We start from the raw sequence: 56,186 nt of genomic DNA, 5'->3' as shown, positions 1-56,186 counted from the left end.
AAGATGTCTTTGTGCCGGCCTGCCGCCGAGGCCGGCCAAGCCGCCTGTGCTCGCGCCGTTGGCAAGGTCGCCCAACCGCTTTTTCACCCAATGGCGCCGTCAAAGTCGGACTGCGATCATGCTCTGGCGTCGCCGTGAGCACGCGGGACGGCGTCCATGGTCCGAGGGAGATGTCGAACCAGGGCGTCGATCGCCAGCCGGGTTCGGAAAGGAAGATGTGGCGTCTCCGGCCAGACCGCATGGACGTCGACGACAAGCGGCGGGACATCGGCGAGCACCTCGGCGATCTGGCCAGCATCCACCCGGTCGTTCACGAGCCAGCGCGGCAGCCAACCGATCCCATGTCCATCGGCAACGGCGTCCGAGATCGACTCGAGATCGTCAAAGCGCATCCGCCCTGCCGGCTGCATCTCGATCGGCGCCTGGCCGTGCCGCGGGAACAGCCAGGTCCTCAATTGACCTTTTGCCGCATAGGCAATCAGCGCGTGCCGCGCCAAGTCGCCGATCGATCGCGGCGTGCCGTTCTCAGCAAGGTACCGGGGCGCGGCGCAGAGAATCATCGTCTGCGAGGCCAGGCGGCGGGTCATCAGCCCTGCGCCATCCTGAGGGGTGCCGCTGCGGATCGCTAAGTCATACCCGTCCTCGACGAGATCGACGGTCCGATCGCTGAAATTCAGTTCCAGTTCCAGGAGCGGGTGTTTCTCCGCGAGGCGCGTGAGGATCGGCGCGACGCATCTGCGGCCGAACAGCACGGGCAGAGAAGCGCGCAACCTCCCCGTCGCGACGCTTTTTCCCGATGCGAGCGCCTCCCGTCCTGCCGTGAGTTCCGCCAGGGCCCGCAAGCAGTGCTCGTAAAAGAACTGCCCATCCTCCGAAAGGGACATGCTGCGGGTGGTGCGGTGAAATAGCCGAACCTCCAGCCGCTTTTCCAGGCGGCCGATCGACTTTCCGACCGCCGACCGCGACAAATGAAGGCGCTCGGCCGCCGCGGAAAAGCCGCCGGCCTCCACGGCTGTCACAAAAACGGAAATTCCCACCAGATCATCGGCCATCCCTGATTGTAGCGCATCCGTCGCCGCGATGGCGATTGATCGTCGCCACTGCCGATCTGCATTCTCCGTATGGTTCCCGCACAACGGAAAAGGGTTCTCAGTATGAAAGCATTTCAGATCGGATCGCGGAACGGCATCGAAGCCCTGACCGCGACGACGCGCGCGGAGCCGGTTGCCGGCCGCGGCGAAGTTGTCGTGGCGCCACGCCTTGTCGGCATGATCAGCCGGGACCTGCAATTGCTGCGCGGCACCTATGGCGGCGACCAGCCTGCCGAGCGAATTCCGATGTCGGAAGGTGTCGGGACGGTCGTGTCGGTCGGCGACGGTGTCACCGAGGTGAAGGCAGGCGACCGCGTCGTTTGCGGTCATTTCTCCAGCTGGCTCGACGGGGGGTTTCGTCAGGACGTCTTCGCCGAGGACATCGGCGTCACGCGGGATGGATGGCTGGCGGAAAAGGTCGTGCTGCCCGCGCCAGCGTTGATCCGAGTGCCGGATGGCATTGCCGACGAGAACGTCGCCGGCCTCGCCTCCGCGGCCCTCACCGCCTGGAACGCCTTGACCGAGATGTGCCACGTGAAGCCGGGGGATCTCGTCCTGTGCCTCGGGACCGGCAGCGTTTCACTGGCCGCGATGAAGATCGCCAAGGCGCATGGGGCTCGTGTCGCGATCACCTCCTCGCAGGACGAGAAGCTCGACCTCGTCCGCACGCTGGGGGCCGACATCACCATCAACTACCGCACCAGCGCCGACTGGGCAGCGGAACTGATGGCAGAGACAGGCGGTGCTGGCGCTGACATTATCATCGAGACCGGTGGGGTCGACACGCTCGGTCAATCGATCGCCGCCTGCGCCGTCAACGGCCAGATCGTCGTGGTCGGCGTCTCCCCGGGCACGGGCCCCGCCATTCCCGACTATCTCGCCTTCATCGCCAAGAACCTGACGATCCGCGGCATTGCCAATGGCAGCCGTGCCATGTTCGTCGACCTCCTTCGCTTCATCGAAACCAAGGGTCTGGATACCGTCCCCGGAAAGACGTTTGCCTTCGACGACGCGCCCGAGGCTTACCGCTATTTCGCGGCGGCCGAGCATCTGGGGAAGGTGATGATCAAGTTCTGATCGCCACGGGCGGACACTCCGCGCGTGCTGCAATCTGCGTGGCGAAGATCCTATCGCCGCGAAGGGTCTATCCGTCGCGGCTCGCCCGGTTCTGGTGGTCTACACCCCGTCATCGGCGTGGTCGAAGGCGGGGTGCAGACAAGTGCGTCCGCTGCAGGCCGGAACGCTGCCGGCGATGCAGTTCTGCACCACGGCCGCCCGGTTCAGCCAACGCCGCAATCGGCATGATGCTTAGTGAGCAACCATAACACGGACGGCGCATTGAGAGGCCGGCCAGTCTGTGCGATTCCGCACGGATGTCGGCTTGGAACCCCTCCAGGATGCGCATATGACCACGGTTGCAGAAGCACTCCCGTCCGGACAGCCGGTTGCTCGATCGAGATCCCTGAAGGCTCTCGGCGCGGTCAACTTCTTCCTCGCCGACGTCCGAGACGGTCTCGGGCCCTTTCTCGGCATCTTCCTGATCGGGCAAGGCTGGAGCACGGCCACCATCGGTTATGTCATGACAATCGGCGGCATCGCCGGCATGCTGGCGACGACCCCGCTCGGCGCGCTGGCCGACGCGTCGAAGGCCAAGCGCTTCATGGTCGCCTTCTGCGCGGCGCTGGTGATTATCGCTTCGGTCGCCATCCTGTTCGTCCCGACCTTCGCCTTCGTCACCGCCTCGCAGATCGCGACGGGCATTGCGGGCGCCGCCATCGGCCCGGCCATTGCCGGTCTGACGCTCGGTCTCGTCGGGCAGAAGGGCCTAGCCCCGCAGCTCGGCCGCAACGAAGCCTGGAACCATGGCGGCAACGTCTTTGCCGCGGCCGGTGCCGGCTTCTTCGGCTATGAGTTCGGCCTCACCGCCGTCTTCATCCTGATGACGGTCATGGCGGCCGGCTCCATTGCCGCGGTCCTGATGATCAAGGCGGACGACATCGACCACGACGCCGCACGTGGCCTCGAGAAGTCGACCGGAGACGAGAAGGAGGCGCCGTCGGGCTTCAGCGTGCTGTGGAAGTCGACGCCGTTGCTGGTTCTTGCCGCGACCTTGATGCTCTTCCACTTCGGCAATGGCGCGATGCTGCCGCTGCTCGGCCAGCAGGTCGCGACACAGGCCGAAAGCGGCGACACCGCATCGGCGGTTGCGACGACGGCGTCTCCGCAAGCCTCGACGCCAGGCGCAACGCCGTCCGACGCAGACGCAACGGCGCCGTCGGTGACGATCGCCCCGGGACAGGCGACCGCTGGCCGGCCGGCCGCGGAGGCCACCACCCAGCACTCGACGCTGCACACGCTCCTGTCCGACCCGGTGTCGTATACGGCGGCGACCGTCATCATCGCCCAGTTGACGATGATCCCGATCGCGCTGCTCGCCGCGGGCTTCGCAGGCCGCCGCGGCTACTTCCTGCTTCTCGTCGCGGCCCTGGTCGCCATGCCGCTCCGGGGATTGATCGCCGGCCTATGGCCGAGCCCCTATGCCCTGATCCCCGTGCAGATGCTCGACGGCGTCGGGGCCGGATTGCTCGGCGTCGCAGTTCCCGGCCTCGTCGCGCGGATGTTGAAGGGAACCGGCCACATCAATGCGGGCCTTGGCGCGGTGATGACGGTCCAGGGTGTCGGCGCCTCGCTCAGCCCGGCCATTGCCGGCGTGATCGTCGCGCGCTACGGGTTCTCGGTCGCCTACCTCGCGCTCGCGGGCTTCGCACTCTGCGGCCTGGTGCTCTGGCTCGTCTGTGCCTCGAAAGTCGCGGCCGCCTGCAAGGGTGACTGACAAGCCGATCGCCGATATCCGTACAGATCCGATACTCATGGCCGGCTCCGCCCGGCAAGCCCGGCGGTCCCATGCCCATCAGCGTCAACCTTGCCACCTGGGGCATCAGCGCCCTCTCGGTCTTCGGCGTCATCTTCAGGCCTCTGAACAAGCCGGAATGGGTCTACGCACTTGCCGGGGCGGTGCTTCTCGTCGTTCTCGGCCTCCTGCCCTGGACCGAGGCGCTACATGGCATCGCCTCGGGCACGGACGTCTATCTGTTCCTGGCGGGCATGATGCTCTTGGCCGAAACGGCCCGTCGCGAAGGGCTCTTCGACTTTCTGGCAGCCTATGCCGCCCGCTCGGCCAAGGGATCGCCGCAACGGCTCTTCGGCCTCGTCTACCTGATCGGCACGCTCGTCACGGTGTTCCTGTCGAACGATGCGACCGCGGTCGTGCTGACGCCCGCCGTCATCGCGGTGGCCAAGGCGGCCAAGGTCACGACGCCCATTCCCTACCTCCTCGTCTGCGCCTTCGTCGCCAATGCCGCCTCCTTCGTGCTGCCGATCTCCAACCCGGCCAACCTCGTCGTCTTCGGGGCGAACATGCCGGCACTCGGCGACTGGCTGGCCCGCTTCGCGCTTCCCTCGGTCGCCGCGATCGGCGCGACGTTCTTCCTGCTGCGGTTGACGCAGCGTGCCAACCTCACGGGAACGACGAACACCGACATCGCCATTCCCACTCTGTCGACCGGGGGACGCATTGCGGCGATCGGCCTTGCAGCGGCCGCCGCCGTGCTGCTGGGCTCTTCTGCCTTGGGGCTGGAGCTCGGACTTCCGACGCTGATCGCCGGCCTCCTAACCGCGCTCGCCGTCATGATCGGCGAACGCACGAGCCCGCTTCCCCTGTTGAAGGAGATTTCCTGGGATACGCTGGTCCTCGTCGGGGGCCTCTTCGTGATCGTCCGCGCCTTGGAAGTCAGCGGAGTGCAGGCGATGCTCGTCGACCACCTCCAGGGTCCGCTGAACGCCGCCCCGGAAACCGGTGCGTTCCTTGCCGGCACGGCGCTCGCCTTCGGCACCAACCTCACCAACAACCTGCCGCTCGGCCTTCTCGCCGGCGCCTTCACGACCGCCGCGGATTTGCCGCAGAAGGTGATCGACGCGATCCTCGTCGGCATCGACATCGGCCCCAATCTCTCGGTCACCGGGTCGCTCGCGACGATCCTCTGGCTGACCGCGCTTCGCCGGGAGGGCCTGTCCTTCGGCGCGTGGAGCTTCCTGAAGATCGGCATCGTCGTCATGCCGCCCGCACTCCTCCTGGCGCTCGGCGCGGTTCTGTTCCAGCCCTGGAACTGAGGGGGGCGAGCCGACTGTCAGCTCGCCCGAAGGCCGCGGATACCCGAACGACCCGAGCGCGATCACCAGCGGGTTGACCCAAGCGGGCGGAGCCGGCGCCGTTCAGCCTACCACTTGCGGCCGTTGGCGTTTGGCCCGAGGCGTCCACCGGGAATGCCGTGGCTCGGCCAGGAGCGGACGGAATGCATGGAGTGCCCCAGCGCCGTGGCCGGACCGCGCTTTGGCCGCTCTCGCGGATTGCGCACGAGCACCTCGACCACGTCGGTATCGCTGGCGCCGTCCTCCGACACGGCCGTCACGGCGAGGACCCGCAGTCCGTCCACGACGTCGTCGAAGCGACAGTACCAGGTGCCATTCCCGTCCGGCATCAGCGGCCGCTCTCGCCCGCCGTCGAGCGTCGCCGTCACCTGCGTGCCCGCCCCCGCGCCAAAGATCTCCGCCCGGACCTCGAAGGAGCGGTCGGGAACCTGCGTCCGCGATTGCGTCCTGGTGACCAGCCGGATGTCGGACGGCGAGGTGATGAGCACGAAGGGCCAGCCCGACCCCAGCGTGCGAAAGCGCCAGGAGACGACGTCGCCGTCCAGTGCCGACACGGTGAAACCGGGCGGGCCCTCCTCGATCTCCCCGGTCGAGCGGGTCGCGCCGTAGACGACATGCCCGTCGTTCAGCACGTCGTTATAGTGGGTGTGCCCGGTCCCGACATAGGAGACGCCGCCTTCTGCGAGGGCCGCTGCGACCGCCTCGCCGCCTTCGTGCAGGTCCTCGGGGAAGGCATGCATGAAGACGATGGTCGGGGCATCGGTTTCCTCCGCCAGCCGTCGCCGCAACCAGGCCGACTGGGCCTGTCCCAGCCGAAAGTCCGGGCCGCCCGACCCGGCGCTGACGATGTCGAGGAGCAGGATGCGCGCGCCGCCGACCGTCTCCATGCGCGGCAGGGGCTGAGGAGCGAGGTATTGGCGGAAGTCGCCGAGATGCCCTGCCTCGAAGTCGTGGTCACCCGGCAGGACGAATAGCGGCGTCGCAAGCCCGGCGGCGACGTCCGCCACGCGCCTGAACTGCTCCGGTGTCGCGTGGTTGGCGTTGTCACCCGGCAGGACCGCGAAACCGATGCGCCCCGAGCAGCCTTCGTTCGCCTCGGCGACGAGGCGCTGGAACGTCGACAGGCTGTCCCAGCCATCGCCCTCGCAGGCATGCAAGTCGCCAAACTGCAACCAAGTGACCATCGAATGCCATCCCCAGCCTAATCGCTCGCTGAGCCGAACGAATGGCCGCTGGGTAATGGGTCGCCGCAGGGGGCGGTTCCATCGGCTGCCCGTGGCGATGCCGCCCGGATCCGGCGGTTGTCACGCCACGTGACGAGCGTCGCGCCTGCGAATGCCCCCCGCGGCACCGATCGGCTGAGAAAACGCGGTTTGGAAGGAACTTGTCGGCTTCTGATTAAGTGGTCCTTAGCTGGGCAACCATAGGGTGCCGCTGACTTCGGAATGGCGGATAAGCGTAATGAAAACATTCATCTTTCTTCTCACGATCATCGGCGCGACTTTGTCCGGCAGCGTTGCGATGGCCAGGGAGTGGTTGGTCGATCGCATCTCAGGCACCGCCTATGCCATCTCGCAGTCGAAGGAGCGGTTCGAGATCAAGCGGGAGATGAAGATCGCCGAGGGTCTGACGATCGCGACGGGACCAACTGGCCGCGTGCGTCTCGTCAGCGAGAACAATGTGATGACCCTGATGCCGAACAGCGTGGCGGCGGTCGTCCCGAAATCCTTCTTCAGCGCGAAGACGGAGGTCAGGCAGAAGGCCGGCAGCATCGAATTCGACATCGAGAAGCGGAAGCAGCCGCACTTCACCGTGCAGACGCCGTACATGGCGGCCGTCGTGAAGGGCACGAAGTTCACGGTCAGCGTCGCCAAGGCGAACACGAATATCGGGGTCACCCGCGGTCTGGTTCAGGTCAGCGATCTGCGGACGGGTCAGACGGCCGCCGTCGGCGCCGGGCAGAATGCCAGCGTTGCCACCGCGAAGGGCGGCCTGAGGACCGGCGGCGTGAACGCGCCGGCAGTGGCGAAGGGCACGCCTTCCTCGCCGTCCGTGGCGCCGGCGGGACTGACCATGAAGGAATTCAGTGCCGAAGCGCGGGTCGGCGACGACACTGCTTCGACTGCCGGTCCCGGCACTGCCGCTGCGGGCTCCACGACGTCTTCCGCCGCGGCCGACAACCAGGGCTCGCAGACGTCGTCCACGCGTTCGGGCGACGACAGCAGAAACGGTGGCAGCAGCGACCGCGGGGGCAGCGACAACGGCGATCGAAGCGGCAATGGCAATTCCGCCGGCAAGGGGAACGCCGGCGGACCCGGCGCCGGCGTCGGTGTTGGCGGCGGTGATGATGGCAAGGGCGGCCCGGGAACCCCTGGCGGTGGCAAGGGCCCAGGCAGCGGCAACCCACCGGGCGTCGGTGACGATGGCAAGGGCGGCAAGGGCAAGCCTGGCGGCGGCAAGGGCAACGGGAACGGCAACGCACCGGGCGGCGGCGTCGGTGACGACGGCAAGGGCGGCAAGGGCGGCATGGGCAAGCCTGGCGCTGACAAGGGCAAGGAAAACGGCAACGGACCTGGCGGCGGCGCCGGTGACGACGGAAGGGGCGGCAAGGGCAACCCTGGCGGCGGCATGGGCCAAGAGAACGGCAGCGGACCGGGCGTCGGCGTCGGTGACGACGGAAAGGATGGCAAGGAGAACCCTGGCGGTGGCAAGGCCAAAGGGGACGGCAACGAACCCGGCAACAGCGACAAGGCTGACGGGAACGGTGGCAAAGGCAACGCCGGCGGCAATGGAAATGCTGGCGGCAACGGCAACGCTGGCGGCAACGGCAATGCCGGCGACAATGGAAACGCTGGCGGCAACGGCAACGCCGGCGGGAACGGCAACGCCGGCGGGAACGGAAACGCTGGCGGCAACGGCAATGCCGGCGGGAACGGCAATGCTGGCGGCAACGGCAACGCCGGCGGCAATGGAAACGCCAACGGTAACGGCAACGCCGGCGGCAACGGCAATGCCGGCGGGAACGGAAACGCCGGCGACAACGGAAACGCTGTTGGTAATGGCAACGCCGGCGGCAACGGAAACGCCGGCGGGAACGCCAACGGAAACGCCGGCGGCAAGGGCAACCCCGGCGGCAAGGGCAAGTCCTGACGGACAGGACCGCTCGAATGTCCAGCGATCAACTGACGTCTTCCAGCAGACCTCGGCCTGCGCTTTTTCGCGCGTTGCGGAAGATGGGGCTGTTCGGGCTGCTGGCGCTGGGCCTCGTCGCGGCACAGGCGGCCGGGCTCTTCGACGCCCTCGACAACCGCCTGTCGGAACTGCGCTTCGCGGCGCATAGCCGGTCGCCCAGCGGCAGCATCGTCCTCGTCGATATCGATGCGAGGAGCCTGTCCGACGTCGGGGTCTGGCCGTGGCCGAGACACCTCTACGGCGAGCTGCTCGCATCGGCCGCAACGGCGAAGGCTGCGCGCGTCGCCTTCGACATCGATTTTTCCTCGTCCTCGACGGCGACGGAAGATCAGGCTTTCGCTGACGCGCTCGCCACTGCCGGGATCGAAACCTACCTTGCCGCCTTCGCGCAGCCCGAGACGGCGGGCGCCGCGACGCTGCACGCAGCCATGCCGATCGAGCCGCTGCTCCAGGCGTCGTGGCCCGTCGGCGTCGACGTCGGCATCGACCCTGACGGACGTTTGCGCCGCGTGCCGTTTGCGACAGACATCGCGGGAGAAACCCTGTCCTCGCTGGCGTCGGTCCTCGCCGGTCGCGAGAACCAGACCGGCACTTTCGGCATCGACTACAGCATCGACGCCTCGCAGGTTCCACGCATTTCGTTTGTCGATCTTCTCCATCGCCGCGTGGCGCCGGAAGCCCTCGCCGGCAAGACGCTGATCGTCGGCGCCAGCGCCGCGGAGTTGCGCGACCTGTTCACCGTGCCCGTCTTCGGGACGGTTTCGGGATCGCTCGTTCACGCGCTGGCGGCCGAAACGCTGATCCAGAGGCGGGAGATCACCGAGAAGCCCCTGCCCATGGCGGCCCTCGCGATCATCGGGATCCTCGCCCTTGCCGGCCTCGCACGGGTTCCGGCAAGGCGCGCCGTCATCGTCCTGACCGCGGCGATGGTGTCGCTGGAATGCGGCGCCTTCATCCTCCAGCAATACGGGAGCGTGTCGCTGCAGACGGCGAGCCTTCACGGCCTCGGCCTTGGCCTGATGATCCTCACGCTCCTGCGTGAGTTCAACCTCGGACGGCTCCGGGTCTGGCTTGCCCGGCTGCACGCCTCGAATTCAGAGGGCATGCTCGAGCATGTCGTCGACGAAAGCTTCGACGGCATCGTCATCGTCGATGGCGATGGCCGGATCGCGCGGAGCAATGCCGAGGCGGCGACGCTCCTCTGCAGTCCGGTCCCGATCGCACTCTTCGAGCACCTGCCGCTTGCGCTGAGCGAGGCCCTTGGCGAAGCCGCCCGGATCGGATCGACGAGGGCGGCCCATGCCGACCGGACGTTGCGATATCTGACGCTCGATACCGGGGAGGACGAGCGCGTGATCGAATATTCGATCGCGCCCTTCTGGATGAGGGGGGTGATCGCGCACGAGGATGCCGCCGCGGAAGACGTCCTGCATCTTTGCCTGACGCTTCGCGACGTCACCGACCGCGAGCGCGCGCAGCAGCGGCTGCGGCACCAGGCGCTGCACGACATGCTGACGGGCCTCGCCAATCGCCGCGCCCTCGAAGGCGCGATCTCGGACCTCGGCAGCGTCGAACGACCCGACGGCGTCGCGCTGATGGCGTTCGATCTCGATCGGTTCAAGGCCGTCAACGATGCCCTCGGGCACGGGACCGGCGATGCGGTGCTGGTCGAGACGGCACGGCGTGCCCGCCGCGTGGCCGGGCCGGACGCCGTCGTCGCGCGGATCGGGGGAGACGAGTTCGCGATCCTGTTGCGGTGCGCCGACGTCGCGACAGCCGTCGAGGCCGCCCAGCGCCTGCTCGCCGCCATCCGCGAGCCCTACCACATCCGGGGCCACCGCATCTCCGTCGGCTCCAGCGTCGGCATCGGCTGGTGGCAGCATCATGCGGTGGATGGGACCGACATGATGCGCCAGGTCGACATCGCGCTCTGCCGTGCGAAGTCGCTGTTCGGCGAGCGGATCGCGGTCTTCGACCGCGGCATGGAGGTCGACCGCCTTGCCCGTCTCGCGCTTGAGCGCGATATCGAGAACGCCCTCGACAAGGGCGAGTTCGAGGTCGTCTATCAACCGCAAGTGCTGATCGAGAATGCCGAGATCATCGGCGCGGAAGCGCTCGTGCGCTGGCGCCATCCGGTGCGGGGTTACGTCTCGCCCGTCGCCTTCATCCCGGTCGCCGAGGAAATGGGCTACATCCACCGGCTCGGCGCCTTCGTCCTCGAAACGGCCTGCCTTGCTGCGACAAGCTGGCCGGACAGCGTGAAGGTGGCGGTCAACGTGTCGCCGCTTCAGTTCGAAGCGGGAGACCTCGTGGCGGCGGTGGAGCGTGCCTTGGCGCTGTCGGGCCTTCCGGCCAGACGCCTCGAACTGGAGATTACCGAGTCCGCCTTCGTCTCGGAGAGCACCGGCCTGCAGGAGGCCTTCGCTGCCCTGACGGCGCTCGGCATCAGCTTTGCGCTCGACGACTACGGCACCGGCTATTCGTCCCTCGGCTACCTCCGGCGCTTCCCGATCTCGAAGATCAAGATCGACCGGAGCTTCGTGACGGAAGCCCCGGAGAGCCCGCAATCGATCGCCGTCCTCAAATCCGTCATCACCCTCGGCGAAGGTCTGGATATCCGCGTCATCGCCGAGGGAATCGAGACGCTGGCGCAGGCCGAGGTGCTTCACGCCATCGGCTGCTGTGAAGCGCAAGGCTATCTGTACTCGAAGCCCGTCAGTCAGACGGCCTTCGAGGTTCTCGTCAACGGCCTGTCGAACCAGATGCCGATGCCAGCGGCAGCTCGACTGACAGGCTGAAGTCTTCAAATTTCAAACGCGCGACCGTTTCCAGATATTGCTCCCGTCTTCGGTTGGCGACGAAGGAAAAATCGCGGCGAATTCTTTCGAACGATTCATTTCGAATGAGTTCAGGCGTCCGGCGGCCATCGCCGGCAAGCCGGTCAACCCGCGGCGGCGAGACGGCGCGGCGCCTGTCGCGTCTTGAGGGCGCTCTCAATGGCTTCCGCCAGATGAGCCGCGTCCCGGCCGACGCTGGAGAACCGCCCCGACCCCCAGGTGTGGAGCCAGGGGAGGCCCAGGAAATAGAGGCCGTCGACGTCCGTCACGCCGCGTTTGTGCTTCGGGTGGCCATGATCGTCGAAGACCGGCGCCTGCAGCCAACCGAAGTCGGGACGGAAACCGATGCACCACACCACGGCGGCGATCCCTTCGGCCAGGAGATCCAGCGACGTCGTCTCCGTCTCGGGCTGCCAGAGCGGCGTGTAGACCGAGGCCGGGGGCGCTTCCAGGCCCTGTTCCAGAATGAAGCGGTCGATTGAGGCGTTGATGCGGTTGTAGGTGCGATCGGCCTCGTCGAGGCTTGCTCCAACGGTCGGCTGAAACTGCAGGCGGCCTTGCGCGAAGCCATCGAGATGGCCGTAGAGCCGCATGCCCTCCAGGGCGAAGCGCCGGAGGTCGATGTCGCGCCCCCCGTTGCGACCGGTGACATAATGGTTGGTGTTGTCACGCACGCCCTCGCGCAAGGGGTGCTCCTCGACGGGGATCTCGTAGTAGTTCATCAGGGCAAGCCAGGTGACGACGTCCCGGCCGCGGTAGAAGCGCGCGCAGCGGGGCGCATTGCCGACGGCAAGATGCACGCGCCGACCCTCCAGATGCAGGTCTTCGGCGATCTGGGCGCCGGATTGGCCGGATCCGACGACGAGCACCGGGCCGTCCGGCAGCTGCCGGGCATTGCGGTACTGTTCCGAGTGGATCTGGACGATCGGGGCCGGCAGTTCCTTGGCATAGCCCGGCATGATCGGAACCGTGTACCCCCCGGACGCCGCAACGACCTGATCGGCGTGGAGCGAGCCGACTGACGTTTCGACTAGAAACCCGCCCCCCGGCTGCGGCACGATCCGGGTGACGGCCGTCCCCTCGCGGAGCGGCGCGTCCACCTTCGCGCGGAAGGCCGCGAGGTAGTCGAGGATCTCGGGCTTGGTCATGAACCCGTCGGGGTCCGGGCCGTCATAGGCGTGGCCCGGCAAGTCGCACTGCCAGTTCGGCGTCACCAGGCAGAAATTGTCCCAGCGCCGGTCGGCCCAGACGTGCATCGCGGTCGACTTCTCGAAGACGAGATGCCCGATGCCGCGGGACGTCAGGTGGTGGCTGAGGGAGAGGCCCGCCTGGCCGCCTCCGACGATGGCGACGGGGATCGAGGGAGGTAGCGATCCGGCCATGAACTACTCCTGAAATGAGAGGACGCCGACTTCCGCGTCGACTGTGTCGCCAAAAGCCCGGCACCGAGCCTCGATGCGCTCGATCTGTCCGAGGGCCCGGGAGCACGGAAAGCCGTACTTCGCCCGGACGCGGTCGCTGGCGATCGACAGGGCGGTGCGCGACCGATCGCGGAACTCGGCGAGCGGATACGTGCGACCGGGCTGCAGGTGCTCCTTGATCACCGACGAGGGCGAATAGCAGTCCTCGGACGCGCCGTCGGGCCAGCGGATGGTGAAGCCGACCTCAGGCATGGATGCCTCGCGCCCTGTCCGCGTGAGCGCGTTCAGCGCTGACGCCGGGCCCAAGGTTGCGAGGAAGAGCCCGCCAGCCGGAATGCAAGGAAGACGCCGCGGTTCTCATGCCGCAACACCCAGCTCAGCCGGCAAGATCAAGGGTTCGACGCCGAGATCGCGGATGATCTCCACACGTTCCCCGTCGCGGATCGAGACGGCATGGCCTGCCGACACCACGCCGATCCCGCTGGCGGCGATCTGGCGCTCGGCGAACAGGTCGAGCACGGCTGCGACGTTGGGCGGGGATACGGAGAGCAGGTAGCCGTAGCTCGGGAAAGTCAGCAGCCACCGTTCCAGCGACACGCCGTCGGGCTTCGGGACAGCGCCGACGTCGATCGTCATCGCGACCCCCGAGCATTCGGCGAACATGGCGGCGGTCCCGACGATGCCGCCCTGGCTGATGTCCTTCGCCGCCCTCGCCAGCCCGCTCTCGGCGATGCGCGGCAGGAGTTCCAGGTCGCCGCGCAGCCGCTCGCCCGGCGCATCCGTTGCCGCCTCGAAGTTGGAGAAGGGCTCGCGGTAACGCCCGCGCAGGTCGATCGCCGCCACCAGAACGTCGCCCGGCCGCGCGTCGAAGCTGGTCAGCAGGCGCCTGGCCCGCCCGAGGATGGCGACGGAGAGCTGGGCGCGGTCGGTCTTGAGGTTGGTATGTCCGCCGACGATGGGCACGCCATAGCGCTCGGATGCCGCCCGCAGGCCTTCCATGACCGCGCGTGCCGAAGCATCGCCATTCGCCCAGAGAGCGTCGACCATGGCCACGGCCCGTCCGCCCATGGCCGCGACGTCGGAGAGGTTGACCATCACGCCGCACCATCCGGCGAACCAGGGATCGCGGGCGACGAACTCGTTCATGAAGCCCTCGATGGCGAGGAGTTGCCAGCCCTCGCCGTCGGGAATGGCGGCGCAGTCGTCGCCGACCGGCACAGCCCCCGCGGCGGACAGGCCGAGCCGGCTGGTCGCCTCGGCGATATCACCTTTCGCTGCGAGCCCCGCGCTGTCCCGCAGGATCTCGGCCAGCGCCGCAAGGTCGAGGGCGCCGGTCATGCCGCGGCCCTCAGCGCCATGAAACCGGTCTCGGGGGTGTGGAACGGCGGGTAGCGGGAAAGGTCGGCCTCCATCCGGTGATGCAGCCGACCGTGCAGTTCGACCTCCTCGACGGTGGTCCAGTGCAGGCGGCGGAAGAGGAGGACGTTCTGGCCTTGCACATGGGCGAGGAAGCGCGTGCAGCCGCGGGCATGGGCCGAGGACACCGCCAGCTTGATCAACGCCGTGCCGAGCGCGCCGACCTTGCGGTGGTGCTCGCAGACCGCCAGGCGCGATCCCCACCAGAGGCCGGGCGCTTCCTCGTGGATGCGCACCGTGCCGACCACGGCATCGGCATAGACGCCCCAAAGCGCCAAGGCGACGATCGGGATCGCCACATCGTCGATCGCGTCGCGGTCATCGTTTTCGAAGATCCCCTGCTCGCGGCAGAAGACGGCGCGGCGGAGCGCGGCCGCACCCTTCTTCTCCCAGGGATCGACGGCGTGCTTGATCTGGAAACCGGGGGCCACGAAGGAGCGGACGGGACCTGCCATCATGCCGCGCACCCCTTCACATCGGCTTCGCCCCGCTCGTAGGTCGAGAGCGCCGAACAGGCACCGCACTTCGCACAGCCGGCCTTCACGTCCACCGACTTCAGCCCGCCGTCGACCAGCATCCTCGCCAGCGGGCGCAGGATCGCATGCATGAAGGCGGGATCGGGCGTCGGGTGGCTCTCCATCGGCGTGCCGGAGATCGGCACGAAGGGCACCACGAAGGGGTAGACGCCGATCGCCACCAACCGTTCGCAGACCGACAGAATTTCCGCATGGCTGTCGCCGAGCCCGGCGAGGATATAGGTCGAGACCTGGCCGCGCCCGAACACCGGCACCGCGGCCTCGAAGGCCGAGAAGTAGCGCTCGACCGAGACCTGCGCCTTGCCGGGCATGATGCGGTGGCGCACCGGCTCGGTCACCGCCTCGAGATGCATGCCGAGCGCATCGGCGCCGCTCAGGCGCATCCGCTCGAACCAGGCGTCCTCGTCCGGAGGCTCGCACTGGACCTGGATGGGAAGGTTGACCGCCGCCTTCACGCCGGCCGCGCTCTCGCAGAGGATCGCCGCGCCCCGATCGCTGCCGGGCGGCGTGCCGGTGGTCATCACCATGTGCTTGACCCCGTCGAGGTCGACGGCGGCCCGAGCCACTTCGCCCAGCTGCGCCGGCGTCTTGCGCTCGATCGTGCGCCCCGCCGCCAGCGACTGGCCGATGGCGCAGAACTGGCAGGTCTTGGTGCGGCTCTGGTAGCGGATGCAGGTCTGGAGGACGGTCGTCGCCAAGACGTCCCGCCCGTGAAGCACCGCGATCTTGGAATAGGGAATGCCGTCCGCGGTCGAGAGATCGTAGAATTTCGGGCGGAGCGGGAAGGAGATGTCGCCGATCGGCAGCCCCTCGCGCAGCACCCGGCTGCGGCCGAAGGCGTCGGGCTTCTCGACGAGATAGGGGCTCTCGAAGGCCGGCGCTGTGTGGACGGGGACCATGACGGTCATCCCGTCGATCGTCATCGCCTTGTGGTCGGACGGCCCTGCCCCGCCGCGGCGGGAATCGGCGCCGGCCTTCGGATCAACGAGGCGGGCGCCGAAGGACTGCAACTCGTTGATCAGTTCCGCTGTGTCCATCGCGGTCGGCAGCATCGGCATCATCGCTTTCGTCTCCGAAGGAAAGAGCGGCGGGATCTGCGGCAGCGCGCATCGGCGCCTGGGGGCGGTTGTCGAGGACCAGCGACAGGAGTTCCGGCCGGGCGTAGTGGCCGACGGAGTCCATCATGCGCTTGCGCTTGGTGATGAGGCCCATGTCGAGGTCGGCGACGAGGATGCCCTCGCCCGTCGTCAGCGGCGGCACCAAATGGGCGCCCTCGGGCGAGATGATCGCCGTCATGCAGCCGCCGCGCAGGCCGCGCTGCAGCTTCTCGTCGGGCTGGATCTCGGCGATCTGCTCCTCGGTCAGCCAGCCGGTGGCGTTGACCACGAAGCAGCCGGACTCCAGCGCGTGATGGCGGATCGTCACCTCGATCTGGTCGGCGAAGATCGGCCCGACCAGCGAGCCCGGGAACTGCGCGACGTGGATCTCCTCGTGCTGCGCCATCAGGGCGTAGCGGGCGAGCGGGTTGTAGTGCTCCCAGCAGGCGAGCGCCCCGACGCGCCCGACGGCGGTGTCGACGACGGTGAGACCCGAGCCGTCGCCTTGCCCCCAGATCATTCGCTCGTGGAAGGTCGGCGTGATCTTGCGGCGCTTCAGGACGATGCTGCCGTCCGCGTCGAACACGATCTGCGTGTTGTAGAGCGTGCCATGGTCGCGCTCGTTGACCCCCAGCGCCACCACGACGCCGTGGCGACGGGCCGTCGCGGCGACCGCCGCCGTCGCCGGGCTCGGGATCGTCACCGCGTTCTCATAGAGGCGGAGATGCTCCGCCCCCGTCGCCATCGGCGGATGGCAGAAGGAGAAGTAGGGGTACCAGGGCACGAAGGTCTCGGGGAAGACGACGAGCTTCGCGCCCTTGCCCGCCGCCTCCGCGATGGCGTTGAGGACACGCTCGACAGTGCCCTCGCGCGAGGCAAGGTCCGGCGCGATCTGCACCGCGGCGACCCTGACCAGCTGCTTCTCCTTCATGGCCAGTCCCTTCCTTCCCGCCGCCTCAGACCGTCCAGGTGTGCATCATGAAGGCATCCTTGCGGTGCAGCAGGATGAGATCCAGCACGTCCTGCGGCGCGATCGGCCGGATGCCGGGAATGAGCGAGCCTTCGCCGTGCCCGTACAGCGCCTGCAGGGCGAAGCGGCAGGCATAGACCTTGCCGCCCTCCTCCATGAACTTGACGAGCTGGTTGTTCATGTTCTGGTGGCCGGGAAAGGCTTCGTCGCCGAGTTTCGGGAAACCGCGCAGAAGCCCGAGCGTGACGCCCGGCCCGTAGAGCAGCACGCTGGTCTCGAAACCCTTGCGCAGCAGGCGGGTGGCCTGGAGCAGGTTGACGAAGCCGATCGAGCCTTCGAACGCCACGGTGTGGAAGGTGACGAGCGCGCGCTCGCCCGGGTCGGCCTTCACGTCCTCGAAGACCTTCTCCTCGTAGTCGACGAGATAATCACCCTTTTGGTGCGGCTCTTTTTGAACGACGGGCATGACTGTCCTTCCTCGTGACGGATGCGGGTAGCAGGCGCTGCCGGCTGGCGGCGTGATGAGGATCGGCGCTGCTCCGCGATCCGGTCAACGCGGATCGATTGATGCAGTCAATTTTGCCATCAATAGAACAGTACCGGCACTACCGATCGACGCTTTGAAAGGCGGTTGTTATCAATATAGGCAGAGATCTGCATCATTTCGGGCAGATGCGACCGTTGTGGAGCAGGACGTCGCACTGCCTTGAAGTACTTCGCGATACAGTCAATGTATGGTCAATCCACTGGATCGATCTATCGTGGAAGTCGGGATCACCATGCAGGACTGGAAGCCCGATCTCTCGCGGAGCGACAAGCCGCGGTATATCGCCCTGGCCGACCTTATGGCGGCCGACATCATGGGGGGAATGCTGGCGGCGGGAGACCGCCTTCCGCCGCAGCGCCGTCTAGCCGAACGCCTCGGGATCGACTTCACGACGGTCGCCCGCGGCTATGTCGAGGCACAGAAGCGCGGGCTGCTGGTCAGCCGGGTCGGGCGCGGCAGCTTCATCGCCGCCGACGCGGCCGAGCGCCTGAAGCGGGACCGACCGGCCGCGACGTCCTTCGCCCGGCCGCCTTCCTCCTCCCGCACCGACTTCAACATGAACCTGCCGCCGGAGCCGGACAGCCCCGCTTTGCTGGCCAGGATGGAGGCCGGCTTCTCCGTGGTCGCCGGCAACATGAAGGCGCTGCTGCGCTACCAGGGCTTTGGCGGCGCACCGAGCGATCGGGACGCGGCATCGAACTGGCTGGGGCGGCGGGCCTTGGTCCCGACGCAGGAGCGCCTGTTCGTGACGCCCGGCGCGCATTCGGCGCTCCTCGGCATTCTCCGCCTCCTCTGCTCGGCGGGCGACATCGTCCTCTGCGAGGCCATCACCTATCCGGGCATCCGGGCCATCGCCGCGCAGAAGGACTTGCGTCTCGTCGGCATCGCCATGGACCGGGACGGCATTCTCCCGGCGGCCTTTCGCGCCGCCTGCCGGACGCTGGAGCCGAAGGCCCTCTATCTGAACCCAACCCTTCACAACCCGACGACGCTGACCATTCCCGCCGCCCGCCGGGCGGAGATCGCCAATGTCGCGCGCGAGTTCGGCGTGCCGATCATCGAGGATGACGCCTATGGCTTCATTCCCGATCACGGCGAGCCACCCTTCGCCGCGATCGCGCCCGACCTCACTTGGCACGTCGCGGGGCTCGCCAAGTGCATCGGCGCCGGGCTGCGCGTCGCCTATGTCGTTGCGCCCGACGCGCGGTCCGCCTGGCCGTTCATGGCGGCGATGGCCGCCGCCAACGTCATGGCATCGCCGATCACCGCGGCGATCGCCACGCGGTGGATCGAGGACGGGACGGCTGACGCGATCCTCTCCTTCGTCCGCGACGAGGCGCGCGCCCGCCAGCGCATGGCGCGGGAAATCCTCGACGAGGGCTCGTTCCGCGGCGATCCGCTCGCCTTCAACATCTGGATGCCCCTCCCCGCCGGGTGGACGCGGTCCGCCTTCATCGGGCAGATGCGCGGCACGGGCATCGGCGTCGTGGCAAGCGACGTCTTCGTCGCCGACAGCGCGGCGCCGCCGGAGACCGTGCGTCTCTGCCTCGGCGGACCGATCACCCGGGAGAACCTCCGCAAAGTCCTCACCTTCGTCGCCCACTCGCTGGAGGACACGCCGGAGCGCGCGCCGAGCTTCTGGTGAGATCCGGTCGTGACCCGGTAATGAGTGGAAGCCCCGAATGCCTGGACACCAAAGGGCGTTCTGGAGCAGCACGGACGACCGCGGTCGACATCGGATGCGCAGGTCCTCGCCAGAATGCGTCAGTTGCGCCAGTTGGCGGCACGGCGCAGCAAGGGCACGGCATGGTCGATGAAGACGCGGACGGCGCTGCCGATCTGCCGTTCGACCTAATAGGACAAGGCGTGCACGATGCCGATGCCATGCACGGCCGCCTCGATCGCCGCACCAACGCCGTTGATGGAAACGCGGCAGGCCACTTGAACGGAACGGGCATGGCGGGCTGCGTTCGGCTTGCGGCTGATGCGCCCGTTCCTTGACAAGGCGACGAAATCCATCGCCTGAGTCCTTCACGTCGGCTTCTCACAGAGGAGACAGGCATGGCTTACGGATTTCTCGACATAGCGGTGACACCCGCCGTCCGCGCCGCGCAGGAAGCGAATGGCGTCGCGGAGATGTGGCAGGGTTTCAAGGGGGATCGCGCGTTCGACCGGTTCGATGCGGCGACGCAGCAGTTCATTGCGGCGCGCGACAGCTTCTACCTCGCCTCGGTGTCCGAGACCGGCTGGCCCTATGTCCAGCACCGGGGCGGGGCGCGCGGGTTCCTGCGGGTGATCGACGACCGGACACTCGCCTTCGCCGACTATCGCGGCAACCGCCAGTACATCAGCCTGGGCAACCTTTCGGTCAATGACAGGGTCAGCCTGTTCCTGATGGACTATCCGAACCGGACGCGGCTGAAGATGTATGCGCGGGCAACGGTGCACACCCTCGACGAGAATATCGAATTGACGCGCAAAGTGATGGGCGAAGCTGCTCCCGGTCGCACGGAACGGATCATCACGCTGCAACTCGAAAACTACGACTGGAACTGCCCGCAATACATCGTGCCGCGGTTCACGTCGGAAGAGAACGAAGCCATCCTTGATCCCGTCCGGTCGCGCCTCGCCGAACTGGAGGCGGAGAATGAGACGCTGCGACAGCAGATCGGCGCAGCGGCAAGCTAGCGCGGGCCGGGATGTGCGGATCGCCGTGCTGCCGGAGGCATGCCGCTGCAGAAGTTGTAGAAACGCAGCGGAGGGGACGGCGGCTCCGCCGATGGATCAAGCTTCCGGCCTGACGGATGCCGTAATATGGCACTTGTTATGGCATACGGGGGAAGCATGTTTCGACCGACGCTTATCACCCTCCTCGCCTGCGTGACCCTTCTTACCGTCAACGGTGCATCGGCTGCCGAGGGGGACGTCAAACCTCTTCCTCAAACCGCCGCGACTTTCGGCCGGGAAACCTGTCGCTCGATCGAGGACGAGGCGGCGCGCAACGGCTTGCCCGCCTCCTTCTTCGCCCGCCTGATCTGGCGGGAGAGCCTGTTCAATCCGAAGGCCATCAGCCCGCGCGGCGCGCAGGGCATCGCGCAGTTCATGCCAGGGACGGCCTCGGAGCGCGGCCTGGATCCGTTCGACCCGGCGCGGGCCCTTGCCGAGTCCGCGAAATACCTGACCGAGTTGCGGACGCGCTTCGGAAGCCTAGGCCTCGCCGCGGCCGCCTACAACGCCGGCCCCGGTCGCGTCGCGGCCTGGCGCAAGGGCGGGACGGTGCTGCCCGGCGAGACGCAGGATTACGTCATCTGGATCACCGGACACTCGGCCGAGGACTGGTCGACGGCGAAGAAGCCGCTGGGCGTGCTGCCGATCGCCGACGACATGTCGTTTGCGACGGCTTGCCGGAAGCTGGCCGCCCGGGGCCTCACCGCCAAACTGCCGCCTCCCTCGCTGCGGCGGTCGGGCTGGCAGGCGCTGTTCGCCGCGGGGCTCGGCATCACGCAGATCAAGGCGTCGAAGCCCGGGCGAACGCGCGTCGTGATCGATCTCAACCACGCGCAGAACGCCAAGGCGTCCCTGACGAACCCGAAATAGGCTGCATCCGCCGATCATTGGTCCGGCAGTCATTGGTTTGGGCAGGCATTGGTCCGGGCGTGGGCGGCATTGGTCCGGGGACGCTATCGCGGGCGATTCCGGCTGGTCATCCTCTCCTCACTGGAACGGCCGAAAAGGCCGCCGGACAACGAGGAGACGATCCATGACGAAGATGAAGGGCATCCGCCGCACGCTCGCGACCGCCGCGCTGGCCCTTGCCGTTGCCGCGTCCCCCTTGGCGCTGTCGCTGAGTGCCGGGTTCCATGCCGCGACGGCCGCGGCCAAGGATGGTGGCTCCGGCGGGGATTCCGGGGGCAACTCCGGTGGCTCGGGTGGTGGCGGCAACCGGGGCGGCGGCAGTTCGGGCAACGGCGGATCCGGCAAGGACGGTTCGGGCAAGGACGGGAGCAGCCGTGGCGGGGAGGCCCGGGGCGGTGGCGACGACAACTCCGCCGACGGGAACGGATCGCGCGGTCGCGGCGGTGAAGTTAGGGGCGGTCGCGAAAGCGAACCGAACGATGACGCCCATGACGACAATGGCGTCCATGACGACAATGGCGGCCACCGCAAGGGCAGCAGTTCCCAGCGCGACGATCGCACCGCCACCCGCCTCGGCAATGTCGACGACGTCGAGGCCAGAACCGAGGACGGCTTCAAGCTCGAGATCGAGAACGGCCGGTTCGAGATGAAGGACCAGCGGGGCCGAACCGTCGTGGAGCGACGGGCGACAGCGGAGGATCGCGCCAGGATCTCCGACCTGCTGCGCTGAACGCGCCGCTCATCCGCCGGAGGCGCGGCTCTGCGCCAGGATCGCCGCCTGGGTCCGGTTGCGCACGTTCAGCTTGGCGAGAATGCTGGTGACGTGGTGCTTCACCGTCTTCTCCTGGAGGTCCAGCCGCAACGCCACCGCCTTGTTGCTGAGACCGCTGGCGACGAGCGTGAGGATTTCCTCCTCGCGCTCCGTCAGCCGCGCCATCGGGTCGGCGGGCGGCGTGGCGGCGGTCGTCCGCCGCCGCATCGTCGACAGGATGCGGGCGGCAAGGTGCGGCGGGACATAGCTCTCCCCGCGCACGACAGCATCGAGCACCTCGACGAGGCTGTCGGATCCGACCCCCTTCAGCACATATCCGCGGGCGCCCGCCTCGAGCGCCGCGAAGACGTCGTCGTCGCTTTCCGAGGCGGTGAGGACGACGACGAGAATTGCGGGAAGGCTCTCGCGGATCCGGCGGACCGCCGACAGGCCGCCGCCGTGCATCGACAGGTCGATCAACGCGATGACCGGCGCTGCCGACGTCGCCAGCGCCACCGCCTCGTCCGCGTCGGCAGCCTTGCCGACGACGGCATAGCGCCCCGTCTCCTCGAGGCTCAGCGCCACGCCCGCCCGAAAGAGGGGATGGTCGTCCGCCACGACCACGCTCACGGGTTCGCTCATGTCGTCAACTCCGCCGCGCTGCCATGCTTCAATGTCATTTCGAGCCGCGTTCCGGAAAAGCCGCTCTCCACGGCAAAAGTCCCGCCGAGGCTCTCGATCCGGTCGCGAAGTCCGGTGAGGCCGAGCCCCGACGCCGCGTCCGCCGCAAAGCCCGATCCGGCATCGCGGACCTCGACGACGACAGCCTCGCCCTCGACGCGCGCCGCCACCGCCTGCCCGCGGCCGTCCGCATGCCGGAAGGCGTTGCTGAGGCCCTCCTGGACGAAGCGGTAGATGGCGAGCTTCTCGGCGGAGGCGAGCACCGGATTGGCGTCGGGCGATTGCAGCGCGACCTCGGTCGCCGTCCGGCGCTCGTGGGCGAGCACCGCGTCACGCAGCAGGTCGCCGAGCGCCAGCGTCTCGATATTCGGCAGTGCGAGGCCATGGCAGATGCGCCGGATCTCGATCAGCGCATCCCCGAGAAAACTGCGGATGGGCAGAAGCTCCGCCGCCCGGTCCCCGAGCCCCTGGGCCAGGGAAAGGCTCCCGAGCCGAAGCGCCGCGAGACCGAGCAGCTGCGCCGGTCCGTCGTGAAGATCGGCGCTGAGCTGGCGGAGCGTCCTCTCGTTGACCGCCGAGACGCGGGTTGCGGCATCCCGCACGCGCCGGCCGAGGCGATGGTTCTCCTCGAGCAGGTCCTGCAAGTCGAGCACCTGCCTTTCCAGGGCGCTGCGCTGGCGAGAGATGGTCGAACTGCCGCGCAGGACGATGCCGAACAAGGCCCCGATCATCGCGACCGTCACGGCGCCGACCACGATCCAGCTGCGCACGCGCGCGGCGAGGAGGCTCGCTTCCAGTTCCTCGGCATGCTCGTAGAACTCGGCGACCGCGACGGTCTTGCCGGACCAGGGCGCGCGGATCGGGTGGTAGATCTCAAGCAGCGGGACCCCGGCATCGCGCTCCAGCGCATCCTCGTCGTCGGAAAGATCGTCGAACTCGGCCGCGACCTTGCCCTCCCAGGCCTCGCGCAGGCTCGCCGTCGGCTCGAAGCGCTTCCCGATCAGGCTGGGCGCGCTGCTGTAGATGATCAGCCCGTCGCGCCCCCAGAGCTTGAAGGTCTCGATCCGCTCGCCCAGCGCCCCCGTGGACAGCGTCTCGTCGAGGGCGGTCCGGGCACCGTCGCCGAGCACGTTCGATCCGTCGATGTCGGGCAGCAGCGGCGCGATGACGCCGTCGACGTAGAGCGCGGTCGCCGTCGCGGTGTTGCGCGTGACGCTTTCGGTGATCTGGCTGGTGACCCAGAAGCCGATCGTCAACATGCCCGCCAGCAGAACGGTCGCGCCGCCGAGGAGATACTGGCGGGCGAGCGTCAGCACCCGCCATCGGCGGAGGGTGGGCGTGAGAAGGGCGGCGAAAGGCATCATCGCCGACCACCCTAGCCGGTTTCGCCCGGCCGGACATGGGACCAATGCGCGGCGTCCCATGGGACCTTGGTCCGAAGCGTTATCATCGCCGAGCGGTCATCCTGTCGGCGAGGGTGTTGCTAAAGGCATGCACCCGCGATGCGATGGAGAGATGCCATGAAGACGGCCATGATGCGCAAGATGATCGCCCGGACCGGGCTTGCCGGCCTCCTAGCCGGCTCCCTGCTGGTCCATGCCGCTCCCGCGCTCGCCCTCGGCGACGACACGCCGGCAACACCGACCTGCAAGAAGGGCGAAGTCTATGACGGGAAGCTGAAGAAATGCGTCAAGCGCGCCGGTGCGAGCCTCACCGACGATGCGCTCTCAGACTACGCCTACGCTCTCGCCAAGGAAGCCCGCTTCGAGGAGGCGCTGGAAGTGCTGGACACCTTGAAGCAGCCCCACACCGCCAAGGCGCTGAACTATCGCGGCTATGCCACGCGCAAGCTCGGGCGGACCGAAGAGGGCATCGGCTACTACCTCCAGTCGGTCAATCTCGATCCCCGCTATGCGCGGGTCCGCGAGTATCTCGGCGAGGCCTATGTCATCCAGGGCAAGCCGGATCTCGCACGGCAACAGCTCGCGGTCATCGAGACGCTCTGCGGCACCTCCTGCGAGGAGTACCAGGACCTCAAGGAGGCCCTCGTCGACTGACCGGACGGCTGCCGCGGGGCCGGCGACCCCGATGGCACCGACTTCTGTTTGACAGACCCTTCGATCGGAGCGGCCTCCCCGCGGCGGCCTCCCTGCGCTGGTCCGAACGCGAACGGAGACTCTGCCGCGCGCCCTCTTTACGCCCTCGGGACGCGCGACGCCTTATCGACCGACGTTCACGACGGGCGTTTGAGAAGGCCATCGATGAAGATATCGAGGAGCCGCATGACGTTGGCTTCCCAGCCGGGCTCCTTGCCCATCATCGACATCCCGACCAGCGCGTGCAGCACGTCCGCCGGCGCGACGTCGTGACGGATCCGGTCCGCGGTCACGGCTTTATCGAGAAGCAGCCCGATGGCCCGCGTCAGGTGCTCGAAGGAAAAGGCGTAGACGTCGGACGACTTGTCCACCGCCAGCGCCAGCGCCGTCAGCATGCCGTGCTTGGTAGCCACCAGCTTGACGCCGCCGCGCGACCACTGCCGGAGAGCCTCGACGGGATCGGGACCGGCTGAGAGGCTCTCGGCAAGACGCGCCAACTCCTCGACCTCCCGGCGGTAGACCGCCTCGAAAAGCGCCTCGCGGGTGGGGAAATGCCGATAGAGGGTGCCGATCCCGACCCCGGCGCCCCGCGCCACGGCCTCGAGACTGGCCGCCGGTCCGCCGCAGCGGAAGACATCGACCGCCGCGGCGAGCAACCGTTCCCGGTTCCGCACGACGTCGGTGCGCGGCTTGCGCATTCCCTTCTCCGGTTCGCTTGCCATCTTACAGATTAGAACTCCTCGAAGCTTGTAAGCGGAGGCACCCTCCGTATATGCTCTAGCGAGCGCTGCACGTGAACCCGTGCGGACGTGTTCTGGGGGCCACTCGTGCAAAAGTCACGGACGGCCCTGGTTTGATACCGCACGAGACGGGGGAAAGCATGGCCCATTCCATCCGACTGACCATCAACGGGGAGGAGCGGCGGATCGACCTCGACGATCCGCGCGTGACGCTCCTCGACCTGCTGCGCGAGCGGCTGGACCTCACGGGGACGAAGAAGGGGTGCGACCGCGGGCAATGCGGCGCCTGCACGATCCTGGCCGACGGCCGGCGGATCAATTCCTGCCTCGCGCTGGCGCTGAGTTACGACGGCGCGGAGATCACCACCATCGAAGGCCTGGCCGAGAACGGCACGCTGCATCCGGTCCAGGCCGCCTTCATCGAGCACGACGGCTTCCAGTGCGGCTTCTGCACGCCCGGCCAGATCATGAGCGCCGTCGGCCTCCTCGCGGAGGACCAGGCCCGCGGCGACCCGGAGCGGGTGCGCGAGGGAATGAGCGGCAATCTCTGCCGCTGCGCCGCCTATGCCGGCATCACCGAGGCGGTGCTGGAGGCCGGCCGACGGATGGCCGCGTTGGCAGAGGAGAAAGCGGCATGAGAAACTTCGACTACGTGCGGGCAACGAGCGTCGCCGAGGCCGTCGCCGCAGCGGCAGGGCCGGATACGGCGTTTCTGGCCGGTGGCACCAATCTCCTCGATTTGATGAAGGGCGACATCGCGCGCCCCGGCCGTCTCATCGACATCACCCATCTGCCGGGCCTCGACAGCATCGAATGGCAAGCGGACGGATCGGTGCGCATCGGCGCGCTCGTGCGCAACGCCGATCTGGCACATGATCCGCGTTTTGCCGCGGCCTATCCGGCCGTCGCCGAAGCCCTGCTGTCGGGGGCGTCGGGACAGCTGCGCAATGCCGCGACGGTCGGCGGCAACGTGATGCAGGAGACCCGCTGTCGCTACTTCTACGACACGGCCAGCGCCTGCAACCGGCGCGAACCCGGCAGCGGCTGCGATGCACTCGGCGGCGAAAACCGCTTGCATGCGGTGCTCGGCTGGAGCGAGGCCTGCATCGCCACGCACCCGTCGGACTTCTGCGTCCCTCTCGCGGCGCTCGGCGCGATGGTGGAACTGGAGGGCGCGGCGGGGCGCCGGCAGGTGCCGCTCGCAGACTTCCACCGCCTGCCCGGCAACACGCCACAGGACCGCACCATGCGCACGCCGGGCGAGATGATCGTTTCTGTCGTGTTGCCGCCGGAAGCTTCGGCCGTCGCCCGTCACTCCCGCTACCTCAAGGTGCGCGAGCGGACCTCCTATGCCTTCGCCGTCGTTTCCGCCGCGGTAGGCCTCGAGCTTGAGAACGGCCGCATCCGCGCGGCCCGCATCGCGCTCGGCGGCGTCGCCGCACGCCCCTGGCGCTGTGCGGCCGCCGAAGCGGTCCTCGTCGGGCAGACGCCGGGCCCCGAGGCTTTCGACCGGGCCGCCAAGGCCGCGCTCGAAGGGGCCATGCCCTCCGGCGACAATGCCTACAAGATCGTGCTCGCCGAGCGCATCGTTGCGCGCGCACTGCAGCTTGCGGCCGCCGGCACGCCGGAGCGCCTTCCGGCGCTTCCGGCCTCGCCCTTCGCCGCGCAGTCCAAAGGGGACCTCCATGTCTGAGACGACCTTGAACGAGACGGGCGCCCGCCGGCGTCACGGGTCCAACATCGGCCAGCCCCTCACCCGGCGCGAGGGCGTGCTCAAGGTGACGGGCGCGGCGACCTTTGCGGCCGACAACCATCCGGCCGGCATGCTCTATGCGGTCGTCGCCACCAGCACGATCGCCCGCGGCCGCGTCACCTTCCTCGACGAGGCAGCCGCGCGGGCGCATCCGGGCGTCGTCGAGGTCTTCACCCCGGCAAACCGCCCGCCGCTGGCGGCCGATCCGGACGAGAAGTCCAACCCCTTCATGTTCCGGATGGACCTCCTGCAGAACGCCGGCGTCCGTTATCCCGGACAGGCGATCGCGCTGGTGGTGGCAGAGACGCTGGAGGCGGCGACCGAGGGTGCCCTGCTTCTCGCCCCGCGCTACGTGGCCGAGGCGGCGCGCACCGGCCTCGACGGCTCGGAAACCTTCTCACCCGACGTGGTCGGGGCGGGCAACCCCGCCTTCGACGAGACCGGCGACATCGACAGCGAACTCGCCGCGTCTGCCCACCGCATCGAGGCGGTCTACGAGACGCCCGCGCAATACCACAACGCCATGGAGCCACACGGCGTTGTCGCGAGCTGGGACGGCGACACCCTGTCGCTGGATATGCCGACGCAGGCGCTCGGCATGGCGCAGCAGCGCATCGCCGGCCTCTTCGGCATCGCGCCGGGCGACATCCATATCCGCAGCCCCTTCCTCGGCGGCGGTTTCGGCTCCAAGGGCTTTCCGGCCGGGCCGCAGGTGCTCGGCATCCTCGCGGCACGTGCCCTCGGCCGCCCGGTCAAGCTGGTGCTCCGCCGAGAGCAGATGTACGGCCCGGTCGGCCACCGCGCCCCGACACGCCAGACGATCAGCCTCGGCGTCTCCGATGACGGGACGCTGCGGGCGATCGGCAACCACACCCGCACCGCCTCCAGCACCTTCGACGACTTCCTCGAGCCGGCGGCGAGCGTTGCCCATACGCTCTATGCCAGCCCCGCCATCCGCACGAGCTACGAGGCGGTGCGGCTGGATACCGGCACGCCGCTGTTCATGCGGGCGCCGGGCGAGGCTACAGGATCGATCACGCTGGAAAGCGCGATCGACGAGGCCGCCTTCGCCGTCGGGATGGATCCGCTGGCGTTTCGGCTGAAGAACTATGCCGAGGTCGAGCCGATCTCCGGCAAGCCGTTTTCGTCGAAATCCCTGCGCGAGTGCTATCGGCTGGGCGCCGAGCGCTTTGGCTGGAACGGGCGCCCGGTTGAGCCGCGCGCGCGCCGCGACGACGCCGGCCTTCTTGTCGGCTCGGGCGTCGGCACGGCGACCTTCCCGGCACTGATGTTCCAGGCCAACGCGCGCGCCACCATCCACCGCGATGGCACAGGGCTCGCCGAGATCGGCGCGCAGGACATGGGGCAAGGCGCCTGGACCGCTCTGGCGCAGATCGCCGCAGACGCTCTCGGCCTCGGGATCGACGAGGTGGAGTTCCTCTCAGGCAGTTCCGACCTTCCCGATGCCGGGATTGCGGGCGGATCGGCGCATACCGCCACCGCCGGCATGGCGCTGCATTCAGCCGGCGTCAACGTGATCGCCAAGCTCGCCGAGATCGCCACCAGCGACGAGCGCTCGCCGCTGTTCGGCGCCGGCAATGTCGGCACCGTCGCTGTCGACGGGCGCCTGGTTCGGCGTGATGACGAGAGCCGTGGCGAAAGCTTCGCCGACATCCTGCAGCGCGCGGGCCTCGACCTCGTCACCGCGGAAGGCAAGAGCGCCGGCGATCCAGCGGCGCAGGAAGCCTACGCCATGCATGCGCATGGCGCTGTCTTCGCCGAGGTGAAGGTCGATCCCGATCTCGGGCAGATCCGGGTGACGCGCCTCGTCGGCGCCTTCGCGGCCGGGCGCATCATCAACCCAAGGATGGTCGAGAGCCAGCTTCTCGGCGGCATGGTTTGGGGCGTGTCTTTCGCGCTGCACGAAAAGGCGATCACCGACGCCCGCTCCGGTCGCATCCTCAACGCCGATCTCGCGGAGTACCACATCCCGGTGAACGCGGACGTGCCGTCGATGGAAGCGATCCTGGTGCACGAGGACGATCCGCACGTGAATGCCCTCGGTATCAAGGGCGTCGGTGAGATCGGCATCACCGGCACGGGCGGGGCCATCGCCAACGCGATCTGGCACGCCACCGGCAAGCGCATCCGCCGGTTCCCGATCGGCCTTGCCGATCTACTCGACTAAGCCGGCATGCCTCCTGCGGTGAGCGGTTCGCGCCGTCGCAGGAGGCTGGTCAGGTTTTAAGAAGGAGCAGAGCTGGACGGTAGGTTCGGCCCTCGCCCTGCGTCGGGGTCAGCCGATGTCGGCGTAGGTGCAGCCGGCCTTTTCGAGGGCCTTGTCGACCCAGGACCGGTCGACGGTACCGGCATCGGTTTCCTCCATCTGCCGCGTCTCGGCAGCATGCTTCTTCTGCGCTCCTGCGAGCACGGCCGCGGTGTCGCCGCGGGCGACGGCAAGGACGCCGTCCATGTCGCCGAGCATCAGGTCGCCGGGCGAGATGGTCATGCCGTCGAAGGCGATGGGGTAGCCGATCTCGCCAGGGCCATCCCGATAAGGTCCGCGGTGGTTGATGCCCAGCGCGAAGACGGGAAGGTTGCGGACGAGGAAGGCCTCGGCGTCGCGCACCGCGCCGTAGAGCACGAAGCCGGCGACGCCGCGCTTGATCGCATGCGCCAGCATCAGCTCGCCCATCAGCGAATTGGTGAGATCGCCGCCGGCGTCCATGACGATGATGTCGCCGGGCTCGGCCATGTCGATCGCCTTGTGCAGCATCAGGTTGTCGCCCGGGCGCGAGCGGACGGTCAGCGCCGGCCCAGCAAGATTGCCGTCCTTGTGCATCGGACGCAGCCGCGGCCCGGCGGAGGCGAGACGCGACATGGAATCGCTGACATTGGCGACTGGCAAAGCGCGGAAGGCCTCGACGGTGGCGGCGTCGACACGGGTCCAGTTGCGGTTGATTCTGAAGCCTACGGGCATGGTGGCACTTCCTGTTGGGGTCGGGAGATCAGGCGGCGAGGGTGTCGGCGTGCGACAGGCTGGCGGCGTCGGGCGCCTTGCCGTCGAGCACGTCGATGATGTGGCGGGCGGCGATCTCCGCCATGGCACGGGCCGAGCCGGTGGTGACGCCGCCGATGTGCGGGGTGGCGACCAGCGTGCCGAGCGGCCAGAGCGGGCTGTCCGCGGAGGGTGGCTCGGCGGCGAAACTGTCCAGCGCCGCGCCGGCGATGCGCTTCGCGGCGAGTGCCTCGGCCAGCGCCGCCTCGTCGATGATGCCGCCGCGCGCGGTGTTGACGATCAAGGCGGTCGGCTTCATCAGCGCCAGCCGGCGGGCGTCGATCATATGCCGCGTCTCGGTGGTCAGCGGGCAGTGCAGGCTGACGATATCGGCGGCGGCGACGAGGTCGTCGACGGTCTTTGCCTCGGTGTAGCCGGCCGCCAGGATCGCCGCGGACGACATCGGGTCGTAGACGGTGACCTCCATGCCGAGGGCCTCGGCAAGGCGTGCGGTGTGCCGGCCGATGGCGCCGAAGCCGACGAGGCCGATCAGCGATCCCGCGATGTCGCGGCCGATGAAGGTCGGCTTCGGCCATTCGCCCGATTTCACCGCGCGGTCGAGTGGCAGGACTTCCTTGATCAGCGCCAGCGTCAGCGCGATGGCATGCTCGGCAACGGCGAGCGAATTGGAGCCGAGCGAGCGCAGGACGGGAATGCCGCGGGCGGTGGCGGCGCGCAGGTCGATGTTGTCGATGCCGACGCCGTGCTTGACGATCACCTTGAGCTTCGGCGAGGCGGAGATGACGAGGTTGTTGACCTTGCCCTGGCGCACCATGATGGCATCGACGCCGAGCTCGCGCGCCCGCTCGGCCACCACTTCCGGCGCGTCGTAGGGCGGCGAGAAGAAGACGTCGATGTCATGAGCGTTGAGCAAGGCGATGGCGCTCGGGGCGATCTGCGTGTGGGTCACGAGGATCCGGCGGCTGCGGCCGCTGCCGTTGGGGGTGTCGCTCGGCATGGCGAGAGCTCCTTGACGATGAAGACTTAACGGCGTTCGGAAAGGGCGATGACGGCAGCCGCCCGGGCGGCGATCGGCACGTCGATAAACTGGCCTTCGAGGGTGAAGGCGCCGGTCCCGGCGGCGGCGGCGGCGGCATTGGCGGCGATCACCTTGCGCGCCCACGCGATTTCGGCCTCGGACGGGGCGAAGGCCTCGTTGAGGACGGCGACGACGCTCGGGTGGATGCAGCTCGCGCCGTCGAAGCCGAAGTCGCGCGCCTCGCGGGCGGCAAGCCTCAGGCCATCGACGTCGCTGTAATCGGCGACGGTTCGGAGGAGGCCGAAGGAGAGGACGCCTGCGGCCTTCGCCGCCATGTGGATCAGCTGTTTCGGCAGCTTCAGCACCTCGGGCGTAGGCTGGGCGCCCATGGCGGTGGCGAGGTCTTCGGCGCCGGCGCTGAGGGCGAGCACGCGGGGACCCGCGGCGATCGGCCTCGCGTCGAACACCGAGCCCGGATCCTCGATCAGCGGCACGAAGACCATCGGCTTGCGGCCGAGCTCGGCCTCGATCGGGGCGATGTGGCGGACGATCGCGGCCAGGATATCGGGCGTGGAGACCTTCGGGATATAGAGCCCGTCGGCGCCGGCGCGGCAGGCGGCTTCCGCGTCCGGCAGCAGGCGCTCGTCGGAATTGTTGACGCGCACGAAGGTAGTGGCGCCCTTCTGCCCGACGCTCGGCACGGTCTGCGACAGGGCCTTGCGCGCTGCCGTCTTTTCCGAGGGCGCGACGGCATCCTCGAGGTCGACGATCACCGCATCGGCGCCGCGCTCGTGCGCCCTGCCGATGAACTTCGGGCTGCTGCCGGGGACGTAGAGGAGCGAGCGGATCATGCCGATGCCTTCGTCGCCGCGGCGATGGCGGCGATTGCTTCGGCATCGAGGCCGATCTCGCCGAGGATCTCGGCATTGTGCTCGCCAAGGGTCGGCGCTGGGCGGCGCCAGACGCCGGGCGTGGCGGAGAGGCGCGGCACGATGTTGTGCATCGGCAGCGAGCCGTTGTCGGCATCCTCGACCTCGACGATGATCCCGCGCTCCTCGAAATGGCGGTCGGCGGCGATGTCGGCGATGTCGAACACCGGGCCGACCGTCGCGCCGGCCTCGCGCATGATGGCAAGGCCCTCGTCGCGGTCCCGCGCGGCGAACCAGGCACCGACGGCCTCGTCGACGAGGAGGCGGTTGCGCACGCGCTCGCTGTTGGTGGCAAAGCGCGGATCGGTCTTCATCTCGGGGCGGCCGATGATGTCGAAGATCCGCATCGTCACCGCCTGCATCGAGCCGGACAGCGCGACGAACCGGCCGTCCCGGCAGCGGTAGATGTTGCGCGGCGAGACGGTGTTGGAGCCGCTGCCGACACGCTCCTTCACCTTGCCGGTGAGCCGGTGGATCGAGGCCTCCGGGCCCAGCACGGCAAAGATCGGCTCGAGCAGCGAGAGGTCGATGACCTGGCCGTGCGCCATGCCCTTTTCGCGGGCGAGCAGCGCCATGGTGGTGGCCTGCGCTCCGAACATGCCGGAGATCATGTCGGCCAGCGCCAGAGGAGGCAGCACCGGCTCGCGGTCGGGGAAGCCGGTGCGCGCGGCAAAGCCGCTCATCGCCTCGACCAGCGTGCCGAAGCCCGGCAGATGCGCATACGGGCCGGTCTGGCCGAAGCCGGAAATCCGGACGATGATCAGCTCCGGATTGAGCTGGAGCAGCGCCTCGGGGGCAAGGCCCATCTTTTCCAGCGTGCCCGGCCGGAAATTCTCGACCAGCACGTCGGCGGTCCGGATCAGCGTCCGCAGCGCCTCGAGTGTTGCCGCATCGCGCAGGTTCATCACCACCGAGCGCTTGTTGCGGCCATAGGTCTTCCAGTGCAGCGACTGGCCGTCGTCCTTCCAGTCGCGCAGCGAGTCGCCGGACGGTGGCTCGATCTTGATGACGTCGGCGCCGAAATCGGCGAGCTGCAGCGTCAGCATGTTGCCGGCGACAAGCCGCGAGAGATCGACGACGCGCACGCCGGACAGCGGGCCAATGGCGGCTTTGTCGAAACGGATGACGTCTTTTTCAGTGCTCATGGGCGTCTCACTTGCCGTCCGGTTCGGCCGGGAAGATCGTCGCGGCCTCGGGCGGAATGCGGATGAAGAGCTCGCCTTGCGCGATCTCCTCGGCGGTCTGGATGCGGAAGCGCGAGCCGGCGCCGGCGACTTCGTACTGGTAGACCGAGCCGAGATAGGTGCCGTGCTCGATGCGGGCGGCGATCGCGTTGTCCTGCGGGCCGGCGACGATCTCCAGCCGCTCGGGGCGGACGGCGACGACCAGCGTGCCGTCCGCGGCGGCGCGGCCGGGCAGCGTGCGGATGCGCGAGCCGTCGGCCAGCTCGACGTTCGGGAGCCCGTCGACGTCGCCGCCGAACAGCTTGCCGGACAGGAAGTTCGACGAACCAATAAAGTCGGCGACGAAGGCGTCGGCCGGAGTGTTGTAGATCTGTTTCGGCGTGCCGAGCTGGCGCAGGTGCCCCATGCTCATCACCGCGATGCGGTCGGAGACGGCGAGCGCCTCGGACTGGTCGTGGGTGACGTAGATGGTGGTCACCTTCAGCCGCTCCTGCAGCTCGCGCAGCCAGACCCGCGCCCGCTCGCGCAGCTTGGCGTCGAGGTTGGACAGGGGCTCGTCGAGGAGCAGCAGGCTCGGCCTATACACCAGTGCCCGGGCGAGCGCGACGCGCTGCTGCTGGCCGCCCGACAGCTCGAACGGGAAGCGCTCGGCATAGGGCATCATCTCGACCAGCGTCAGCGCGTCGCGGATCCGCTCCTCGCGCTCGGCCTTGCCCATCTTCCGCAGCTTCAGCGGAAAGGCGAGGTTGTCGGCGACGCTCATGTGCGGCCAGAGCGCATAGCTCTGGAAGACCAGGCCGATGTCGCGGTGCTCCGGCGCGACGGAGATGCCCTTGGCACCGTCGAACAGCACCTTATCGCCGATGCGAATGGTGCCGGACGTCGCCTTGTTGAGGCCGGCGATGGAGAACAGCGTCGTCGACTTGCCGCAGCCGGAGGGGCCGAGAAGGGTGAGGAATTCGCCCGACGGGACGGTGATCGAGACGTCGTTGACGGCGGTGACGTCGCCATACTGGATGGTCAGACGGTCGAGGACGAGATCAGCCATAGATCTTGGCTCCCAGTACGCGGCGCGCCAGAAGCACGAAGACCGCGGTGATGACGACTTGGATGGTGGCGAGGGCCGAGACCGGGCCGTTGTCGCCCTGGGCGACCAGCTGCAGCATCGTGGTGCCGATGATCTCGGAGCCGGGCTGGTAGAGGAAGACCGCCGTCACGTACTCCTTGAAGAAGTGGATGAAGAGCAGCGCGAAGCAGGAGAACAGCGCCGGCTTCAGGATCGGCAGGATGATCCGCGTCACCGTGGTCCACCAGTCCGCCCCGGAGATGCGGGCGCCGCGGTCGAGCTCGTCGCCGACCTGCGAGAGCGCCGGAGCGATGGCGCCGAAACCGACCGGGATGTAGCGCAGGATGAACGCCAGCATCAGGATCCAGATGGTGCCGCGGATGACGTCGAGGCCGGGGATCCAGACCACGGCGTAGAAGAAGCCGAGGCCGGCGATGATGCCCGGCAGCGAGCGCGGGAACAGCGCGACATACTCCAGCGGCCGGGCGAAGCGGAACTCCGACCGACGCGCGACGAGGGTGATAACGGCGATGAAGAACGTGCCGACGACGGCGCCGACGAGCGAGATCAGCACCGAATTGCCGATCGAGCGCATGTAGGAACTGGAGTTGAAGATCAGCTCGAAATTCGCCGTCGTCATCAACTTGTAGAACGGGATCAGCGGCGTCAGGAAGGTGACGCCCGCCCGCATGAAGATGCCGGCGAAGATCGCGACGATGGTGGTGAGGACGTAGAAGGCGACCACGGCGAAGGCGACCCAGCGCCAGGGGCCGAGGTCGAGCGTCGAGGGCCGGGTCGCCTTGCCGCGCACGGTGACGAAGCGGCCGCTGCCCTTCATCAACCGCCCCTGCAGCCAGACGAGGAAGCCGACGACGAGGAGCAGGATCAGCGAGGCCGCGCCGACGATGCCGTAGTCCGGCTGCACGGCGGCGTTGATGCCGCGGTCGTAGAGGAAGGTGGTGATCGTGTTGATGCCGCTCGGCGCGCCGAACAGCAGCGGGATCGCCAGCATCTCGATGCCGATGACGAAGTTGAGGACGGCGGAATAGATGATCGCCGGGCGCATCATCGGCACGGTGACCGACCAGAGCGCGCGGAACGGGCCGGCGCCGGCCGAACGGGCGGCATCCTCCAGCGAGGCGTCGGCCTTGGTGACGGCGCCCAGGCACATCAGATAGGCGAGTGGCGCCTGGCTGAGGCCGGCGACGATGCCCATGCCGGTGATGGAATAGAGGTTCCAGGGGATCGTGCCGATCCAGCCGCGCACCGCGAGCGAGACATAGCCGGAGGGGCCGTACATGGTGAACCAGCCGAAGGCGATGACGAGGTTGGACACGAACAGCGGCCAGAGCAGCAGTTCGCCGAACAGGCGGCGAAACGGCAGGTTGGTGCGGCCGACGATCACCGCCATGACGGCGCCGAACACCTGTGCGACGACCATGGTCAGCACGGCGAAGGCCGCCGTGTTGAAGAAGATCCCGACGATCTCCGGATCGCCGAACAGACGGCCGAAATTGCCGACGGTCATGCCTGCCGCGGTATCGTAGAGCGGCTTGTCGAGGAAGGCCTGGACGATGATCGGGGCGATCGGCCCCACCACCATCACGGTGGTGAGGGCAAAGACTCCCCAGAAGATCAGCCGCGAGCGATCGAAGCCCACGGTCGACCCCTTGTCGGCGGTCGTGGCTGTCATGGCGATGGTTTCCGGTGAAGGGTCGGGAGCGGGACGGACGAGGGTCCGTCCCGCAGCAAAAGCGCGGCTATTCGCCCTTCAGGGCGGCGTTCCACTGGGTGACGAAGGCCGGCGCCTCGTCGATCAGCGCTTTGTCGAAGCCGGCGAGGATGACGTTGTCGGCGCCGATCAGCTTCTCGATGCCCTGGTAGGTGTAGCGGACGTCGGCCTCCGCCACGTCGTCGCGGTAAGGCACGAGCCCGCCCTTGCCGACCAGCGTCTGGCCGGCCTGGCTGAGGGTGAAGTCGACGAAGAGCTTGGCCGAGTTCGGGTTGGCCGCCTGCTTGGGGATGCCCATGCCGCGCAGCATCACGATGGTGCCGTCGTCGGGGAAGGCGAAGCCGAGCAGTTCGCCGCCCGGCTGCTCCAGCCGCGGGAAGATGGTGATGCCGGAAACCGCGACGCCGATGACGTATTCGCCGGTCGCGATCTTCTCGTTCATCGGCCCGCCCGAGGTTTCGCCGCGGATCATCTTGCCGATCTGGCGCAGTTCGTTCCAGCCGGTGTCGCCCTTCTTGGCCATGTAGTTCCACCAGGCGGCGAGGCCGAACGAATTGCGCGCGGCGTCATAGGTGGTGATCTTGCCCTCGAAGCTCGCGGGATCGGCGACCGCCGCCGCGACCAGCGATGCAAAGCCTTTCGGGCGCTGCTCCTCGGTCAGGAGCGCGGCGTTGTAGGTGATGACCAGCGGGTCGGCCGAGAGCACGTAGACGCCGGCATAGGGATTGGCGAAGTCCGGCAGCTTGGCGAGCTCGGGGCTCTTGTAGTCGAGCATGCGGCCGTCGGTGCCGTAGTTCGCCCAGCGGTCGTTGGCGCCGGAGATCAGGACGTCGGCGGTGCGCGAGCCGCTGCCGGCCTCGGCCTCCCAGCGCGAATGCACGGTGCCCGAGCCGAGATCGAGGGTCTCGATGTTGATCCAGGGATAGGCCGCCTTAAAGCCGGCGATCACCGGCTGCCAGTTGTTGTCGGCCATGTTCGAGTAGATCACCAGTCCCTTCTCGGCCTTGGACGCTTCGATCGTGGCGGCATAGTCGGCGGGATAGCCTGCCGGCACGCCTTGCGCCGAAGCGTAGGTGGCAAAGCCTGCGACAGCGGCGCCGACGACGAGCGCGGCCAGTTTCTGCTTGAACATTCTAATTCCTCCCAGGGTTCTTGCTGCTTGTCCGGCTCCGCCGCGCCAGCGCCTCCGATACAAGGCGGGCGGTCTCGACGACGATGCCGGTGATCCCGGGGACGTTGGCCTCGATGCGGTCCCGCGGCCCGGAAATGTTGATGGCGGCGACCGCCTGCCCTTCGGCGTCTCGAACCGGTGCCGCGATGCCCGCCGCGCCCTCGACCACGCCCTTGAGGTTGACGCAGAAGCCGTCCACCCGCGCCGCCGCGACCGTCGCGGCCACTTCGCCACGCAGCTCGGGCGCCAGGTGGCCGAGATAGGCGTCGAATTCGGAGGCCTCGAGCCCGGCCAGCATCACGATGCCGCTCGCCACCTGGTGCGCCATGCGGAGCTTGGAGATGTCGCGGTCGTAGCGGATCTCGCGGGCTGGCAGCACCTTGGTGAGGTAGCGCACCTCCTGCTTCTCGGTGATCGCCAGGAAACCGGTCTCGTTCGAGGCGGCGACGGCGTCGCGCAGCGGCGCTTCCGACAGCCTCAGGATGGTGCCCCAGGCCTCCCGGCCGGGACCCGCCTCGCCGGGCAGACGGATGAGAAGATAGGTGCCGTCCCCGAGCCGCTCGAGATAGCCCCGGTCGGCCAGCTGACGCAGCAGCAGGAGCGTGCTGCTCTTCGGCAGGTCCAGTGCCTGGACGACCGCCGCCAGCGAGACGGCGCCCGCCTGCAAGGCGAACCATTCGAGCATGTCGAGAACGCGTTCCGACCCTCGTCCACTCACCTTTCATCCTCCCATCGTTCATTATTTTGAACTTATTCATTATCGTGAACGTACGGGTGACGTAATGTCCTGTCAACCGGCGGAGGGCGCCGTCGCCGGTCGGGTCGACGTCAGTCGTGGTGATGCCGGCGGGGTATGGTGCGCCGGCAAGGTTCGTCGAAGCCTTGGAGCGCCAGCGGTCGAGACCGGCCCAAGCCGCGCTTTGGCATGTCCGCCTCGCCCATCCGCAGGCCGGCGCCCCTCTTCCGCCATAGGCGCCCGTATGCTCTACGCAGCGGCATCGGCTGCCCAAGCTGACATCCCGGATGCGGGACGCGCATCAAACCCGCAGGGGTCGGCGGGGCTGGCCCGCGTCGCATGATTGCCTAAACCTCACATGGGGCTCACCGGCGCCGGGATCGAAAGCAGCGAACGCCGATGCAAGGGCGGCCGGCGCCGACAGAAAAAGGCGGCCGTTCCTGGCGATGGCCGGTGGAACCTCGCCTTGGTGCCAAGCGCCCAAAACCCTCAAGATGCTGGAAATCCGATGACGATGCTGCAAGCCTTGACCCTCGAGACCGCCCACCGGGTGCCGGACAGGCTGCCGATACGCTGGCGCTTGCGGTCCTGCCGCCATTCGTCTCGCGCTGCGCTTTCTCTCGAAGCGAACGGCGACCTTGGCACCAGCGTCGTTGCCGACGGCCTCGACGTATCCGACGTCAAACACGCTTCCGGGCTGCTTCCGCTGTGCCGGGCGAAGTCCAAGCTTGAAAACGAGGAGCGCTGAGATGACATCGACCGGCGAAACCGCTCTCGTCCTCTTCTCCGGCGGACAGGATTCCACGACGTGCCTCGTCTGGGCGCTCGAGCGCTTCGATCATGTCGAGACGGTCGGCTTCGACTACGGCCAGCGCCACCGCATCGAACTCGACGTGCGTCCGCGCATCCTCGACAGGCTGAAGCGCGAATTTCCCGAATGGGGGGCGAAGATCGGCGAGGATCACCTCATCGACATGGGCGTCCTCGGGCAGATCAGCGACACGGCGCTGACCCAGGCGTCGGAAATCGCCATGCAGGCGAATGGCCTGCCGAACACCTTCGTGCCCGGGCGCAACCTTCTCTTCCTCGGCTTTGCCGCGGCGATCGCCTACCGGCGCGGCGCCAAGCACCTCGTCACCGGCGTCTGCGAGACCGACTATTCAGGCTATCCCGACTGCCGGGACGATACGATGAAGGCGATGCAGCTCGCCCTCAATCTCGGAATGGAGAAGCGGTTCGTCATCCACACGCCGCTGATGTGGATCGACAAGGCGCAGACGTTTGCGATGGCCGAGCAACTGGGCGGTGAAGACTTGCTCGATCTCGTCCGGGAGGAGACGCACACCTGCTACGCCGGCGACCGCACGCACCGGCACGACTGGGGCTATGGCTGCGGCGACTGCCCGGCCTGCCAGCTGCGGGCGCAAGGCTGGGAGCGCTTTCGAGCCTCCGCCGCAAGCTGAAGCCGCCACCGGAAGTGTCGCGCGCGGCATGGCGCTGAGCGGCCGGGCTTGGCTCGCCCAGGCGACCGGGCGACACAAGCCCGTGCCACCCGGACGACACGCCACAAGCTCAGAAGCGGTAGCGGAGCGAGCCGATGACGTTGCGGCCCTCGTCGAGGTAGCAGTAGCCGGACGAGCAGGTGGCCTCGCGCTTGTCGAAGAGGTTCTTGGCGTTGATCTGTGCGCTGACGCCCTCGAACTTCGGGTTCGCCTTGCCGAAATCATAGGATAGCGAGGCGTCCACCAGGATGCGCGACTCGTTGCGGAACGTGTTGGTGTCGTCGCCGAAGCTCTCGCCGACATAGCGCAGGCCCGCGCCGACGCCGAGGCCCTCGGCCGCCCCGTTTTGCACGGTGTAGTCGCTCCATACCGAGACCTGGTGCTCGGGAATGCCGGATGGGAACATGCCCTGGTTGTCGCCGGCCGTGATCTCGAGATCGAGATAGGTGTAGGCGGCCGTGAGGTTCAGGCCGGCCATCAGGCTGGTCGTCGCCTCCAGCTCGAAGCCCCGCGACTCGACCTCGCCGCGCTGGACCTGACCCAAAAGACTGTCCGGGTCCTGCGCGAGGACATTGCTCTGCCGGATGCGGAACAGGGCGGCGTTGACGGCGAGGTTGATGTCATCCGGCGCGTATTTGACGCCGATCTCCTCCTGCTCGCCTTCCGTGGGCTTGAAGGTCGCGCCCGTCGCGCTTCGGCCGATGGTCGGTGCGAACGAGGTGGAGTAGCTGACATAGGGCGAGATGCCGTTGTCGAAGAGATAGGCGAGACCCGCCCGGCCCGAGAACTTCTCGTCGTCCTGCTCGCTGCCGAGCGCGTTGATGTGGTCGAAATTCTTCGTGGTCAGCCAGTCGTAGCGCCCGCCGAGCGTCAGGACGAAGCGCTGATATTCCATCTGGTCCTGCAGATAGAGCCCGGTCTGGCTCTGCTGCGTCGTCGTCGACACCAGGTCGAGCGAAGGCGTCGCGATCGCCTGTGCGCCGTAGTTCAGCCGGACGAGGTCGAGATCCGGCGCGGCCCCGAAGCCGAAGGCGTCGTCGACGTCGACATAGGAATAGTCGACCCCGCCCAGCAGCGTGTGCTTGACCGGGCCGGTGTCGACATCGACCTGCGCCTGGTTGTCGACGACGAAGGAGTCCAGCGCGTCGACGATGCGCCAGGCAGAGCGGGCAGCCGTCAGCCGGTCGGCCGAGATGCCGTCGATCTGCGTGTACTTCACGTCGGCGTCGATATGGGCGTAGCGCAGGTTCTGGCGCACGGTGAGGGTATCGTTGAACCGGTGCTCGAATTCGTAGCCGATGCGGCCCTGCTTCCCGTCGAAGTCGCCCAAGGCGGGATCACCCGACTCCAGCCCGGTGATCTTGCCGTTCTCGTTGAAGAAGGACGCGTTGCCGCCGGTCTTGAAGTCCATGTACTCGCCGAGAACGGTGAGCTGGGTGTTGCGGTCGTCGGAGCGCAAGGTCAGCGCGGGCGCGATGAAGACACGGTCGTCCGACGCGCTGCGCAGATCGGTATCGGCGTCGCGGGCCAGCCCGGTGATGCGGTAGAGGACGTTGTCGCTGCCGCCGAGCGGGCCCGAGGCGTCGAAGCTCGCCTGGGCGCGGTTGTTGGAGCCGATCTGCGTCTCGATCTCGCGGAACGGCGTGTCGGTCGGCCGCTTCGAGACGAGGTTGACGATACCGCCGGGCGAGCCGCCGCCGTAGAGAACCGAGCTTGGGCCCTTGAGGACGCCGATACCCTCGAGTCCGTAAGGCTCGGTCTTGAAGATCGAGAAGTTGCCGGTCAGTTCGCGCAGGCCGTCGCGGTAGACGCCGGTATAGGTCACGTCGAAGCCGCGGATGTAGAAGCTGTCGAAACGCGGATCGAAGCCGAAGGCGCCGACCCGGACGCCCGGCGTATACCCCAGCGCCTCCTTCAGCGTCTGAACCTTGCGGTTCTCCAACTGCTGGCGCGAGACGACGTTGACGGTCTGCGGCACCTTCTTCAGCGGCGTGTCCGTCTTCGTCGCGACCGTCGCCGACCGGGCGACGGCGCCGTCCGTCTGCAGCCCCCCGCCCTCGCCGTCGCCCGCCGTCGCGCCGCCAGCGCCGGCTTCGAGCGTCACGGCGTCGAGGACGATCGTGTCCTGCGCATAGGCCGCCGGTGGTCCGACCATGGTGAGGCAAGAGCCGCTGAGCAGCGTGGCGCAGAGGATGCGCATCGGGCGAAGGGATAGCGACATGATCAGATGGGTCCTGCTGGCGACGGCTTGATGGCGAATGCCAACACGGTTAGAAAAACATGACATCGAGAGTCAACATTAATTACCTGGCTGCAAGACCCTTCGACGGGGCATGAAGGCCGAAAGCTTTCCTTTCGTCAGGAACTTGCGCCTGTTCAGGCCCTGATCAATGCGGAATGAAAACCCGCCACTGCGGCAAGAAGGACACAAGTATTGGACCCGTTCCAAACAGACACTGACGGCCGGCCGGCCGTCCTTGCCGACACGCAGATCTTCGACCGTCCGGGAAAAGACGGCGAGGTCTGGCGGCTCTTCGTCTACCGTCCGAAAGGCGAGGCGCCGCCCGGTGGATGGCCGCTTCTCGTCCTCACCGACGGCAATGCGGTGATCGCCACCGCCGTCGACGCGCTCCGCGTCCAGTCCGCCTACCCCATGGGGACGGATGTCCAGCCGGGCATCATCGTTGCCGTCGGCTATCCCTGCGACGACGCCTACGATCCGCTGCGGCGCTCGTTCGACCTGTCGCCGCCGCCCGGGCGGACCTACCCGCCCTTCTCCGAAGGGGGACCGGACGTCGTGACGGGCGGGGCGGACAGGTTCCTGCGCTTCATCGAGCGCGAGGTGCTGGCGTTCGTCGCGACGCTCGCGCCGGTCGACCCGGCCCGGCGAACCCTCTTCGGGCACTCCTTCGGCGGGCTCTTCGCCTTGCATGCCCTCTTTTCGCGCAGCACGACGTTCCAGCGCTTCGTCGCGGCCAGCCCGACGGTCTACTGGGAGGACGGCCTGCTGCTGGAAAGCGAGGCCCGGTTCGTCGCCGCGGAGCGGGACCGCGACATCGAGGTCCATCTTTCCGCCGGGGAGCACGAGGGCGAGACGCTGGCGCCGTTCCAGTACGGCCGCGACGATACGGACCAGCGGATCGAGCATGCCCGGACCGCACGGACGCTATCGCTGACCCAGGCCATGGCAGCGCGCCTCGCCGCTCTGCCGCAGTTGCGGCTGGCCTATGAGACCTATGCCGGCGAAACCCACATGACGATGCTGCCGATCGCGGTCTCGCGCGCCGTCCGCGTCGCCTTCCGCATCTCAGATTAGAGCGGGACCGCAATGCCGATGGCCGATCCCGGCCGCGGCAGCACCTCCATCGCCATGCCGTAGACCCCATCCAGCACCGTCGGCGACATGAAGCCGGCGGGCGTTTCGTTCGCGACGAGGCGTCCCCCGCGCAAGGCGACGATCCGGTCGCAGAAGCGGGCGGCCATGTTGACGTCGTGCAGCACGACGATGACGCAGAGCGAGCGCTCGTGCGCGAGGCGGCGAATCAGGCTGAGGATGTCGATCTGGTGCGCTACGTCGAGCGCGGAGATCGGCTCGTCGAGGAGGAGGCACCCCGCATCCTGCGCCACCAGCATGGCGAGCCACACCCGCTGGCGCTCGCCGCCGGACAGGGTGTCGACGTCCCGCTCGGCAAGCTCGAGCGTTCCCGTCCGCTCCATCGCGCCTTCCGCCTCGGCGGCGTCGGCCTCGGTAAAGCGGCCGAGGGCGCCATGCCAGGGATAGCGGCCGAGGCGCACGAGTTCGCGGACCCTCAGCCCGGTGCCGGTCGGCAGGTCCTGCGGCAGATAGGCGACGCGTCGGGCGAAGTCGCGCGCGCCCCAAGCACCGAGCGGACGCCCTTCGAACCGGACCGTGCCGCCGCTCGGGCTGTTCTGGCGCGCCAGCATCTTCAAAAGCGTCGACTTGCCGGAGCCGTTCTGGCCGACGAGGCCGATCACCTCGCCATGCGGGAAGGACAGCGTCAGGGGCTCGAGGATGGTACGGCCGTCCGCCTCGAAGCCGACGGCATCGAGTTCGAAGCCTGCCCTCGACGTTTCCGGGGCCGACGGGACGGGAACAGCAAGATTCATGGCGTGCGCCTTTGCAGAAGCCAGAAGAGAACCGGCGCGCCGACCAGCGAGGCGACGAGGCCGGTGGGGAGCTGGAAGGGAAAGGCGACGACACGCGCCAGCCAGTCCGCGGCGATGAGGATGGCGGCGCCCGTTGCGGCGCTGAGGAGCAGTGCCGGGGCCATGCCGCGGACGCCGACAAGACGCACGAGATGCGGTGCAATCAGCCCGACGAAGGTCAGCGGACCAACGACGGGGGTGGCCACCGCCGTCGCCAGCGCCGCGAGCGCCAAGAGGAGAAGCCGGCTGGCGCGGACGCCGAGGCCGAGACTGCCGGCGGTCGCGGGGCCGAGCGTCAGGAGGATGAGCGGCCGGCCCGTCGGGAGGGCGAGCAGCAGGACGAGCGCGGCGGCGCCTGCCGCCATCAGCGCGCCGAACGGCTCCACCGTCGTGGTCGCGCCCGCCATCCAGGAAAGCAGCTGCACCGCGCGCGGATCGCCGCCGACCGACAGGACGCCGATCACCGCATCGAGCAGCGCCGAGATGGCGATCCCCGCCAGCAGCATGCGCTCGGGCGCAAAGCCCGAGCGGCGCCCGAGCAGAAGGATGACGAGCAGCGTCGCGAAAGCCCCTGCAAAGGCGGCGAGCACCGTGCCCCCCGGCGACAGGCTGCTGGCGGTGAACAAGGCGATGGCGACGGCGAAGGTCGCGCCGGCGCTGACGCCGAGGATTTCGGGACTGGCCATCTCGTTGCCCGTCAGCCGCTGCAGCACGAAGCCGGCAAGCGCGAGAAGAACGCCGGCAGCGCCCACCGCCAGCACCCGCGGCCACCGCCAGGGCAGGATCTCAGACAGATCCGACAGGCCAAGCCAGTGCCATCCGCCCGCCGGCGATCGCCCGAGGAGCAGCGCTGCGGCAACGAGGAGCAGCAGGCCGCAGACCATCGCGGCGACGACGAGGCGCGACCTGTTCCCGCCGCCGATGGCCCGTGGCGCCCGGGCCTGCCGGGTCGGCGGCCGCAGGCCCGCCTGCAGGCGCGGCAGCAGCCAGAGCAGGATCGGCGATCCGAGCAGCGCCGTCACGGCGCCGGTCGGCACGAGATCGGCCGACACACCGGATGCCAGCTGCACCAGAAGATCGGTCAGCAGCAGCAGCAGCGCTCCGATCACGCCGGACCAGAGCAGACGGGCGGAAAAGTCGCGGGCGCCGGCCAGCCGCGCCATGATCGGCGCGACCAGGCCGACGAAGCCGATCACGCCGACGGCGCTGACGGTGACCGCCGACAGCGCCACCGCCAGCGCGACCGCGCAGAGCCGCAGGCGCGCCACCGGCAGGCCGAGGCCCCTCGCCGCTTCGTCGCCGAGCTCGATCAGCGACAACGGACGCAGGAGGAGGAGCGTGAAGGGCGCGGCGATCGCCAGGCGCACGGCAAGGTCGGCGGCCGGGGCCCAGCTCTGCTGGCTGAGCGAGCCGCTTCCCCAGATGAACAGGCTGACCAGCCAGCGGCTGTCGATCAGCGTCAGCACCGAGGCGAGCGCCCCGCAATAGAGCCCGACGAGAAGCCCCGACAGGACGAGCGGCACCGGGGCAAAATCCTGCCGACGCGCGAGCGCGAACACCAGCGCTGCCGCGAGCGAGGAGCCGAGGAGCGCCACGAGGTCGCGCCCCCAGCCGAGCAGCGCCGGGGCGAACAGCGTGGCAAGGGCGAGCGCCAGCCGCGCCCCGGCGTCGATGCCGAGCGTCGTCGGCGATGCCAGCGGGTTGCGCAGCGCCTGCTGGAGCAGCGCGCCCGCGGCCGCCAGCGCACCGCCGCACATCACCGCCATCGCGAGGCGCGGCAAGGTGGAATGAAGAAGGACAAGACGCTGCGGATCGTAACCGCCTGTGCCCGGGCGCCACAGCGCGGGGAGATCGGGACCGACGAGGATTGCGGCGAGGAGGAAGGTCGGGACGGCCAGCGCAAGCGCGAGGAGCGCTGGCCCACGCCGCGACCTGTGCAAGCCGGCGACCGGCACGGCGGCCGTCACGCCCGGCCCTCCAGCGCATCCAGCAGCAGCGCGGCGAAGCGGCGGGCCGACGGCACCCCGCCGAACACCAGCACCGGCGGCAGGACGGGCACAGTGCCGCCGCGCACGAAGGGCAGTTCGCGCCAGAGCGGACTGTCCGGCAAGGCTGCGGCGACGTCGTCGGGCATGTAGTCGGCCACCGCGAAGGCATCGCCCAGCGCCACTAGCTGCTCGAGGCCGACGGTCGAGAAGCCCCAGAAGTTGGCGGGCTTCTCCCAGGCATTGCGAAGCCCGAGGCGGTCGAGCACGTCCTGGTAGAGGCCCGGCCGCCCGGTGACGCGGACGTGGCGCGGGTCGATGAAGGAGAGGATGGCGACCGGGCGGCCGCGAAACGGCCGGGCGCGCTCGGCGCAGGCGTCGAAGAAGCGCTCCGACTCGGCGAGGTAGCGCTCGGCTTGAAGCGCCCGGTCGGTGAGCGCGCCGACCTCCCGCACCGCCGCCATCGCTTTCGGCAGCGGCGAGCCGCCCTCGGAATAGAGCGTGATGCGTTTGACCTCGGCAATCCGCGACAGGCGCTGCTCGGCCATTCCGACATAATCCGTGGTGAGGATCAGATCGGGCCGCAAGGCGGCCAGCAGTTCCATGTTCGGATCGAGACTGGCGCCAAGGTCCACCGTACCGGGCGGCAGCGGCGGCTCGGCGACCCATTTCCCCCAGTCGCGGGCATCGGAGATCGCGACCGGGGAACAGCCGAGGACGATGAGGGTCTGGGCGAGCGCGTAGTCGAGCGTCGCCACCCGCAAGGTCGAGGCCTCAGCCGATCGCGCGCGCAAGGCGAACGGGGACGCGAGAAGCCCGGCGAGAAGCGTGCGACGGCAGAGACCGGGCTTACGCGCCGGACCGACGGATGCCGGCGGCTCGCCCGCAGCAAGCGCTGCCCCATGTCCGGCTGGAATGACGGATATCCGCGAACCTGGCGTCATCAAGATCTGGTATCCCCGATCAACCCTTCGAGCCCTCGGCCCTCCAGCGCTGGTCGAACAATAAGTAGAGTGTGTTAGTCAAGTTTATTGTGAGCGGCAGCGGCGATGATAGACCGGCGGCGAGCCCCTCTTGGCCTTGCCCGAGAGGCCGGCCGAAGACCGCTTGCTGCGTCACCGCCTTCGGGAAAGGCGGGTTATGCAGGACGCGTCGGACGATCAGAGCTGCCGGGCGGCAACCCTTCCCATGGCCATGAAGGCCTTCTTCTGCTCGGGCGTCGGTTCGCTGCGCATCGGCTCCATCGAGATCACGCAGACCGCGCCGAGCGGCTGGCCGGTCTCCGGGTCCGAGAAGGGCGCGCCCATGTAGGCGCGCATGCCGTTGCCGGTCACCAGGGGGTTATCCGAGAAACGGCTGTCGCGCGCGAGATCCGCCACGACGAGCGGCTCGAGCCCGGTCACCGCGTGGGCACAGAAGGAGACGTCACGCGCGACGCCGGCAACGTCGATGCCGTGCCGCCCGACGAGCGTCACCTTCTCGCTCCCGACCAGCGACACGAAGCCGATCGGCGCGTCCATGATTTCCGCGGCGCTGCGCGCGATGGCGTTCAGCGCATCCGTCGTGCCCGGTGTGATCGTGGCGGCGGCCTGGTCGGCCCGGACCGATCTCTGCTCGTCGTTGACGACGACCGGCGCCGTCGGGTCGGATGGCATGTCGGGGGTGGCCATGACCCGGTTGCGGCCGGTCCGCTTGGCCTCGTAGAGCGCGGCGTCCGCCAGCCGGATCATCTCCGCCGGATCGACGCCCTCGGGGGCCTCGGCCTTGCGCGTGGTACAGCCGACGCTGATCGTGACCACACCGGCGGCCGCCCCGTCGCCGCGATGGCGGATTCCAAGGCGCTCGATGGCCGCCACGATCCGCTCACCGACGATGCGGGCGGCCCTCTCGTCGCTCCCCGGCAGGATCACCGCGAATTCTTCGCCGCCGTAGCGGGCGGCCATGTCGTGCGAGCGCACGCACTGCTCGACCGCCGCCGCCACCTGCCGCAGGCAGTCGTCTCCGGCCTGGTGCCCGTGCGCATCGTTGAACCGCTTGAAGTGATCGACGTCGAGCAGCAGCAGGGACAAAGGCTTCCCGTCGCCAGCCGCGCGATCCCACTCGAGCGCCATCTTCTCGTCGAACTGCCGCCGGTTGGCCAGCCCGGTCAGCCCGTCCTTGTTGGCCAGCTGCTCCAGGCGGGCATGAACCTTGTCGAGCTCGAGTTCGGCCGCCTTGCGCTTGGTGATGTCGCGCAGGACGACGAGATAGCCGTCCTTCTCGGAGATGCTGCCATATCGCCCTTCGACCCAGACTTCCCGCCCGTTCTGGTGCCGCAGGCGATAGACCGCCTCGGCCGGCTCCTGACGGTCGCGGCAGGCCGCGACGATCCCCTCGACCAGCGGCCAGTCGTCGGGATGAATGAGCTCGCGCGTCTTCTGACCGATCAGCTCGCTCGGATCGTAGCCGAGGACCCGGCGGCAGGCCGGCGACACGTATCGACGCGTCAAGTCGCTGTCGAGCCGCATGATGATGTCGGACGCGTTGTCGGCCAGCAGCCGATACTGCGTCTCGTTCTCCAGCGCAGTCTTCTCGGCCCTCGCCCGGTTCGCCAGTTCCCGCCGGACCAGAAGTCCGAGGGCCAGCGCGATGACGGACAGCAGCACCAGAACGGCGGCGATCTGCGCGGCGCGGATCCGCCAGCCCGCATAGACCGCCGCCTCGTCCAGCGCGACGTTCATGATCAGCGGCAGGTCACCGACCCGGCCGAACGTATAGATGCGCGGCAGGCCATCGACGGCGGCGACGCCGGAAAACGTGCCTGCACCCTCCGAGATGAAACGGCGGATGTTGGCACTGGCGGAAAAATCTCGCCCGATCTGGTCATCGCGGTAGGGCGTGCGCATCAGCATGACGCCCCTCGCCGAGAACAGATTGATGCTGTCGCCCGGTTGAAGCGCCGCGCGCTCGAACAGGCTGCGGAAATAGTCCAACCTGACCGTTCCGACGACGACACCCGCGAAGGTGCCATCAGCGCTTTCGATCCGGCGGCTGAGGGCGATCACGACGTCGTCTCCCGTCAGCCGGCGCCGGAACGGGTCGCTGAAGTAGATCCCATCGACCTTTGCGTCGCGCTGCACCTGGAAATAGTCGCGGTCGGCAAAATTGTCGGACCGGTGCGGGCTCGCCCCGGCGTCGCGAACCACATTGCCGTCGGCATCGAGAACGAGAAGGCTGGTGAAATAGGGGTCCACCAGGACGCCCTCGAACAGGTAAGCCTGCTGCAGGTCGGGCGCGAGAGAGGAAATCCGGCTGCCCGTCAGCTTCTCAGCAACGCCCGACAGAACCCGGTCGTAATTGCGCAGATTGCCCTCGATGTCCTGCGAAAGCACGCGGCGAAGATTATCGGCATTGGCGACGGCGGTCTCATAGGTGTCCCGGCGCATCTCGAGCAGCGCAAACGTCGATGCGCCGCAGAAGCCCATCAACAGGACTGCCAACAGAATCCAGAACCGCCCGCGCTGTACAAAAGACATCAAACCAGATCCCGACTGGCTTTCGCCGCTTTCGAGGTTGAGTTTGGCACTGTGCCGCAATCAGCCGTAGCGCTATTCGATTTGAGAAACGTTACCAGGGAGCGAATAGTCAGGGCGGCATGCGGATCAAGGATTGCACGATCGCGTGCTTACCGCAGTAAACGCGATGCGCTTGCCGAAATTATCTTCTGTTTTCGCCGACTTCGCGGGAAATTACCGCGCCAACCGGATAGCGGATGCTGCACCGGCGCCGATTTCCGGTGCTTTCCCCTGCGGCTCTTTCCGAGCGCTCCAGGCCGCGCTCCAGGCCGATCGAGGATAAATCGACACGCGGCGGGGTGATCGGCCAGGACGCCGGTTGCCGTTGCCGGCAGCAGTCAGGCCTCCCCGGGGCGGCCCTTCTGCAACGGCGCGGGGATCACACCCCTGATCCGCTCCGCCAGCTGACGCAGCGAGACCTCGCTCTTCGACAGAACCTCGTCGGCCGCAGCGTTCAGCGTCCGTCGTTCCTCGCTGGTCAGATCCATCGAGGAGAGGACGACCACGGGGATATCGGCAAGATCCGGCCGCGCGCGAAGTTCGCCGAGGAAGTCGAAGCCGTCCATGACGGGCATGTTGAGGTCGAGAAGGATGAGATCGGGACGTCTCTCCTCCAGCCGCTCGAGACCGAGCCGACCGTTCGTCGCCGAAGCGAACTCGAAGCCGAGCCGGCGCAGCATGGCGCCGTAGCGGCCGAGCGTGTCCTCGTCGTCGTCGATCGCCAGGACCAGCCCGCCGGGTGGCTCGCGAAACCGGTCCATCACGCCCTTCAGCTTGTCCCATTCGACGGGCTTCACCAGGTAGTCCGTGGCGCCGAGCGCATAGCCCAGCCGCTTCTCGTCGAGGCTGGAGATCATCACCACCGGAATGCCCGAGAGGACCGGGTCCTCCTTCAACTCCGACAGCACCGACCAGCCGTCCTTCTTCGGCATGGTAACGTCGAGCAGGATCACGTCGGGTACGATCGCCCGGGCCATTTCCAGGCCGGAGACGCCGTCCGACGCCGTCCGCACCGCATAGCCTTCCTTGGTCAGGAACCGGGTGACGAGATCACGCGCATGCGGATCGTCGTCGATGGCGAGAACCGTCCCGGCGGGACCGGGCAGTGCCGGATCGCCTCCCGTCGGCAGGATCGGCTGGTCGTGCTCGTCCTCGGCGACGATCGCGGGGACGCGGATGGTGAAGGTGGTACCCTTTCCTTCCTCGCTGGCGACGCCGATGTCGCCGCCGAGCAAGCGGCAGAAGGCGCGGGTGATGGCGAGACCGAGACCGGTACCGCCGAACTTGCGGGTCGTCGTCTCGTCGGCCTGCGCGAAGCGCTCGAACAGCCGCTCGACCTGATCCTGCGTCATGCCGATGCCGCTATCGGTGACCGCCAGCGTGATCCAATCGCGCGACCCGTCCGAGGCACGTTCGGCGGAGAGGGTGATCGTGCCGCTCTCGGTGAACTTCGAGGCGTTCGACAGGAGGTTGAGGAGGCACTGCCGGATCTTCACCTGATCGGTGTGCATCTCGCCGAGCTCGCCGTCATGCGCGATGACCAGCTGGTTGGACTTCTTGGCGATCAGCGAGCCGACGGTCGCGGCGACATCGTCGAGCACCGCGGCGAGATCGAAGGTCTCGGCGTAGAGATCCATCCGCTCCGCCTCGATCTTCGACAGGTCGAGCACATCGTTGATCAGGCTGAGGAGGTGGCGGGCATTGCTTTCGATCTTCTTGAGGTCCGGCAGGAGATGGCTGTGCCCGAGATCCTCGACCTCTTCCTCCAGCATCTCGGCATAGCCGATCACCGCCGACAGCGGCGTGCGCAGTTCATGGCTCATGTTGGCGATGAACTGGCTCTTGGCCCGGTTGGCGTTCTCGGCGACCTCCTTGGCTGCCAGGAACTCTTCCTCGAGCGCGCGCTGCTTGGTGACGTCGGTATGGGTGCCGAACCAGCGCAGGATACGTCCGTCCTCGCCGAGGATCGGCACCGCCTGACCGAGGAACCAGCGCAGGCTTCCGTCCGCCGCCAACAGCGGGAAAGTGTCTTCCCACGGCTCTCCGGAACCGATCGCGGAGCGATAGCTGGCATCGACGCGCTCGGCATGGTCCTCGGCGATGACCGTCGACCAGCCTTCCGCCGCCATCCGTTCGGCGGTCGTGCCGGTGTAGTCGAACCAGCGGCGGTTGTGCCAGAAGATTTCACCCGAGGGACGCGCCATCCAGGCGAGCTGCGGAATGTTGTCGGCGACGGCCGTCAGGCGGTGGCTGGTTTCACTGAGCGCCATGGCGGTCCGCAGCTGCTCGGTGGTATCCAGCACGAAGACGCCGACGCCATTCGCGCCGGCGGTCGCGCCCTTGGTCGGGAAGGCCGAGATGACCGCCCGGCGCTCCCCGCCGTCGCCGAACGCGAAGGCCCGGTCGGTGACGGTCTCCTGCGACTGGAGCACGCGGTCGAGGATCGGCAGGAGCCAGTCCTTGGCCTTGTCGGTTCCGGTCGAGGCGATGATCCCGGCAAACTCCCGGTTGGCGCGCACCAGATGACGGTCGGCGTCGAAGAAGGCCGTGCCGACCGGGGCGGCCTCGAGCAGGTCGCTCAGGAGGTCGGCGGCCGCACGCAACTGCCTCTGCCGGCGCCGGGCGACGGTGGCGAGGTAGAAGGCGGCAGCGATGGCCGGGAGGAACAGGCCTACCTGCAGCCAGGTCAGGAAGCGCCCGAAACGGGTGTTGTCGTCGATCACCTCGCTTGACGCCTGCTTCATCTCGCCGGTCGCCTCGCGTAACTGGCCCATGATCTCCCGGCCAACCCCGCCGGTGATCAACGCCGAAGCAGCGGCGAAGCCTTGCTCGCCGCGGGTTGCGACCACCGAGTCGATGAAATCCATCTGCTGCTGCGCGAGATCCTGGATCACCTCGAGTTCCTCGCCGTCGGCGGTGGCGCTGGCGAGCGTCTGCGTCACCGCATCCAGCGCCACCGGGAACGTCTCGGCGGCCTGGCGGTAGGGCTCGAGAAAGGCGTCGGTGCCCGACAGCACATAGCCCCGCATGCTGCTCTGGGCTGTCGTGACCGTCGCCTGCAGATCCGACAGTGCCACGTTCAGCGCAGCCTGCGCATTGCTGGACACGCCCCGGGCGTGGCTGGCCCAGAGGCTCCAGGCGAACAGCGGCAAAGTCACCACCAGAACGATGATGCTGGCAACGAACCCTGCGGAGTCAGCGCGGCGACCGGGGGAATTACCGCGACGGGCGGCACCCAACATATTGATCGCCATGGAGCGGCGGTATCCCTGTCTGGCGACGGATGCCGGCAAGGCAGCGCGCACGTTTACGTGAGGTCGATCGCATCACGATACACCCAGAACCGCCCAAGGTTCCGGCATTTCGTTTCTGCCTCAATTCTTCGTCTAGCAGGTGTGATCAGAGCAAGGTGATAAATCACCCGACCTCGTCGCAGGACGAAACGCAATTACCAATGCCCATCGAAGCAGGCCTAAGGCTATGGGTGCGACAAGAAAATTCTGCGCCGACAGGCGCTCTGGCGCGCCGTCCGGCCACCGGCATGGCGGTAGCGCAGAATTCGGCTCGGCGGAGCGTCGTCGAGACGCCCCGCCGGTCCAGAACTTCAGGCTTCGTGGTGGCTGTCGCGGCGAACATCCGCCGGTTTCACCGGGTCCTTGCGGTCGAGGGATACACCGGTGTGCCCGGTCTCGCGGTCCATCGAAGGCGAGAGAATGTCGACGGTCGCTTCATCCGGCGCCACGTCCCCGCGGCCGGACGCATCGGCAACGTAGGAGCGGACGCGCGCGCGGCCATGGCTGACGTCGCGCATGCCGAGCCGCGGGTTCGGCTCGACCATTCCGCCGGTGTCGGCATGATCCCCGCCGGTGCTCGCGCCGGGTGACGAACGGCTCGCACGAATGCCCGAGAGCGCATTCAGGCGCTCGACCGAGCCGAGCGCATAGTCGGTTGGCCGGTTCCAGCCATCCGCCTCCCAGGAAGAAGCCTTTTCGTCGAGGTCTGCGGCCCCCTCCGCCTCGAGAATATCGGAGGCCGCATCGAACTGGGCTTCAGGACAGGTCACCGTCACGACGGACCCGCCGCGTCGAACCCCCTCGGCATAGGTGTCGCGGTCCTCGTCGCCTATGAAGAAGTCCGCGAGCGATGCGAGGAAACCCTTGTCCCCCTGCTCGCCGGTGGACGCGGTGCTGTCGTGGATCGCGGCGTTCCCGCCGGAAATGCCGAGGTGCGCCAGCCTGTCGACGGCGGCCTGGGCCTGCGTGCGGGTATCGAAATAGGCGGTGATGGTCTGTGTCATGGCATGGTCTCCCCGTTGTCTATGATGGACTGCAAGTCTTCGTCGCCGCTGGTGCCGGCCGCCGTTGACAGGCTGGACGGGACCGTGGTTTCCGCCGGCCGTGCCGATCTGCTGCGGCGGACGTGGATTTCTTCGCGCAAGATCAACCGCTTGGTGACCACGAGAACCTCCTCGACGAGCGAGATGATCGTGACATCCCCCTCCTGTCGAACGCGGGGCGCTTCATCGACCTCCCGGTCCACGCGAACCCGCGTCACCTCTACCCCCGCCGCATCGAGGTCTTCGACGACGGAATGGGCGATCGTCTCGCTGGCGTTCGGCATCGCCGGCCCGCCGGTCGCCACCATAATTCGATCGATCCGCACCATCTCCTCCTGGCGAGGAACGACAGGAGGCGTGCGTGGAACGACAGGAGGCGCCACAGGCGGGAGATCGTCGCAAGGCATTCAGGCCGTCCGACGCGAGGGCATCAGGCGATCGGCACGGAAGGGATGGCCGAGGTCCGGTCGTTGGCCGAGCCAACCCGTAATCGCCCGGGGCACGACGGGAATGCCGGCGATCCGGGTGCCACCGAAAACATTGCCGAGCACGATCCTGCGGGCATCGCGGACGACACCCGGCGAGGCAGTGCCAGCCTCTGCCGCACCAAGGATCGCGGTCGCACGCCTTTTTTCGTCGGTCATGTGCTGTGTTCCTCCATCCACGGGGACCATCGACGGCGGGATGAGGCGGCAAACGCCCTATCGGACCGTCAAAGCCTGCACTGTTGGAGCGCATGGCCTGTCAGTCACGAAAAAGATGGCGCGGCGTGAAGCGATGAAAAAGGCTCAAAAGAACCAATTCATATGGCTACTATTGGCTCTTCTTCGGGTCTTTGGGGTCTTTGCGGGCTGAACGCCCCGTCAGGCCGCGCTGGCGGGCCCAGACCACGGCGGCGCCGCGCCGCGCCACCTGGATCTTGCGGTACAGCGATCCAATGTGGTTGCGCACTGTATGCCGCGACAGGTTCAGCGTCGCCGAGATGTCGGCATCGCTCAGTCCTTCGCAGATGAGTTCGAGCACCTCGCGCTCGCGGTGCGACAGCATGTCGAGTTCTGCGCTCGCGGCCTGACCGGGAGTTCCCGAGCGAGCGTTGGCCAGCTTCTCGACGATCTTGCGGCTGAACCAGGTGGCGTCCATCATCACCGCGTCGATCGCCTCGATCAGGTCGATCTCGGTCTTCTTCAGCTCGGTTACGTCCGAGATGATACTGAGAATGCAGTCGGCGTCGTCGATGACGATCCGTTCCGCGGCCAGCCGGCAGTCGCGTTCCGATCCATCGGCATGGCGGAGCCGGAAATCGAAATCGCGCACGGAGCCGTTCTCGAGGACCTGTTGCTCGAACTGGGTCCGGACGTTCGCATCGACCCAGATATGCAGGTCCGGCGCCGACCGGCCGATGACCTGTTCGCGCCCGTATCCTGTCAGTGCGGTGTAGGCGGCGTTGACCTCGATGTAGCGAAAACCCTCGAGCCGGCTGATGGCGGAGGCGACCGGCGATAGCTTGAAGGCCTTCGAGAACCGCTCCTCGCTCTGGCGCAACGCTTTTTCGGCGCGCCGCCGTGGCTCGAGATCGGCGAAAGTGAACAGCATGCACGGCTCGTCCGACAACTCGATCGGCTGTCCGGCGACGAGGACGCACTTCGTCGACCCGTCCGGTAGCGTGAGATCGGACTCGTTCTGCGGAATGGTCTTTCCGTTGCGCAGGCATTCCAGCGCGCTGTCACGCCCCCGCGAACCCGCGAGTACGTCGAACTCCAGGGCGCTGCGGCCCAGGATATCGTCCGGCGAGAATCCGGTCATGTCGAGGAAGCCGCGGTTCACCCGAACGAAGCACTGGTCGGAGATACGGCAGATCATGGCGGGCGCCGGGTTGGCATTGAACGCGCTCTCGAAGCGGTCCTCGGCGTCGTAGCGCGCGGTCTCGTCCTCGACGATCAGCACCAGAAAGTCGGGCTCGCCGTTCTCCCGCGTGATGACCTGGAAGCGCAAGGCATGGGTGCGGGTCTCGTCTGGTTCGCCGTCCAACCGAACCTCGGTGATCGACGGGTCGCACACCTCGCCCGCCATGGCCCGCGCGAACGACAGTCCCGTTTCCCCGTTGGCATTCCGGTCGCGGGCCGTGAGCTTGAAACGCTTGCGGAAGTCATCGATGTCAAAGCCGAGATCCTCGATCCGGTCGGCCCCATACATCCTCAGTACGGCCTGGTTCGCCCAGACGATGCGTTGGTCGAGACCGACGAGGATGACGCCGTCACGCAGACCCGCAAACAGCTGATGGAGCTGATAATGGGTCCGGTCCTTCGCGGCGGCAGGCTTCGTCATGGGGGCAATCTCCGGCAGGCCCTGGCAGCGATCGTCGAGAGGGCCCGCGGCGCCCGTCCGGCATCCGCAAGCCTTCTCGCCGGTAAGAGCGCCCTCAGGCGGACTGGGGGATCACGCTGATCAACTCGTCCTCGCCGGGCGCCTTGGACGGCTTCAGCTTCAGCGCCTGGTCAGGCTCGACACCCCGGCTCCGCGACCTCGGCTCCAGCGTAACCGTCTCGCCGGTCTCCAGCGAGCGCTCGACGGCGGCGAGGACACGCATGTCCAGGAGCCCCTCCTCGCCGTCCGCCTCGGGATCGCGCCCCTCGAGAATGCAGGCGGAGAAATACTCCGTCTCGTTGCCGAACTGGTCGACCGGATCGAACGCGTGCTTCGTCTTGGTCTTCTCCACCGTCTCGACATAGGTGATGCTGGTCGAGGCGCCGAACATGAAGCACGGCGAGGCGTGGATGCTGGACTTGGTGCCCATCAGATCGAAGGATTCCGACG

The 56,186-nt window shown here is 67.8% G+C and carries 48 protein-coding genes (1 of these 48 running past the window's edge); 16 read left to right on the top strand and 32 right to left on the bottom strand.

Annotation, left to right across the window (positions count from 1 at the left end; genetic code table 11):
* Window positions 1–116: 116 nt before the first annotated feature.
* Window positions 117–1,052 (bottom strand): LysR family transcriptional regulator, encoded by a 936-nt coding sequence (locus tag ACZL02_RS19325; protein ID WP_472940519.1) that lies wholly within the window; start codon window positions 1,050–1,052, stop codon window positions 117–119.
* A 102-nt stretch (window positions 1,053–1,154) separates the two neighbouring features.
* On the opposite strand from ACZL02_RS19325, the gene ACZL02_RS19320 reads away from it, so the two are divergent.
* The 3 genes from ACZL02_RS19320 to ACZL02_RS19310 all read left to right on the top strand — a co-directional run bounded on the left by ACZL02_RS19320 (window position 1,155) and on the right by ACZL02_RS19310 (window position 5,261).
* Window positions 1,155–2,168 (top strand): zinc-dependent alcohol dehydrogenase family protein, encoded by a 1,014-nt coding sequence (locus ACZL02_RS19320; protein ID WP_472940518.1) that lies wholly within the window; start codon window positions 1,155–1,157, stop codon window positions 2,166–2,168.
* Between the two features lie 328 nt (window positions 2,169–2,496).
* Window positions 2,497–3,924, top strand: coding sequence for an MFS transporter (locus ACZL02_RS19315; RefSeq protein WP_472940517.1), 1,428 nt, complete (start codon window positions 2,497–2,499; stop codon window positions 3,922–3,924).
* Window positions 3,925–3,995: 71 nt separating this feature from the next.
* Window positions 3,996–5,261 (top strand): arsenic transporter, encoded by a 1,266-nt coding sequence (locus ACZL02_RS19310; protein ID WP_472940516.1) that lies wholly within the window; start codon window positions 3,996–3,998, stop codon window positions 5,259–5,261.
* Window positions 5,262–5,368: 107 nt separating this feature from the next.
* Here ACZL02_RS19310 and ACZL02_RS19305 read toward each other — a convergent pair whose 3' ends face one another.
* Window positions 5,369–6,484, bottom strand: coding sequence for a metallophosphoesterase family protein (locus ACZL02_RS19305; protein WP_472940515.1), 1,116 nt, complete (start codon window positions 6,482–6,484; stop codon window positions 5,369–5,371).
* 277 nt (window positions 6,485–6,761) lie between these two features.
* Between ACZL02_RS19305 and ACZL02_RS19300 the strand changes: the two genes are divergently transcribed.
* The gene (locus ACZL02_RS19300) at window positions 6,762–8,450 is read left to right on the top strand and encodes a FecR domain-containing protein (RefSeq protein WP_472940514.1); all 1,689 of its coding nucleotides are present in this window, start codon (window positions 6,762–6,764) and stop codon (window positions 8,448–8,450) included.
* A 17-nt stretch (window positions 8,451–8,467) separates the two neighbouring features.
* The gene (locus tag ACZL02_RS19295) at window positions 8,468–11,290 is read left to right on the top strand and encodes an EAL domain-containing protein (protein ID WP_496258566.1); all 2,823 of its coding nucleotides are present in this window, start codon (window positions 8,468–8,470) and stop codon (window positions 11,288–11,290) included.
* 143 nt (window positions 11,291–11,433) lie between these two features.
* On the opposite strand, the gene ACZL02_RS19290 is transcribed toward ACZL02_RS19295, so the two are convergent.
* The 7 genes from ACZL02_RS19290 to ACZL02_RS19260 all read right to left on the bottom strand — a co-directional run bounded on the left by ACZL02_RS19290 (window position 11,434) and on the right by ACZL02_RS19260 (window position 17,235).
* On the bottom strand, window positions 11,434–12,711 hold the full coding sequence (locus tag ACZL02_RS19290; RefSeq protein ID WP_472940512.1) for an MSMEG_0569 family flavin-dependent oxidoreductase: 1,278 nt from the start codon (window positions 12,709–12,711) through the stop codon (window positions 11,434–11,436).
* Window positions 12,712–12,714: 3 nt separating this feature from the next.
* Entirely contained in the window at window positions 12,715–13,002 is a 288-nt protein-coding gene (locus tag ACZL02_RS19285) for an MSMEG_0570 family nitrogen starvation response protein (protein WP_472940511.1), read from the bottom strand.
* 105 nt (window positions 13,003–13,107) lie between these two features.
* Window positions 13,108–14,088: a sll0787 family AIR synthase-like protein gene (locus tag ACZL02_RS19280; RefSeq protein WP_472940510.1), complete on the bottom strand. Its 981-nt coding sequence runs from the start codon at window positions 14,086–14,088 to the stop codon at window positions 13,108–13,110.
* Window positions 14,085–14,624: an MSMEG_0567/Sll0786 family nitrogen starvation N-acetyltransferase gene (locus tag ACZL02_RS19275; RefSeq protein ID WP_472940509.1), complete on the bottom strand. Its 540-nt coding sequence runs from the start codon at window positions 14,622–14,624 to the stop codon at window positions 14,085–14,087. The genes ACZL02_RS19280 and ACZL02_RS19275 overlap by 4 nt, the downstream gene beginning before the upstream one ends.
* Window positions 14,621–15,760, bottom strand: coding sequence for an MSMEG_0568 family radical SAM protein (locus ACZL02_RS19270; protein ID WP_472940508.1), 1,140 nt, complete (start codon window positions 15,758–15,760; stop codon window positions 14,621–14,623). Before ACZL02_RS19270 ends, ACZL02_RS19275 begins: the two co-directional genes overlap by 4 nt.
* Window positions 15,684–16,730, bottom strand: a complete 1,047-nt coding sequence (locus ACZL02_RS19265) for a Nit6803 family nitrilase (RefSeq protein WP_472940507.1) — start codon at window positions 16,728–16,730, stop codon at window positions 15,684–15,686. Before ACZL02_RS19265 ends, ACZL02_RS19270 begins: the two co-directional genes overlap by 77 nt.
* A gap of 25 nt (window positions 16,731–16,755) precedes the next feature.
* Window positions 16,756–17,235, bottom strand: a complete 480-nt coding sequence (locus ACZL02_RS19260) for an MSMEG_0572/Sll0783 family nitrogen starvation response protein (protein ID WP_472934872.1) — start codon at window positions 17,233–17,235, stop codon at window positions 16,756–16,758.
* Window positions 17,236–17,548: 313 nt separating this feature from the next.
* Here ACZL02_RS19260 and ACZL02_RS19255 point away from each other — a divergent pair, with 313 nt between their 5' ends.
* Window positions 17,549–18,961: an aminotransferase-like domain-containing protein gene (locus ACZL02_RS19255; RefSeq protein ID WP_472940580.1), complete on the top strand. Its 1,413-nt coding sequence runs from the start codon at window positions 17,549–17,551 to the stop codon at window positions 18,959–18,961.
* 206 nt (window positions 18,962–19,167) lie between these two features.
* On the opposite strand, the gene ACZL02_RS19250 is transcribed toward ACZL02_RS19255, so the two are convergent.
* Window positions 19,168–19,335, bottom strand: a complete 168-nt coding sequence (locus ACZL02_RS19250; protein ID WP_472940506.1) for a hypothetical protein — start codon at window positions 19,333–19,335, stop codon at window positions 19,168–19,170.
* Between the two features lie 42 nt (window positions 19,336–19,377).
* Between ACZL02_RS19250 and ACZL02_RS19245 the strand changes: the two genes are divergently transcribed.
* The 3 genes from ACZL02_RS19245 to ACZL02_RS19235 all read left to right on the top strand — a co-directional run bounded on the left by ACZL02_RS19245 (window position 19,378) and on the right by ACZL02_RS19235 (window position 21,682).
* Window positions 19,378–20,004 carry a pyridoxamine 5'-phosphate oxidase family protein gene (locus ACZL02_RS19245; RefSeq protein ID WP_472940505.1) on the top strand — a complete coding sequence of 209 codons (627 nt, stop codon included), beginning with the start codon at window positions 19,378–19,380 and terminating at the stop codon, window positions 20,002–20,004.
* Window positions 20,005–20,160: 156 nt separating this feature from the next.
* Window positions 20,161–20,913: a lytic transglycosylase domain-containing protein gene (locus ACZL02_RS19240; protein WP_472940504.1), complete on the top strand. Its 753-nt coding sequence runs from the start codon at window positions 20,161–20,163 to the stop codon at window positions 20,911–20,913.
* Between the two features lie 163 nt (window positions 20,914–21,076).
* On the top strand, window positions 21,077–21,682 hold the full coding sequence (locus ACZL02_RS19235) for a hypothetical protein (protein WP_472940503.1): 606 nt from the start codon (window positions 21,077–21,079) through the stop codon (window positions 21,680–21,682).
* A 9-nt stretch (window positions 21,683–21,691) separates the two neighbouring features.
* Here ACZL02_RS19235 and ACZL02_RS19230 read toward each other — a convergent pair whose 3' ends face one another.
* Together ACZL02_RS19230 and ACZL02_RS19225 are read right to left on the bottom strand one after the other, a co-directional pair.
* The gene (locus tag ACZL02_RS19230; RefSeq protein WP_472940502.1) at window positions 21,692–22,345 is read right to left on the bottom strand and encodes a response regulator; all 654 of its coding nucleotides are present in this window, start codon (window positions 22,343–22,345) and stop codon (window positions 21,692–21,694) included.
* A complete protein-coding gene (locus ACZL02_RS19225) occupies window positions 22,342–23,748 on the bottom strand; it encodes a sensor histidine kinase (RefSeq protein ID WP_472940501.1) in 1,407 nt (468 codons plus the stop codon). Before ACZL02_RS19225 ends, ACZL02_RS19230 begins: the two co-directional genes overlap by 4 nt.
* Window positions 23,749–23,904: 156 nt before the next feature.
* On the opposite strand from ACZL02_RS19225, the gene ACZL02_RS19220 reads away from it, so the two are divergent.
* On the top strand, window positions 23,905–24,441 hold the full coding sequence (locus ACZL02_RS19220; RefSeq protein WP_472940500.1) for a tetratricopeptide repeat protein: 537 nt from the start codon (window positions 23,905–23,907) through the stop codon (window positions 24,439–24,441).
* Between the two features lie 176 nt (window positions 24,442–24,617).
* Here the strand turns inward: ACZL02_RS19220 and ACZL02_RS19215 are convergent, their stop codons facing one another.
* Window positions 24,618–25,178: a TetR/AcrR family transcriptional regulator gene (locus tag ACZL02_RS19215; protein ID WP_472940499.1), complete on the bottom strand. Its 561-nt coding sequence runs from the start codon at window positions 25,176–25,178 to the stop codon at window positions 24,618–24,620.
* Window positions 25,179–25,360: 182 nt separating this feature from the next.
* Here ACZL02_RS19215 and ACZL02_RS19210 point away from each other — a divergent pair, with 182 nt between their 5' ends.
* From ACZL02_RS19210 to ACZL02_RS19200, 3 genes are read left to right on the top strand one after another with little or no spacing between them, the layout of a single operon-like run.
* Window positions 25,361–25,858 carry a (2Fe-2S)-binding protein gene (locus ACZL02_RS19210; RefSeq protein ID WP_472940498.1) on the top strand — a complete coding sequence of 166 codons (498 nt, stop codon included), beginning with the start codon at window positions 25,361–25,363 and terminating at the stop codon, window positions 25,856–25,858.
* Window positions 25,855–26,913 carry an FAD binding domain-containing protein gene (locus tag ACZL02_RS19205; protein WP_472940497.1) on the top strand — a complete coding sequence of 353 codons (1,059 nt, stop codon included), beginning with the start codon at window positions 25,855–25,857 and terminating at the stop codon, window positions 26,911–26,913. The genes ACZL02_RS19210 and ACZL02_RS19205 overlap by 4 nt, the downstream gene beginning before the upstream one ends.
* The gene (locus ACZL02_RS19200; protein WP_472940496.1) at window positions 26,906–29,161 is read left to right on the top strand and encodes a xanthine dehydrogenase family protein molybdopterin-binding subunit; all 2,256 of its coding nucleotides are present in this window, start codon (window positions 26,906–26,908) and stop codon (window positions 29,159–29,161) included. The genes ACZL02_RS19205 and ACZL02_RS19200 overlap by 8 nt, the downstream gene beginning before the upstream one ends.
* 108 nt (window positions 29,162–29,269) lie before the next feature.
* Here ACZL02_RS19200 and ACZL02_RS19195 read toward each other — a convergent pair whose 3' ends face one another.
* From ACZL02_RS19195 to ACZL02_RS19160, 8 genes are all read right to left on the bottom strand, one after another.
* On the bottom strand, window positions 29,270–29,953 hold the full coding sequence (locus ACZL02_RS19195) for an RraA family protein (RefSeq protein ID WP_472940495.1): 684 nt from the start codon (window positions 29,951–29,953) through the stop codon (window positions 29,270–29,272).
* Window positions 29,954–29,981: 28 nt separating this feature from the next.
* Window positions 29,982–30,989 carry a hydroxyacid dehydrogenase gene (locus ACZL02_RS19190; RefSeq protein ID WP_472940494.1) on the bottom strand — a complete coding sequence of 336 codons (1,008 nt, stop codon included), beginning with the start codon at window positions 30,987–30,989 and terminating at the stop codon, window positions 29,982–29,984.
* Between the two features lie 26 nt (window positions 30,990–31,015).
* A complete protein-coding gene (locus ACZL02_RS19185; protein ID WP_472940493.1) occupies window positions 31,016–31,861 on the bottom strand; it encodes an HpcH/HpaI aldolase/citrate lyase family protein in 846 nt (281 codons plus the stop codon).
* On the bottom strand, window positions 31,858–33,084 hold the full coding sequence (locus ACZL02_RS19180) for a CaiB/BaiF CoA transferase family protein (RefSeq protein ID WP_472940492.1): 1,227 nt from the start codon (window positions 33,082–33,084) through the stop codon (window positions 31,858–31,860). The genes ACZL02_RS19185 and ACZL02_RS19180 overlap by 4 nt, the downstream gene beginning before the upstream one ends.
* 7 nt (window positions 33,085–33,091) lie before the next feature.
* The gene (locus ACZL02_RS19175; RefSeq protein WP_472940491.1) at window positions 33,092–34,171 is read right to left on the bottom strand and encodes an ABC transporter ATP-binding protein; all 1,080 of its coding nucleotides are present in this window, start codon (window positions 34,169–34,171) and stop codon (window positions 33,092–33,094) included.
* Window positions 34,164–35,882: an ABC transporter permease gene (locus ACZL02_RS19170; RefSeq protein ID WP_472940490.1), complete on the bottom strand. Its 1,719-nt coding sequence runs from the start codon at window positions 35,880–35,882 to the stop codon at window positions 34,164–34,166. The genes ACZL02_RS19175 and ACZL02_RS19170 overlap by 8 nt, the downstream gene beginning before the upstream one ends.
* Window positions 35,883–35,949: 67 nt before the next feature.
* The gene (locus ACZL02_RS19165; protein ID WP_472940489.1) at window positions 35,950–37,053 is read right to left on the bottom strand and encodes an ABC transporter substrate-binding protein; all 1,104 of its coding nucleotides are present in this window, start codon (window positions 37,051–37,053) and stop codon (window positions 35,950–35,952) included.
* 1 nt (window position 37,054) lies between these two features.
* On the bottom strand, window positions 37,055–37,810 hold the full coding sequence (locus ACZL02_RS19160; RefSeq protein WP_472940488.1) for an IclR family transcriptional regulator: 756 nt from the start codon (window positions 37,808–37,810) through the stop codon (window positions 37,055–37,057).
* A 376-nt stretch (window positions 37,811–38,186) separates the two neighbouring features.
* Here ACZL02_RS19160 and ACZL02_RS19155 point away from each other — a divergent pair, with 376 nt between their 5' ends.
* Together ACZL02_RS19155 and queC are read left to right on the top strand one after the other, a co-directional pair.
* Window positions 38,187–38,576, top strand: a complete 390-nt coding sequence (locus ACZL02_RS19155) for a hypothetical protein (RefSeq protein ID WP_496258565.1) — start codon at window positions 38,187–38,189, stop codon at window positions 38,574–38,576.
* Between the two features lies 1 nt (window position 38,577).
* Window positions 38,578–39,291, top strand: a complete 714-nt coding sequence (gene queC / locus ACZL02_RS19150; protein WP_472940486.1) for a 7-cyano-7-deazaguanine synthase QueC — start codon at window positions 38,578–38,580, stop codon at window positions 39,289–39,291.
* Window positions 39,292–39,400: 109 nt separating this feature from the next.
* On the opposite strand, the gene ACZL02_RS19145 is transcribed toward queC, so the two are convergent.
* Window positions 39,401–41,551, bottom strand: coding sequence for a TonB-dependent siderophore receptor (locus ACZL02_RS19145; protein ID WP_472940485.1), 2,151 nt, complete (start codon window positions 41,549–41,551; stop codon window positions 39,401–39,403).
* 213 nt (window positions 41,552–41,764) lie between these two features.
* Between ACZL02_RS19145 and ACZL02_RS19140 the strand changes: the two genes are divergently transcribed.
* Entirely contained in the window at window positions 41,765–42,646 is an 882-nt protein-coding gene (locus ACZL02_RS19140; protein WP_472940484.1) for an alpha/beta hydrolase, read from the top strand.
* Here the strand turns inward: ACZL02_RS19140 and ACZL02_RS19135 are convergent.
* The 10 genes from ACZL02_RS19135 to ACZL02_RS19090 all read right to left on the bottom strand — a co-directional run.
* Window positions 42,643–43,458, bottom strand: a complete 816-nt coding sequence (locus ACZL02_RS19135) for an ATP-binding cassette domain-containing protein (protein ID WP_472940483.1) — start codon at window positions 43,456–43,458, stop codon at window positions 42,643–42,645. The two genes, ACZL02_RS19140 and ACZL02_RS19135, sit on opposite strands and share 4 nt — an antisense overlap.
* Window positions 43,455–45,464 carry a Fe(3+)-hydroxamate ABC transporter permease FhuB gene (gene fhuB, locus ACZL02_RS19130; RefSeq protein WP_472940482.1) on the bottom strand — a complete coding sequence of 670 codons (2,010 nt, stop codon included), beginning with the start codon at window positions 45,462–45,464 and terminating at the stop codon, window positions 43,455–43,457. The genes ACZL02_RS19135 and fhuB overlap by 4 nt, the downstream gene beginning before the upstream one ends.
* Window positions 45,461–46,426, bottom strand: coding sequence for an ABC transporter substrate-binding protein (locus tag ACZL02_RS19125; RefSeq protein WP_472940481.1), 966 nt, complete (start codon window positions 46,424–46,426; stop codon window positions 45,461–45,463). The genes fhuB and ACZL02_RS19125 overlap by 4 nt, the downstream gene beginning before the upstream one ends.
* A 216-nt stretch (window positions 46,427–46,642) precedes the next feature.
* Entirely contained in the window at window positions 46,643–48,997 is a 2,355-nt protein-coding gene (locus ACZL02_RS19120) for a diguanylate cyclase (protein WP_472940480.1), read from the bottom strand.
* Between the two features lie 377 nt (window positions 48,998–49,374).
* Window positions 49,375–52,290 carry a response regulator gene (locus tag ACZL02_RS19115; RefSeq protein WP_472940479.1) on the bottom strand — a complete coding sequence of 972 codons (2,916 nt, stop codon included), beginning with the start codon at window positions 52,288–52,290 and terminating at the stop codon, window positions 49,375–49,377.
* A gap of 350 nt (window positions 52,291–52,640) precedes the next feature.
* Window positions 52,641–53,333 (bottom strand): hypothetical protein, encoded by a 693-nt coding sequence (locus ACZL02_RS19110; protein WP_472940478.1) that lies wholly within the window; start codon window positions 53,331–53,333, stop codon window positions 52,641–52,643.
* Window positions 53,330–53,779, bottom strand: coding sequence for a DUF2382 domain-containing protein (locus tag ACZL02_RS19105; RefSeq protein WP_472940477.1), 450 nt, complete (start codon window positions 53,777–53,779; stop codon window positions 53,330–53,332). Before ACZL02_RS19105 ends, ACZL02_RS19110 begins: the two co-directional genes overlap by 4 nt.
* Window positions 53,780–54,016 carry a hypothetical protein gene (locus ACZL02_RS19100; RefSeq protein ID WP_472940476.1) on the bottom strand — a complete coding sequence of 79 codons (237 nt, stop codon included), beginning with the start codon at window positions 54,014–54,016 and terminating at the stop codon, window positions 53,780–53,782.
* Window positions 54,017–54,185: 169 nt separating this feature from the next.
* Entirely contained in the window at window positions 54,186–55,697 is a 1,512-nt protein-coding gene (locus ACZL02_RS19095) for a PAS domain S-box protein (protein WP_472940475.1), read from the bottom strand.
* A gap of 94 nt (window positions 55,698–55,791) precedes the next feature.
* A protein-coding gene (locus ACZL02_RS19090) for a Gfo/Idh/MocA family protein (protein WP_472940474.1) crosses the window boundary here: on the bottom strand, window positions 55,792–56,186 show its end. 721 nt of this gene lie beyond the right edge of the window; 395 of the gene's 1,116 nt are visible here — the last part of the coding sequence; the start codon falls outside the window, past its right edge — the gene reads right to left on this strand; the stop codon is at window positions 55,792–55,794.

This window comes from Mesocryomonas fontinalis, from assembly GCF_055730125.2.
This window is presented reverse-complemented; position numbering and strand designations above follow the sequence as displayed.

Excerpts from the sequence above, each read along its gene's own strand:
- ACZL02_RS19325 (WP_472940519.1), bottom strand. The coding sequence starts at position 1,052 with ATGGCCGATGATCTGGTGGGAATTTCCGTTTTTGTGACAGCCGTGGAG.
- ACZL02_RS19320 (WP_472940518.1), top strand. The coding sequence starts at position 1,155 with ATGAAAGCATTTCAGATCGGATCGCGGAACGGCATCGAAGCCCTGACC.
- ACZL02_RS19315 (WP_472940517.1), top strand. The coding sequence starts at position 2,497 with ATGACCACGGTTGCAGAAGCACTCCCGTCCGGACAGCCGGTTGCTCGA.
- ACZL02_RS19310 (WP_472940516.1), top strand. The coding sequence starts at position 3,996 with ATGCCCATCAGCGTCAACCTTGCCACCTGGGGCATCAGCGCCCTCTCG.
- ACZL02_RS19305 (WP_472940515.1), bottom strand. The coding sequence starts at position 6,484 with ATGGTCACTTGGTTGCAGTTTGGCGACTTGCATGCCTGCGAGGGCGAT.
- ACZL02_RS19300 (WP_472940514.1), top strand. The coding sequence starts at position 6,762 with ATGAAAACATTCATCTTTCTTCTCACGATCATCGGCGCGACTTTGTCC.
- ACZL02_RS19295 (WP_496258566.1), top strand. The coding sequence starts at position 8,468 with ATGTCCAGCGATCAACTGACGTCTTCCAGCAGACCTCGGCCTGCGCTT.
- ACZL02_RS19290 (WP_472940512.1), bottom strand. The coding sequence starts at position 12,711 with ATGGCCGGATCGCTACCTCCCTCGATCCCCGTCGCCATCGTCGGAGGC.
- ACZL02_RS19285 (WP_472940511.1), bottom strand. The coding sequence starts at position 13,002 with ATGCCTGAGGTCGGCTTCACCATCCGCTGGCCCGACGGCGCGTCCGAG.
- ACZL02_RS19280 (WP_472940510.1), bottom strand. The coding sequence starts at position 14,088 with ATGACCGGCGCCCTCGACCTTGCGGCGCTGGCCGAGATCCTGCGGGAC.
- ACZL02_RS19275 (WP_472940509.1), bottom strand. The coding sequence starts at position 14,624 with ATGATGGCAGGTCCCGTCCGCTCCTTCGTGGCCCCCGGTTTCCAGATC.
- ACZL02_RS19270 (WP_472940508.1), bottom strand. The coding sequence starts at position 15,760 with ATGCCGATGCTGCCGACCGCGATGGACACAGCGGAACTGATCAACGAG.
- ACZL02_RS19265 (WP_472940507.1), bottom strand. The coding sequence starts at position 16,730 with ATGAAGGAGAAGCAGCTGGTCAGGGTCGCCGCGGTGCAGATCGCGCCG.
- ACZL02_RS19260 (WP_472934872.1), bottom strand. The coding sequence starts at position 17,235 with ATGCCCGTCGTTCAAAAAGAGCCGCACCAAAAGGGTGATTATCTCGTC.
- ACZL02_RS19255 (WP_472940580.1), top strand. The coding sequence starts at position 17,549 with ATGCAGGACTGGAAGCCCGATCTCTCGCGGAGCGACAAGCCGCGGTAT.
- ACZL02_RS19250 (WP_472940506.1), bottom strand. The coding sequence starts at position 19,335 with ATGGATTTCGTCGCCTTGTCAAGGAACGGGCGCATCAGCCGCAAGCCG.
- ACZL02_RS19245 (WP_472940505.1), top strand. The coding sequence starts at position 19,378 with ATGGCTTACGGATTTCTCGACATAGCGGTGACACCCGCCGTCCGCGCC.
- ACZL02_RS19240 (WP_472940504.1), top strand. The coding sequence starts at position 20,161 with ATGTTTCGACCGACGCTTATCACCCTCCTCGCCTGCGTGACCCTTCTT.
- ACZL02_RS19235 (WP_472940503.1), top strand. The coding sequence starts at position 21,077 with ATGACGAAGATGAAGGGCATCCGCCGCACGCTCGCGACCGCCGCGCTG.
- ACZL02_RS19230 (WP_472940502.1), bottom strand. The coding sequence starts at position 22,345 with ATGAGCGAACCCGTGAGCGTGGTCGTGGCGGACGACCATCCCCTCTTT.
- ACZL02_RS19225 (WP_472940501.1), bottom strand. The coding sequence starts at position 23,748 with ATGATGCCTTTCGCCGCCCTTCTCACGCCCACCCTCCGCCGATGGCGG.
- ACZL02_RS19220 (WP_472940500.1), top strand. The coding sequence starts at position 23,905 with ATGAAGACGGCCATGATGCGCAAGATGATCGCCCGGACCGGGCTTGCC.
- ACZL02_RS19215 (WP_472940499.1), bottom strand. The coding sequence starts at position 25,178 with ATGCGCAAGCCGCGCACCGACGTCGTGCGGAACCGGGAACGGTTGCTC.
- ACZL02_RS19210 (WP_472940498.1), top strand. The coding sequence starts at position 25,361 with ATGGCCCATTCCATCCGACTGACCATCAACGGGGAGGAGCGGCGGATC.
- ACZL02_RS19205 (WP_472940497.1), top strand. The coding sequence starts at position 25,855 with ATGAGAAACTTCGACTACGTGCGGGCAACGAGCGTCGCCGAGGCCGTC.
- ACZL02_RS19200 (WP_472940496.1), top strand. The coding sequence starts at position 26,906 with ATGTCTGAGACGACCTTGAACGAGACGGGCGCCCGCCGGCGTCACGGG.
- ACZL02_RS19195 (WP_472940495.1), bottom strand. The coding sequence starts at position 29,953 with ATGCCCGTAGGCTTCAGAATCAACCGCAACTGGACCCGTGTCGACGCC.
- ACZL02_RS19190 (WP_472940494.1), bottom strand. The coding sequence starts at position 30,989 with ATGCCGAGCGACACCCCCAACGGCAGCGGCCGCAGCCGCCGGATCCTC.
- ACZL02_RS19185 (WP_472940493.1), bottom strand. The coding sequence starts at position 31,861 with ATGATCCGCTCGCTCCTCTACGTCCCCGGCAGCAGCCCGAAGTTCATC.
- ACZL02_RS19180 (WP_472940492.1), bottom strand. The coding sequence starts at position 33,084 with ATGAGCACTGAAAAAGACGTCATCCGTTTCGACAAAGCCGCCATTGGC.
- ACZL02_RS19175 (WP_472940491.1), bottom strand. The coding sequence starts at position 34,171 with ATGGCTGATCTCGTCCTCGACCGTCTGACCATCCAGTATGGCGACGTC.
- ACZL02_RS19170 (WP_472940490.1), bottom strand. The coding sequence starts at position 35,882 with ATGACAGCCACGACCGCCGACAAGGGGTCGACCGTGGGCTTCGATCGC.
- ACZL02_RS19165 (WP_472940489.1), bottom strand. The coding sequence starts at position 37,053 with ATGTTCAAGCAGAAACTGGCCGCGCTCGTCGTCGGCGCCGCTGTCGCA.
- ACZL02_RS19155 (WP_496258565.1), top strand. The coding sequence starts at position 38,187 with ATGGGGCTCACCGGCGCCGGGATCGAAAGCAGCGAACGCCGATGCAAG.
- queC (WP_472940486.1), top strand. The coding sequence starts at position 38,578 with ATGACATCGACCGGCGAAACCGCTCTCGTCCTCTTCTCCGGCGGACAG.
- ACZL02_RS19145 (WP_472940485.1), bottom strand. The coding sequence starts at position 41,551 with ATGTCGCTATCCCTTCGCCCGATGCGCATCCTCTGCGCCACGCTGCTC.
- ACZL02_RS19135 (WP_472940483.1), bottom strand. The coding sequence starts at position 43,458 with ATGAATCTTGCTGTTCCCGTCCCGTCGGCCCCGGAAACGTCGAGGGCA.
- ACZL02_RS19125 (WP_472940481.1), bottom strand. The coding sequence starts at position 46,426 with ATGACGCCAGGTTCGCGGATATCCGTCATTCCAGCCGGACATGGGGCA.
- ACZL02_RS19120 (WP_472940480.1), bottom strand. The coding sequence starts at position 48,997 with ATGTCTTTTGTACAGCGCGGGCGGTTCTGGATTCTGTTGGCAGTCCTG.
- ACZL02_RS19115 (WP_472940479.1), bottom strand. The coding sequence starts at position 52,290 with ATGGCGATCAATATGTTGGGTGCCGCCCGTCGCGGTAATTCCCCCGGT.
- ACZL02_RS19110 (WP_472940478.1), bottom strand. The coding sequence starts at position 53,333 with ATGACACAGACCATCACCGCCTATTTCGATACCCGCACGCAGGCCCAG.
- ACZL02_RS19105 (WP_472940477.1), bottom strand. The coding sequence starts at position 53,779 with ATGCCTTGCGACGATCTCCCGCCTGTGGCGCCTCCTGTCGTTCCACGC.
- ACZL02_RS19100 (WP_472940476.1), bottom strand. The coding sequence starts at position 54,016 with ATGACCGACGAAAAAAGGCGTGCGACCGCGATCCTTGGTGCGGCAGAG.
- ACZL02_RS19095 (WP_472940475.1), bottom strand. The coding sequence starts at position 55,697 with ATGACGAAGCCTGCCGCCGCGAAGGACCGGACCCATTATCAGCTCCAT.